Origin of the sequence: Xanthomonas arboricola pv. populi (assembly GCF_002939945.1) — a bacterium.
Classification (GTDB): Bacteria; Pseudomonadota; Gammaproteobacteria; order Xanthomonadales; family Xanthomonadaceae; genus Xanthomonas; species Xanthomonas arboricola_A.
This window is the reverse complement of sequence record NZ_MDEB01000002.1, coordinates 1-57,671: the sequence shown is the minus strand read 5'-3', so window position 1 is coordinate 57,671 and position 57,671 is coordinate 1. Positions and strand designations below refer to the sequence as shown.

Below are 57,671 nucleotides of genomic sequence, written 5' to 3'. Positions count from 1 at the left end.
GCCGACGTGCGCCAGGCGCTGGAACAGAGCCTGCCGCGTCTGCGCGAAATGCTCGGGCAGAACGGCTTCCAGCTCGGCCAGGCCGACGTCGGCCAGCAACAGCAGGGCCAGTCCGGCAATCGCAACGGTGGCGGCAACGACGGCAATGGCCTGAACCTGGACGACAGCTCGCCCGTCGGAATTCCGTCGGTGGTGTTACGTCAGCGTGGATTGCTGGACGCCTACGCCTGAGCGCGCGCGCCGGGCACGCCCCGGCGCGGCTGAAACCCGCGTGTCGGCAACCTCCGGCACCGCCCGACGACCCTCGCAGCGCAAGGCCTGCGGGGGTTTTTGCGTTGAAGCTTCACGCGCGCCAGAAAACCGTCGCTGGATTGGCACGCCAATTGCATCCACTGGTTGAGCATTCCCCCTGGAGCAGACTGTGGCAGCCGCGGAAAAACCCAAGAAGACCGAAGACAAAGACGAGAAGGACGACAAGAAGAAGGGCGGCAAGAAACTTCTGCTGATCGCCGTCGGGGTCGTGGTACTGGCCGCTGCCGGCGGCGGCGCCTGGTTCTTCTTCGGCCACAAGGGCGACGAGAAAGACGGCAAGCACGACGCGCCCAAGGTGGCCGAGGTGCCCAAGCCGGCGCAGTATTTCCCGATGGATCCGGCGATCGTGGTCAATCTGGCCGACCCCGGCGACGGCCCGCAGTACCTGCAGGTCGAAGTGCAGCTGGTCACCCGCGACCCGGAAGACCTCAAGCTGATCACCGAAAACGCCCCGGCCATCCGCGCGCATCTGCTGATGCTGCTGTCGCAGGTCAAGGCCGCCGATGTGGCCGACCTGGTCGGCAAGCAGAAGCTGCAGAAAGCGGCCCTGGCCGAAGCGCAAAAGGTCATGACCGGCGAGACCGGCAAGAAGTGCGTCGAAGAACTGCTGTTCACCAGTTTCGTCACCCAGTAAGGCCTGCCTCATGAGCGTCAGCGATCTGCTTTCCCAGGACGAAATCGATGCCCTGCTGCATGGCGTGGATTCGGGTGCGGTCAACACCGAGCCGGAGCCGTTGCCCGGTGAGGCGCGCCAGTACGATCTGTCCAGCCAGGACCGCATCATCCGTGGCCGCATGCCGACCCTGGAGATGGTCAACGAGCGCTTCGCGCGGCTGTGGCGCATCGGCCTGTTCAACCTGATCCGGCGCTCGGCCGACCTGTCGGTGCGCGGCATCGACCTGGTCAAGTTCAACGAGTACATGCACTCGCTGTATGTGCCGACCAATCTCAACCTGATCCGCTTCAAGCCGCTGCGCGGCACCGGCCTGATCGTGTTCGAACCCACGTTGGTATTCACCGTGGTGGACAACTTCTTCGGTGGCGACGGCCGTTACCACACCCGGATCGAAGGTCGCGAATTCACCGCCACCGAGATGCGCGTGGTGCAGCTGATGCTCAAGCAGACCTTCGCCGATCTGAAGGAGGCCTGGGCGCCGGTGATGGACGTGGACTTCGAGTACATCAACTCGGAAATCAACCCGCACTTCGCCAACATCGTCACCCCGCGCGAGTACGTGGTGGTGTGCCGCTTCCATGTCGAACTGGAAGGCGGTGGCGGCGAGATCCACATCACCCTGCCCTATTCGATGCTGGAGCCGATCCGCGAACTGCTCGATGCCGGCATCCAGAGCGACCGCAACGACCGCGACGACTCCTGGAACGTGATGCTGCGCGAGCAGCTGGACACTGCCGAGGTGACCCTGTCCAGCGTGCTGGCCAGCAAGCGCATGAGCCTGCGTCAGCTCACCGGCCTGAAGATCGGCGACATCCTGCCGATCGACCTGCCCGCACAGGTGCCGCTGTGCGTGGAAGACATCCCGTTGTTCACCGGCGAATTCGGCATCTCCAATGGCAACAATGCCGTCAAGATCACCGCCGTACGCCCGCCCGGCGTGCAAGCCCCACGCGCCGTTCCATCCCAGGACTCCAGCAAATGATCAACTCCGACATCCTCGACGCCGCGCCTGCCACCTTCGACAGCCTGCAGGCCGAACACGACCAGAATGCCACCGACCTCAACCTGGACGTCATCCTGGACGTGCCGGTGACGCTGTCGCTGGAAGTGGGCCGCGCGCGTATTCCGATCCGCAACCTGCTGCAGCTCAACCAGGGCTCGGTGGTGGAACTGGAGCGCGGCGCCGGCGAACCGCTGGACGTGTACGTCAACGGCACCCTGATCGCGCATGGCGAAGTGGTGGTCATCAACGACCGCTTCGGTATCCGCCTGACCGACGTGGTCAGCCCGAGCGAACGGATCCGGAGGCTGCGGTGATCGGCCTGCTGGCCGCTGCCGCGCCGGTCGCGGCCAAGGCCACCCAGGTCGGCGCGCAGGCGCCGTCCTCGCCCAGCCTGTTTGGCGCGGTCTTTGCATTGCTGCTGGTGCTGGCGCTGATCGTCGGCCTGGGCTGGTTGCTCAAGCGCATGCCCGGCAGCGGTTTCCGCAACACCGAGGGCCTGCGGTTGGTGACCAGCCTGGCGGTGGGTGCCAAGGAACGCGTGGTGGTGGTGGAGGTCAACGGCCAGCAATTGCTGCTGGGCGTCACCGCCGGCGGCATCAACACCTTGCACACCCTGTCCGAACCGTTGCCGCCCGCGCCCGCCCCCACCCTGCCCAACTTCAAGCAACTTCCCAATTTCGCCCAGCTGCTGGCACAGAAGCTGCGCAAGGACCCGTGACATGTTGAGTCGTTGGAATCGCTGGGGGCGCAGCCTCCGCCTGGTGTTGATCCTGCTGGTGATGAGCTGCCCGCTGCTGGCTGCCGCCACGCCTGCCGCATTGCCGGCCATGGCCCAGGCTGCCGCTCCCGCCGCCGCGCCGGCGAGCGCTCCGGCCGGTGCCAATCAGCTGCCGTCGTTGCCCAATGTCAGCGTCGGCCGCATCGGCGACCAGCCGGTGAGCCTGCCGCTGCAGACCTTGCTGCTGATGACGGCGATCACCCTGCTGCCGTCGATGCTGCTGGTGCTGACCGCCTTCACCCGCATCACCATCGTGCTGGGTCTGCTGCGCCAGGCGCTGGGCACCGGCCAGACCCCGTCCAATCAGGTGCTGCTGGGGCTGTCGATGTTCCTGACCGCGCTGGTGATGATGCCGGTGTGGCAGAAGATGTGGGGCGCCGGCCTGTCGCCGTACCTCAACAACCAGATCGATTTCCAGACCGCCTGGACGCTGACCACCCAGCCGCTGCGTGCCTTCATGCTGGCGCAGATCCGCGAGACCGATCTGATGACCTTCGCCGGCATGGCCGGCGACGGCAAGTACGCCGGTCCGGACGCGGTGCCGTTCCCGGTGCTGGTGGCCTCGTTCGTGACCAGCGAGCTGAAGACGGCGTTCGAGATCGGCTTTCTGATCTTCATTCCGTTCGTGATCATCGATCTGGTGGTCGCCAGCGTGCTGATGTCGATGGGCATGATGATGCTGTCGCCGATGTTGATCTCGGCGCCCTTCAAGATCCTGCTGTTCATCCTGGTGGATGGATGGGTGTTGGTGGTGGGCACATTGGCCGCGAGCTTCAACGCGTCCTAACCGCGCGGTTGCACACGCGCCGCCTGCCGGCGTGTCTACCCGGTTTGCCGGCGTCGGTGTGCGGTCCCGAGGCCGAGCAGCAAACGCCGACGCTACCGCAGAGCAAACAACAACAGCGATAGCCAGTGCAGCCAACAGCGGCCGAAGCGCACAGCTGAGCAATGCGCCAGCCGAACCACCCAACACGCGTGGCGAGGCGTCGCCTCGTACCCCAACCCCTCTCCCGCTGGAGAGGGGCGAGCTTCTGCAGACCGCACCTTCGTCACCCATACCCCGTCGCACCAGCTCAAATCTCCTCCCCCTATTCACACTCCCGATTCCCGCCTCCCGCCTCCCGCCTCCCGCCTCCCGCCTCCCGCCTCCCGATTCCCGCCTCCCGATTCCCGCCTCCCGATTCCCGCCTCCCGCCTCCCGATTCCCGCCTCCCGATTCCCGATTCCCGATTCCCGCCCTTTGGCACCCCACTTGCATCACCACACCCATGAGCCCTGAAATCGCCCTGACCGAATTGCGTGGTGGCCTGGTCACCGTCCTGTGGATTGCCGGACCGATGTTGCTGGCGGTGCTGGTCGTCGGTGTCGTGATCGGTGTGGTGCAGGCCGCCACCCAGTTGAACGAACCGACCATCGCCTTCGTGGCCAAGGCGGTCGCGTTGACGGCCACCTTGTTCGCCACCGGCAGCATGCTGTTGGGGCATCTGGTGGAGTTCACCATTGCGCTGTTCCAGCGCATACCGCATCTGATCGGTTAGCGGACCCGGCCGGATGGATGCTGCCACCCAGATGGTGATCGACGGCCAGCGCGCGTTCGCGATGGTCGGGGCGATCATGTGGACGATGCTGCGCACCGGCGCGCTGCTGACCGCAATGCCGTTGATCGGCACGCGCGCGGTACCGGGACGGGTGCGGGTGATGCTGGCCGGGACCTTGTCGATGGTGCTGGCGCCGCTGCTGCCGCCGGTGCCGGAGTGGGATGGATTCACCGCGCAGGCGGTGCTCAGCGTCGCCCGTGAGCTGGCGGTGGGTGCCAGCATGGGCTTCATGCTCAAGCTGATCTTCGAGGCCGGCGCGTTGGCGGGCGAGCTGGTGTCGCAGTCCACCGGCCTGTCGTTCGCGCAGATGTCCGACCCGCTGCGCGGGGTGACCTCCGGGGTGATCGCGCAGTGGTTCTATCTCGGCTTCGGGCTGCTGTTCTTTGCGGCCAACGGACACCTGGCGGTGATCGCATTGCTGGTGGACAGCTACAAGGCCTTGCCGATCGGCACCGCGATTCCCGACGCGGCCGCCTTCGCCGAAGTGGCGCCGACCCTGTTCCTGCAGATCCTGCGCGGCGGGCTCACCCTGGCATTGCCGATGATGGTGGCGATGCTGGCGGTCAACCTGGCCTTCGGTGCACTGGCCAAGGCCGCGCCGGCGTTGAATCCGATGCAGCTGGGCCTGCCGTTGACGGTGTTGCTGGGGCTGTTTCTGCTGTCCAGCTTCGCCAGCGAATTCGCTCCGCCCGTGCAACGCATGTTCGATACCGCCTTCGACGCCGCCAGAGAATTAACTGCCTAACAGCCTGCAAGCCGATGGCGTGCTGGCGTTGCGCGCGGCCGAGGGCGGCGCGGAATCGCTGGCGTTGCTGCCGGGGCTGAGTGCCGGGTCCGCCCATCGCCTGCAGCCATTGCATCGCGGGCCCTGCGGCGACTTCCCGATCGATGGTGGCGTATTGCCGACGGTGTGCGGATCGGAAGAACATGCGCCTGGCACTGGCCGTGCCCGCTGCAATCGTGCCGCCGTGCCTGCTTAAGCATTAAAGAAACACGCGTGAACAGCCGCTAGTTGGTTTACTGCGGCCTAGGATGGGGGCCGCCCATGGCAAGCGTGAGACACCCGCGCGCGAAGCGCGGACCACACTTGCCGATGCGTGGAGAGTGCAACGCCCGTGGGGTTTCAGTACCGCCAATGCAGCTCGTCGAGGCGGCGTGCACCGTTCTTTGCGGTGCTGCTGGCCTTGCTGTCGCTGGCCGATCTGGCGGGCGCGCAGAGCGCGAGCATTCGTCGCTACGCCCACGACCAGGGCTTGCTCGGGCTCGCCGGCACCTGTCTGCTGCAGAGCCGCGCCACGCTGTTGTGGATGTGTACCGAAAGCGGCCTGTATCGCTACAACGGGCGCAGCTTTCAGCATGTCGTGCTCGATGGCCTGCGCAACGAACCGATCACCTCGATGACCGAAGCCGCAGACGGGCGGCTGTGGGTGGCCGGCTTCCAGGCCCTGTTCGTCGGCGACGAGCACGGCTTCCGTAAACTGGCCCCCGACGAGGCCGAGCATCTGCAGGAAGGCATGCTGCTGGCCAGTCCCTCCTGGGGCACGGTGCTGGCCAATGACGGCACGCTGGAGCGGCTGAGCGCACGCGGCAATGGCCGCTGGCATAGCGAACCGCTGCTGGACACCGCCACCCGGGTGCGCGTGCCCGAACTGTCCAAGGTACTGAGCCTGTCGGTGGAAGGCGACACCTTGTGGGCCGGCTGCGCCAAGCGGCTGTGCGCCATCGATGCGCAGCGCAAGGTGCAAGTCTACGGGCCGGAACAAGGCGTGCCGGAAGATAGCTGGTACAGCGTGTTGCGCGATCACGACGGCGCGCTTTGGGTGCGTGGCACCGGCAACCTGCTGTATCGCGCGCCGGGCGCAAGCAAATTCAGTGTACGGCCACTGCCCTTGCTCGATGGCAGTACCGTCGGTCGGCAGGCGCCGTTGGTGCTGGACCGCAAAGGGCGCGTGCTGGTGCGTCGCAACGGCGGGCTGGTGCGCTGGGAAAACGGCCGCTGGCGCAGTTTCGGCGCCGACAACGGGCTGCCGCCCGGAAGCAGCGATGCGATTCTGGTGGACCGCGATGGCGATGTCTGGATGACCGTCGATGGCGAAGGCCTGGTGCGCTGGGCCGGCTACGAATGGATCGAAAACTGGGACGCCTCGCAAGGCATGCCGGCCGCACCCACCTGGTCGATCGCCCGCGACGCGCAGGGGGCGCTGCTGGTCGGCAACGAACAGGGCGCCGGCCGCCAGGCCGCTCCGAGCGGGCGGTTCGTGCCGGCATTGCAGGCTTCCGGGCTCCAGATCGTGGGCATGCAACGCAGCGCAGACGGCAGCCTGTGGACGCTCAATTCGGCCGGGTTCCTGCGCCGCACCTGGCCGGATGGCCGCAGTACCCAGATCGCCAAGCTGCCGCGCACCGCACGCCGCCTGCTGATCGATCGGCAGGGGCGGATGTGGATGCTCAGTGTGGGCGGGCTGTTCGTGATCCAGCGCCCGCTGGAGGGCGGCACGATGGAAGCGGTGACCGACATGCCCAAGATCGCCTGTACCGACATCCAGCAGACCGCCAACGGCACGCTGTGGGTATCCACCGCCAACGGCTTGTTCCGCCTGCAGGGCGCGCGCTGGTCCAAGGTCGAAGTGCTCGTCAATGGCGGCATGTCCGACGCGTGGATCAGCAAGTTCCACATCAACGATGGCGGCGAGGTGTGGCTGGCGTTCTATCGGCCTGGCCTATGGCACGGCATGCTGCTGGGCGATGGGTTGGATCTGCAGGCGATCAGCGACGAAGCGCTGCGCGATGTCGGCGTCTACCTGATGCGCGGCGACAGCCTCGGCCGGGTCTGGGTGGGCCACGCGCATGGCGTGGAGGTCTACGACGGCGAGCGTTGGGCGCATCTGTCGCAGTCGCAGGGCTTGCTGTGGGACGACATCTCCGAAGCCGCCTTTGCCGAGGATCCGGATGGGTCGGTATGGATCGGCACCTCGCGCGGCGTGAGTCATCTGCTGGATCCGGCGCGGCTGTTCGATGCGCGCCAGCCCAGCGTGCGCATCGACAGCGTCAGCCGTGGGGGCGTGCCGGTGCGGCGCGGCCAATTGCTGGGCTGGAGCGACAAGCCGCTGCATATCGAGCTGTCCACGATGGAGGTGTACGACGACCCGAGCCGCCTGACGGTGCGTTACCGCCTGCTCGGTCTGCACAACGAATGGATCCAGAGCGACGATCTGTCGATCGATCAACCGCCGCTGCCCTCCGGGCATTTCCGTCTGCAGGTACAGGTGCTGGACCGCTACCGCCGCACCGCCTCGCCGATCGCCGATCTGCCGTTTGCCGTGGCACCGCTGTGGTGGCGCAGCCCGCCGGCGATCGCGTTGTATGTGCTGATCGGCAGCGCATTGCTGGCCGGCCTGTGGCGCTGGCGCCACCGCCATCTGGTCGCGCGCGAGCGCATGCTGGCCGAACTGGTGGCCGAGCGCACCTATCAGCTGGAACACGAAAAACGCGATCTGGAAAGCGCGCGTGCAGCGCTGGCCCTGAAGGCCTGCCACGATGCCTTGACCGGCCTGCTCAACCGATCCGGCGTGCTCGACGCCATGGCCGAAGAACTGCAGGCCTGCGCGCACGGCGGGCATCCGCTGGCGGTCGTGCTGATCGATCTGGACCACTTCAAACTGGTCAACGACCAACACGGGCATCTGGTCGGCGATGCGGTGCTGGCCAAGGTCGGTGCGCGCCTGACCGCCTGCCTGCGCGACGCGGAAAAGGTGGGCCGTTACGGCGGCGAAGAACTGCTGCTGTTGCTGCCGGGCATGCCGCGGCACAGCCAGCACCGGCTGCGCGCCATCCATGAAAAGCTCAGTCTGGCACCGTACGAGGTCGGTACCGCACGGCCGCTGCGGGTGACCTGTTCGGTCGGCGTGGCCTGGTTCCGGAGCGGCGATAACGCCGCCACGCTGCTGTCGCGTGCCGACGAAGCGCTTTACCGCGCCAAGCGGCATGGCCGCAATCGCATCGAACCGGAAGAGCCCGAGTCGTCGGTGGCCTGAGCAGCCGCGCCCCGGGCGCAGGCCAGCGCGAAACCAACCGCACCGGCCCCCCACCGACGCCTGGCACCGATCCAGCAACTTCCTGCAGGCAAACCACCTCGCGGCCGCCGCTCCCCCAATCCCCGATCCCGATTCCCCACTCCCGGCCCCACCAACTGGAACGCCACTTGCATGACGCAGGGCTGACCAGTCACCGGCACCTCCATGTCCGAGTCCGAAGACGGCGGCGAGCGCACAGAGCTTCCCACCGAAAAACGCCTGCGCGAAGCCCGCGAGCAGGGCAACGTCCCGCAATCGCGCGAGTTGTCCACCGCTGCGGTGTTCGGTGCAGGCGTGTTCGCGCTGATGGCCCTGGCGCGCGGCATCGGCGATGGCGCCAGTGTCTGGATGAAGACCGCGCTCAGCCCGGACCCGAAGATGCGCGAAAACCCGATGGCGCTGTTCGGCCATTTCGGCGACCTGCTGCTGCAGTTGCTGTGGGTGATGCTGCCGCTGATCGGCATCTGCCTGGCCGCCGGTCTGGCCGGCCCGTTGCTGATGAGCGGGTTGCGCTTTTCCGGCAAGGCAATCATGCCCGACCTCACCAAGCTCAATCCGATGAACGGGATCAAGCGCATGTGGGGCAGCAACAGCCTGGCCGAGCTGGTCAAGTCGGTGCTGCGGCTGCTGTTCGTCGGCCTGGCTGCCAGCCTGTGCATCTCCAAGGGCCTGCACGGCCTGCGCTCGCTGGTGAACCAGCCGCTGGAACAGGCGGTGGGCAACGGCCTGGACTTCACCAAGAGCCTGCTGTTCTACACCGCCGGCGCGCTGGTGCTGCTGGCCGCCATCGACGCGCCGTACCAGAAGTGGAACTGGCTGCGGAAGCTGAAGATGACCCGCGAAGAGATCAAGCGCGAGATGAAGGAAAGCGAGGGCAGCCCGGAGGTCAAGGGCCGCATCCGCCAGATGCAGATGCAGATGTCGCAGCGCCAGATGATGGAAGCGGTGCCCAAGGCCGACGTGGTGCTGATGAATCCGACCCACTACGCGGTGGCGCTCAAGTACGAAGGCGGCAAGATGCGCGCCCCGATCGTGGTGGCCAAGGGCGTGGACGAGATGGCCTTCCGCATCCGCGAAGCCTGCGAGCAGCATCGGGTGGCGATCGTCACCGCCCCGCCTTTGGCACGCGCCTTGTATAGAGAAGCGCAAATCGGCAAGGAAATTCCCGTGAGACTCTATTCGGTCGTGGCCCAGGTGCTGTCCTACGTCTACCAGCTGCGTGGCTGGAACGGCGGCCCGATGCCGGAATTGCCGTCCCTGGACGTGGATGAGTTCGGCAAGGGAGCCAGCGCATGAGCGCCCAACCCGCCCCGATGAACGCCCGCCGTGTGATGGAATTGCTGCGCAACGGCCTGGGCGCGCCGCTGGCCCTGATGGCCATGCTGGCCATGCTGATGGTGCCGCTGGCGGCACCGGTGCTGGATGCCCTGTTCACCTTCAACATCGCCATCTCGCTGATGGTGCTGCTGGCGGTGGTGTACGTGCAGCGCCCGCTGGAATTCACCATTTTCCCGATCGTGCTGTTGATGACCACGATGCTGCGGCTGGCGCTGAACGTCGCCTCCAGCCGCGTGATCCTGATCAACGGCCAGGACGGCCATGCTGCGGCCGGCAAGGTCATCGAGGCGTTCGGCCAGTTCGTGATCGGCGGCAACTACGCCGTGGGTATCGTGGTGTTTGCGATCCTGACCATCATCAACTTCGTGGTCATCACCAAGGGTGCCGGACGCGTGTCGGAAGTGACCGCGCGCTTCATCCTGGACGCCATGCCCGGCAAGCAGATGGCCATCGACGCCGACCTCAACGCCGGTTTGCTGACGCGCGAGGAGGCCAAGGCCCGTCGCGAGGAAGTCCGCGAGGAAGCCGACTTCTACGGCGCGATGGACGGCGCCAACAAGTTCATCCGCGGCGACGCCATCGCCGCCATCCTGATCCTGTTCATCAACCTCATCGGCGGCATGGCGGTGGGCATGTTCCAGCACGGCATGAGCTTTGTGGATGCCGCCTCCACCTATACCCTGCTGTCGATCGGCGACGGTCTGGTGGCGCAGCTGCCGGCCTTGCTGGTGTCGTCCTCGGTCGCCCTGCTGGTGACCCGCGCCTCGCGCGCGCAGGACATGCGCGGCGCCATGATCAGCCAGGTGTTCGGCCAGCACCGCGCCCTCGCGGTGGCTGCGGCCATCCTGGGCCTGGTCGGCCTGGTGCCCGGCATGCCCAACGTCGCGTTTTTGACGCTGGGCCTGATCCTGGGCGTGATCGCCTGGAAGATGTACAAGCGCAGCCTGGTCATCCCGCCGACCGGCGACCCGGCCACCGACCCCAAGGCCGCCGCCGCGGCCACTGCCGCCCAGGCCAGCTCGGAGCTGAGCTGGGACGAGCTGCGCCCGATCGACCCGCTGGGCCTGGAAGTGGGCTACCGGCTGATTCCGCTGGTGGACAAGAACCAGGGCGGCGAATTGATGGCGCGTATCAAGGGCGTGCGCCGCAAGCTTACCCAGGACATCGGCTTCCTGGTGCCGCCGGTGCATATCCGCGACAACCTGGAGCTGTCGGCCAATGCCTATCGGCTGCTGGTGCACGGCGTGCCGGTGGCCACCGCCGAAATCTATCCCGACCGCGAACTGGCGCTGGACCCGGGCGGCGCACTCGGCCAGCTCGACGGCATCCCCGGCAAGGACCCGGCGTTCGGCCTGGATGCCACCTGGATCCAGCCGCACCAACGCGCCTATGCCGAATCGATGGGCTACACCGTGGTCGACCCGGCCACCGTGGTCGCCACGCATCTGTCGCACCTGATCCGCGAACACGCCCCGGAACTGCTCGGCCACGAGGAAGTGCAGCAGCTGCTGGCGACCCTGGCCAAGACCGCGCCGAAGATGGTGGAAGACCTCACGCCGAAGGCGCTGCCGCTGTCGGTGGTGGTGCGCGTGCTGCAGAACCTGCTGATCGAGCGCATCCCGGTGCGCCAGCTGCGCAAGATCGTCGAAGCGCTGGTCGAACACGCCCCGCACAGCCAGGACCCGACCACCCTCACCGCCGCGGTACGCACCTCGCTGGGCCGCTTCATCGTGCAGGAAATCGCCGGCATGTCGGCCGAGCTACCGGTCTACACGCTGGCCCCGCAGCTGGAGCGCGTGCTGCAGGAATCCACCCACGGCAACGGCGTGGCGCTGGAGCCCGGCCTGGCCGAGCGCCTGCACCAGAGCCTGGCCGACTGCGTCGGCAAGCAGGAAGCCCGCAACGAACCGGCGGTGGTACTGGTGCCCGGCCAGGTCCGCGCCGCACTGGCCCGCCTGGTCCGCCACAGCGTCCCGACCCTGTCGGTGCTGGCCTATAGCGAAGTGCCCGAAGACAAGCGCCTGAAGCTGGTCGGCACGATCAGCTGAGACCGGCCCGCCAACAAGCGCACCCCGTAGGAGCGCACCCGGGCGCGACGGCTTTACCGGGACGGCCATCGCGCCCGGGTGCGCTCCTACGAAACGCCCGGCAATCCGACGACACGCCGTGGACCAGGCACAGTGGCCGACACCACTGTAGGAGCGCACCCGGGCGCGAGGGGCTTTACCGGCACGGTCCAGCGCGCCGAGGTGCGCTCCTACGAACCTATGCCATCACGCTGGCCAGCGATGGCTGCAGACCGGGGACCGACCACCACACCCGCGTCGGAAAGCCGCCACTGGTGCGGACATCCAATCGATTGCACGACCCTGGTCGCTTCGAGACTTTCCGAGTACTCCAGGCCCGACGCCCGGCCTGCCAGCGCATCCCCGTGCACGGCTAACGCCAACGCATTGTCCTTCCGGGGAAAAGTCAATCGATCCAGCGACTTGAAGCCTTCCACCCAGGCCGAAGACACAGCTTCCGCGCTGTCGGGATCTTCCAGATTCGCGCGCCGGAACCCCGGCACCGCGTTTTGGCACGCCCCATGCATTAGCTCTGACGAGACCGCAGCCAGCGTCACCGCTGCGGGGCGAGAGCAGGACTTGGAACAACCGAACGGGACAGGCAACTCATGACGCTGGCAATACACCCACATTCATCGCGCACCCGTCCGGCGTCCGGCGGGTCCCGTTCCTGGAGGCACTACGCATGAAAATCAAACGCTTCGTTGCCCCGGACATGCGCACCGCATTCCGCATGGTGCGTGAAGAACACGGCCCGGATGCAGTGATCCTGTCCAATCGCCGCACCGCCGAAGGCATCGAAATCGTCGCTGCCAGCAACTACGACGAAGAACTCGTGCAGCGCGCCCTGGAAACCGCGCGCTCCGAGACGCCGGCGGTTGCCACCGCGCCGGTCCCGCCGGCGCCTGCCCAGCAGGCCCCGGTGCCGCAAGCGGCGGCCGCACCGGTCCACGCGCCGGTCACGCCGGCCGCCGATGCCGGCACGAGCCAGCGTCAGCGCGTTGCCAGCGCCGCCGAGGACATGATCGCCGCGATGGCGCTGCGCCAGCCGGTCAACGTGCCGCGCCAGGCGCCGGTCGCCGCACCGGTACGTAGCGCCGCCGTCCCCTCGCCCGCCGCCCAGGCCCTGGCCCGCGCCGTCGCGGTGTCCGCCGCGCCGCGCCAGGAACACGCGTTGTCGGCCGTGCCGGAACAGCTGTTCGCCGACTTCCTGACCACCGCGCCGGTGCAGCGCGCCGCCGTGCAGGCCGCCCCGGTGCAGGCGCCGACCCCGATCATGGCCGCCGCCGCTGCCCCCGCGCAGGCCGGCTACGACCAGGACGAAGACACGCTGGCCGACGACGCCGACTTCGACCTGGACGCGCTGCCGCAGATCCTGCCGCCGGCCGCGTTGCCGCCGCTGGTGGTCGCCCCGCCGGCGCTGGCCGCGGTGCCGGCCGCCGCCGTCCCGGCGCCGCAGAACGATGAAGAACTCAAGCAGTTGCGCGGTGAGCTGGCGCTGATGCGGCAGATGATCGAGCGCGAAATGAACCGCCTCACCGACGAGCGCCTGCGCGGCTCGCCGGTGCGTGCGCAGGCCCTGGAGCTGATGGACGACTACGGCTTCGACGCCGGCCTGATCCGCGATGTGGCGCTGCAGATCCCGGCCGATACCGAATTGCACCGCGGCCGCGGGCTGATGCTGGGGCTGCTGTCCAAGCGTCTGCCGGTGGCTCCGGTCGACCCGCTGGAACGCGGCGGCGTGATCGCCCTGGTCGGCCCGACCGGTGCCGGCAAGACCACCACCATCGCCAAGCTGGCGCAGCGCTTCGCCGCCCAGCACGCCCCGCGCGACGTAGCCCTGGTCACCACCGACACCCAGCGCGTCGGCGGCCGCGAGCAGCTGCACAGCTACGGCCGTCAGCTCGGCATCGCCGTGCACGAGGCCGACAGCGCCGAGAGCCTGCTGGAACTGCTCGAGCGCCTGCGCGACTACAAGCTGGTACTGATCGACACCGCCGGCATGGGCCAGCGCGACCGCGCCCTGGCCGCCCAGCTGAACTGGCTGCGCGCCGCGCACCAGGTCACCTCGCTGCTGGTGCTGCCTGCCAACGCGCACTTTTCCGACCTCGACGAGGTCGTGCGCCGCTTCGCCCACGCCAAGCCCCAGGGCGTGGTGCTGACCAAACTTGACGAGACCGGCCGCTTCGGTAGTGCGCTGTCGGTCGTCGTCGATCACCAAATGCCCATCACCTGGGTGACTGACGGACAGCGGGTCCCCGACGACCTGCACCGCGCCAATGCCGCCAGTCTCGTTCTTCGCCTTGAAGATTTGCGGCGCGCTGCCGATAAGCCCTGTACTCCGGAGCACAACCATGCAGTCGCGTGAATACGCCAAGCTGACCAACGCCTTCCCCCTGTCGGCGACCCGTCCCGAGCCTTTGGGCCCGGTGCGCACCATTGCCGTGACCGGTGGCAAGGGCGGCGTGGGCAAAACCAACATCTCCGCCAACCTGGCCGTGGCGCTGGCCGACATGGGCAAGCGCACCCTGCTGCTGGACGCCGACCTTGGCCTGGCCAATCTGGACGTGGTGCTGGGCCTGTCGCCCAAGTACACCCTGGCCGACCTGATCGCCGGCCGCTGCACGCTGGACGAGGTGATCATCGAAGGTCCCGGCGGCGTGCTGGTGGTCCCGGCCGCCTCCGGTCGCCGCCACATGGCCGAACTGGCCCCGGCCCAGCACATCGGCCTGGTCAACGTGTTCTCCGAACTGGAACGCGATCTGGACGTAATGGTCATCGACACCGCCGCCGGCATCACCGACAGCGTGCTGACCTTCTGCCAGGCCGCCCAGGACACCGTGGTGGTGGTCTGCGACGAGCCGGCCTCGATCACCGACGCCTACGCGCTGATCAAGGTGCTCTCGCGCGAACGCGGCGTGGACCGCCTGCAGATCATCGCCAACATGGTGCGCGACCCCAACGAAGGTCGCCTGCTGTACGACAAGCTGTCGCGGGTCTGCGAAAAATTCCTCGGCGACGTGTCGCTGAACTACCTCGGCCACGTGCCGCAGGACGACTGGTTGCGCCTGTCGGTGCAACGTCAACAACCGGTCATCAAGGCCTACCCCGCCAGTCCATCGGCGCAGGCCATTACAGAAATCGCACGCCGCACCTCGCGCTGGCAGGCTCCCACGGTGCCGCGCGGCAACGTCGAGTTCTTCGTCGAACGCATCATCCAACGGGGAGTGGCCGCATGAGCACCGCTACTGCAACCACGGCCACCGCGCACTACCGTGCCGTGCAGCGCAACAACGCCAACGATATCGTCACCCAGCACGCCGATCTGGTCCGCCGCATCGCCCACCATCTGGCCGCGCGCCTGCCGGCGAGCGTGGAAGTGGACGACCTGATCCAGGCCGGCATGATCGGCCTGATCGAAGCCTCCCGCAGTTACGATTCCGAGCAGGGTGCCTCGTTCGAAACCTATGCCTCGATCCGCATCCGCGGCTCGATGATCGACGAGATCCGGCGTGGCGACTGGGTGCCGCGCTCGGTGCACCGCCGCGCGCGCGACGCCGCCGCCGCCGTGCGCAAGATCGAACAGCACACCGGCCGCGCCGCCGCCGCCACCGAAGTGGCCGCCGCAATGGAGATGCCGCTGCCCGATTACCTGCGTCTGATGGAAGATGCCGCCCGCGGCCAGGTGCTGAGCCTGGAGTCGCGGATCGAGGATCACGGCGAGCTGGACACCACCGCCAAGGGTGGCCCCAATCCGCAGCAGATGATGGAGCGTGGCGAATTCGGCCGCGAGCTGGGCAAGGCCATCGGCCAGTTGCCCGAGCGCGAGCAGCTGGTGCTGTCGCTGTATTACGAACAGGAATTGAACCTGAAAGAAATCGGCGCCGTGCTCGGTGTCAGCGAATCGCGCGTGTGCCAGATCCATGGCCAGGCGGTGGTGCGTCTGCGCGGCCGCCTCAAGGTCTTCGAACTGGCCGACGCCGGTGTCGAAATTGACGAATAATTTTTTCGCGTTAGGAGCTTGATGTGAACAAGAACATGCGGATTTTGATCGTGGACGATTTCTCGACGATGCGACGTATCGTCAAGAATTTGTTGGGCGATCTTGGCTTCACCAATACCGCAGAGGCCGAAGACGGCAACAGCGCATTGGCTGCGTTGCGGGCCGGCCCGTTCGATTTCGTGGTCACCGACTGGAACATGCCCGGCATGACCGGCATCGACCTGCTGCGCAACATCCGCGCCGACGCCAAGCTCAAGCATCTGCCGGTGATGATGGTGACCGCCGAAGCCAAGCGCGAGCAAATCATCGAAGCGGCGCAGTGCGGCGTGAACGGCTACATCATCAAGCCGTTCACCGCGCAGACGCTGGAAGAGAAGCTGGGCAAGGTGTTCGAACGTCTGGCGGCGACCGCCTGATGAACGCCACCGTGGAGACCAATGCCGAACGCGCTGCCTTGATCGAGCGCCTGCAGGGCGCGCTCGATGCACTGGAAAGCGGTGACGAAGCCGCATGGAAGCGCGAGGTGGATCACCTCGCCGCGCTGCGCACGCGTCCGATGATGCAGGGCCTGAGCCGGCTCGCACGCGAACTCGGCCAGGCGCTCGGCGAACTGCCCACCGTGCCCGAGGAAGCCGGCGAACTGGACGATGCGTGTTCGCGCCTGGATCACGTGGTGGAAATGACCGAAAAGGCCAGCCATCGCACGCTGGATCTGGTCGAAGAATGCCGCGAGCTGGCCAACCAGCTGCGCGACGGCGGTCTCAATCAGGACCAGGGCGCGCTGATGGACAAGATGCGCCACAATCTGACCGAGCTGTCGCTGGCGCAGAGCTACCAGGACCTGAGCGGCCAGATCATCCGTCGCGTGGCCGGGATCGTGCGGCGCGTGCACGAAGGCTTCGGTGCGCTCGGCCTGCCGCCGAAGAATCCCGAGCCGAAGAAAGACGACGGCGGTCTTGCCGGTCCTGCAGTCAAGGGCCTGGACCGTCACGCGGTGTCGCAGGACGACGCCGACGACCTGCTGTCCGGATTGGGGCTGTAACCATGAGTGCTGTTCCAGACGATATTGCTGCCGATTTCATTGTCGAGGCCCAGGAAATCCTGGATCGCCTCGGCGAACAGCTGGTGTCGCTGGAACAGGCACCGGACGAAGCCGACCAGCTCAACGCGGTGTTCCGCGGCTTCCACACGCTCAAGGGCGGCGCCGGCTTTCTGGCGATCAAGCCCATGGTCGAACTGTGCCACGCCGCCGAAGAAACCCTAGGCATGGCGCGCTCCGGCCAGGCGGTGTTGCAGGCGCATCACTTCGATGCCGCGCAGCAGTCGCTGGATTATCTGCAGGCCATGCTGGATGCGATGGGCTCGGGCGAACCCGTGCCGCACGCACCGGCCTCGCTGATTGCGCAGTTCGATGCCAAGAGCGGCCCGCCGGCGGTCAAGGCTGCGCCAAAAGCCGCATTGGCTGCCGTGGCCGCACCTTCCCATGACGACGGCCATGCACCGGCGCCTGGCGCCAAGGCCGCGCCCAAGGCGGCGGCCAAGGGTGCCGAAGCCGAACAGACCGTGCGCGTGGACACCAAGCGCCTGGACGCCATCGTCAACCTGATCGGCGAACTGGTGCTGTCGCGCAATCGCCTCAAAACCCTGCGCACCCGCCTGCGCGACGAAGAACTCGATCGCGCGGTCAGCACCCTGGACATCGCCACCGCACGGCTGCAGACCGCGGTCATGCGCACCCGCATGCAACCGGTCAGCAAGGTGTTCGCGCGCTTCCCCAAGGTGGCCCGCGATGTCGCGCGCACGCTGTCCAAGGAAGTGGAACTGGAACTGATCGGCGCCGAGACGGAACTGGACCGCAACCTCGTCGAGGCGCTGGCCGACCCGCTGGTGCACCTGGTGCGCAATGCGATCGACCACGGCATCGAATCGCCGGCCCTGCGCGAAGCCACCGGCAAGCCGCGCAGCGGCCACGTGCGCCTGTCCGCGCAGCAGGAAGGCGACTACGTCAGCATCGAGATCCAGGACGACGGCGCCGGCATCGACCCCGAACGCCTGCGCGAAATCGCCCGCAACAAGGGTCTGATCGACGCCGAAGCCGCTGCCCGTCTGAGCACCGACGAGTGTCTGCATCTGATCTTCATGCCAGGCTTTTCGACCAAGGCCGAGGTCACCGACATTTCCGGCCGTGGCGTGGGCATGGACGTGGTGCAATCGCGCATTCGCGAACTCAGCGGGCAGATCCAGATCCAGTCAGAACTGGGCCGCGGCAGCCGCTTCATGATCCGCGTGCCGCTGACCCTGGCGATCCTGCCGACCCTGCTGGTGCAGGCCGGCGAAGCGGTGTATGCCCTGCCGCTGGCGCGCGTGGTCGAGGTGCTGCATGCCCCGCAGACCTCGCTGGGCTGGTTCGACGGCCGCGCCGTGCTGGACCGCCGCTCGCACACCCTGCCGCTGATCGACCTGCGCCGCTGGCTGGGCGTGCCTGCCGAACAACCGCCGCTGCTGACCGTGGTGCTGCTGCAGGCCGGCGAAACCCGCTTCGGCCTGGTGGTGGACCAGGTGCGCGGCCGCGAGGAAGTGGTGATCAAGCCCCTGCCCCGCGCCCTGCGCGGCCTGCCCGGCTATGCCGGCGCCACCCTGATCGGCGACGGCCGCATGGCGCTGATCCTGGATGTGGATGGGCTGCGCTCCAGCGATCATTGAGGTTGGGGATTCGGGATTGGGATTGGGATAATCGGGAATCGGGAATCGGGAATCGGGAATCGTCAAGACGATCCTGGTTGCCTGATCTAACGACAACGGCCGCGTACTGCGGCCGTTGTCGTTTCACTACCAGCATCGCTGCCGATCTATGCCGCTACTCGCGCAGGCATGGGCGCGATGGTTTGGCGACGGCCAGGCTGCCGTGGAACTGAATCTGGAACCGTTATTTCAGAACCGTTACTTCACTAGCCCTCACACCATCCGGTGTTGAGGCGCAATCGACTGCTCTCGCTGTTGCTCCTGCTGCTGGGATTGCTGTTGGCGCTGAGTTTCGCCCAAGGCCTGTAATTGCGCCAAGGATTGCTCGACGGGCTGCGCAATCGCATCACTTGTCTTCATATGCGCCATCTTGTGAGCGGGATCGTTCAACGCACCTTCCACAACGAAGACGTTCTCGCCCTGCCGCACGGACTTGGTGTTCTCGCTCAGCACGACATGATCGATTCGCGACAGCCCGTTCTCTTTGGCTAAATACGCGCTGCTTGCTGCCAGCCGTGCGCTGTTGTCGTCGTACTCGCGGCCGAGACCTTGCTCAAGGCGGCGAACGGCTTCTTCTGCTTGGTGATGCAGCGGATCTGTTGGCAGCACTCTCGCGAGCTGTGTTACTTCCTGTAGTGGAGATACCTGCTCACCGGGCGGCTGCGCCTCACCAATCACCTTCTGCCAAAGTTCCTGCTTGGGCTTGGGATTGTTGTGCTCCTTATTCAACTCACTTTTAGGCACAGGAGCAGGAATGCTCTTGATATCATCTACGTTTTCTACGGGTCTGATATCCCCCTCAAAGCCTTTATCAACTCCATCTTTTGTCTTCCGGTGCAGTCCAGCGTGATTGAGCGCATCCCATGTGAAGTCGATACAACTGTTTTTAGCACCGTGATATTCCATATTGAACCCGTGCTTAGCAGGGGCCGCGCCGAAGGCCTCCAGCTTTTCATACTGCGCCTTATCGATCTCCATCGTGCGTGAGTAATATGGTTTTTGGTAGGTATCGACGTCATTGAACGAAACTTTTCCTGGCCCGCTAGCCTCGCCATGCTTGATGGGTGAGAACCCATAACTTTTGACAGTCGTTCCGTCGTCAATCGAGTAGTACATATGGCCACCGAAGGATGTGCCTCCGGCCATCAACGGCGTACCTGCGGCAGCGACGTAGACAGTGACTGCATAGTGCCTTCCATGATCATCCATGCTCCTTCCCCTCACTTTCCTTTGTAGGTGTAAGCGACAAGAAGTTGAGCATTAGCTGCAACCAGCGCCTCGGCGTTCTGATCAAAGCGCAGTTTGAGCCGATAACGGCCTGGCTGGACAGCATTGCTATAGCCGAACGCCAACTCCCTGGACGCGGTCTGTTCAGTAGACAAACCGGCGTCCTGCAGCGTCGTACCGTCCGCATCAAAAGCGAACAGACCAGGAGCCATACCATCAGCTGACAAGGGAATGGACGCCTGCTGACCTACTCCCACACGCTGACTACGCTGCAATTCCACGGAGACCGGACCGGATGGTTCAATACGCTCCAAGTGGAGCTCGGCCGAAACACCAGCGCCAATCAGCCTGTCAGCACTTTGGGAGACGACAGTTGGATCGACACCGGTGATCCGCACACCGATGAAAACGGGAGGAGTCGCGTCGTCGGACAGTGCGGGCACATCGAATTCCAGCTCTGTAGGCCCACGATCATGTGGGGTCAAACTCCGTACCAACGGGACGACCGTTCTCATCTCTATCTGCTCCTTTGCGATAGGCACGTTTGCAGGCGGCGGTTGCAGGCCGCAGCCAGCGATCAGGCAGGTAATCAATGCCGTGAGTGCAAAGCGCATTGGATCGTTTGCAAGGGGCACGGCCTTTCTCCAATAAGTGTTGGTGCTGCAGGGGGAATTTTGACAGTTTTTCAATGTCATCGTGTCATGCACGCCTCTCAACTACCCCCAATGCCCTATGCACGCATTGCTTTATGAGGCCTGACAACTCCAGGGCTGAGTGACATGTCCGCTACCTCAACTTATCGGATATAGACCCATTCGACGCATTTGTGCGCCACCAACTCTTGCGGTTCCGCAGCTTCACCTCTCGGGAAAACCTCTACACGCATCCCTGGGCGCGTGTAGAGATCACTCATCCAGCGGCCGTCTTCCACCATGTTGCGTTGACGTACAAACCCGATGTTTTCCAGCTTCTTGGTAAACGTATCGAAATCGATCCCGCAGATCTCCGTCATGGACGGGGAAGCACCCGCTTGCGCTGGAACAAAGGTGAACTCGAACCAACGCCCCGCAGTAGGCGTCTGATCCATCCCAAAGCTGTAACCCCACTCACTGTTAAGCGGAGCACTGGCGCCATAACGCTTGGGATCAGCTGCCGCACGCGTCACCGGAACCCCCATTTTGGACTGCAGGTAGTCGGGTGTCAGATCGTCCAGTCCGTGAATTGCTTGAATCAATGCAAGCATGCGGGTGAGCGCATCCTCTGCCGTTCGTATCGGCCCGCTGGGTTCGCTGCCAACGGGAGCGACTTTGGATTCGGCTGAGGAATTCATGGCCGATGTCTCCGTGACGGTTGCCGGGGCTGGGGTGGCCGCCGTGTGGGCGCATGCGCCCAGAGCGAGGGTGGCGAGCAAGGCGTAGAGGGGGCGCGCGATCATGAAGCGTCCGTTGTGCGCTGGTGTGGCTGCGACGCTAGTGGCATCCGGCACCGAGGTCAATCGCAAGGGGTCTGGCAGCCGCACCATCATCACCGCACGCTGCGCGCCTTGGCCGGCACCTCCACCGGCGGCAACACCTCCATCAACAGCTGCCCTTCGCTGGCGGTGATGCGCAGCTTGGTACCGATGGCAAAGCCCAGTTGTTCCAGCCATAGGCCGCTGAGGCGGACGTGGGGCACGTGCTGGTCGCCGGCGTGGTCGTGGGCGCCGGGGTAATGGGTGTAGCTGACGGTGCATTGGCGCGGGCGGCGGGCGCGGCGGGGTGCGCGTAGCGTGCCGGGGCCTTGCGGGGAGGCGTCCGGGTCGGGCGGCAGCATCGGTGGCAGCTTGGTGCGGTCGGGTTCCACCACAACCCACTGCACCCGCTTGGGTGGCGCGGGGCGCGTACGCGTGCGGGTGGGCCGTGCGCTGGCAGATGCCGTGGGTGGGCGGCGGCGTGTCATGGCGCCTCCGGGTGGTGGTTGGTGGATGCGGCAGCGCGCTGCTGTAACGCCACGGCCTTGCGTGCGAACCGGCGGCGCAAGGTGTGCGGCAACACAGCGGGCTGCCAACTCAGCGGATGCGCGGAATGGGCGCTCGCCTGCTCAACAGCTGCGCGTGCGGCGCGCCGGCGCAGCACCTCGCCCACATCCCACCGCAGGCAGTGAGCGGAAGCTGGCAACAGATCAACCGGTACAGATGCCGGCATGGATGGTGCGGTAGACATGGCAACGCCCTCCTGGAACAACCCAAGAACCGCCGCCAACGGCGACGGGATGTCGGGAGGTTCGAAACCGCTCATAGCCGGCGGGCGTATTCCCCTTGCGGGTGTTGTATTAGCCGCCCTCCCGACATAGGCATTGCGTCGGCTTGCACCTGCAGGACGCAGGCACAAAAAACCCACCGGTTTGACGGAGGTGGGTACCGCTATGAGAGGAGTTTCGACGCTCCTTGGGGCTAGATTGCAAGTACGCGGTCTCGCGTGTCAATACACGCTGGCAGGTCTCCCGCGCCTGTGTCCGCCGCTGGCGCAGTTCCATACGGGACACGCAAGCCGAGCGCCGTCGTCTGATAAGTGCACCTGACCCATCACGATGCATGGACTCAAGCACCGCGGCGTCACCGATACAAAGGGCGACAAAAAGCTAGCGAGCGGTCACAGAACAGACGCAATGGTTCATGTTTATAACCACGAACTTGCTCACGCTGAGCCCGCCGACGACAATTGACTGACAAATGCTCAGTAAAACGTGACAAACTGGCCCGTACACTTGGCTAGTGACTATTCCATCCTTACATACACGCCCGTAATCTGAGCACATAGATGAACGCTGTCGATTCAAACGCAATTGTAGAGTTCGCAGAGGCCGCGTTGGCGGCCGACTACACAAGGCTCCGCAGGGTGGGTCAGAGACTCGCTCGGGAGCTAGACGTCTGCGATGTAGAGGGAGCGCGCCGTCTACGCTCAGCACTAAGCAAGAAGGGTGTGCCACTTCAAGCCTCTGGCTTCACTGAAATGTTGCCGGTAGATGCAAAGTCTCGCCTGCCGTTGGTGGAAGAACATAGTTGGCCCAGCGCACCAACTTTTTTGTCGCAACCTGCTCGGGAGCAGTATGAGAACTTCCTAAGTGATGCCGAAAACTATTCTTTATTAGCAGCAAAGGGTATTGCTTCTCGCTTATCCCTCCTATTATCAGGGCCACCAGGGACTGGCAAAACACTTATCGCCGGCCAAATAGCAGCCCAAATGGGCCGCAAGCTTTACGTCGCTAGGTTAGATTCTGTCATTTCATCCATGCTTGGTGACACGGCCAAAAACATCCGCGCCATCTTCGACTTTGTGGCCGGGAAAAACGCGGTATTGTTTCTTGATGAGTTAGATGCCCTAGCAAAAATGCGTGACGACAGAAATGAACTTGGGGAATTGAAGCGAGTCGTCAACACCGTCATCCAAGGCATAGATAGTTTAGATGCAGAGGCCGTGGTAATAGGGGCGACCAATCACCCTCAGATGCTTGATGCTGCAATATGGCGACGATTCTCATACAAAATAAACTTCGGCCTCCCCGACTTTGATCTACGTCAAGCATTATGGGCCTACTTCTTAGGAGATAACGAAGACCTCAGTGGGAACGCGAATATACTCGCCCACCTCTCCGAGGGATTGACTGGAGCAGATATCGAACAGCTCGCTTTAGCGTCAAGACGACGCGCGGTGGTCGAGTCAAAGGAAATCGATTGGATGGCTCTAGCTTTACGTACACTGCAAGAGAACCGTGCAAATAGTGATATGGCGGCAACGAATGCAACAGATGCTCGCAAGCTATTGACCCAAGAACTTGTAAACAGGTTTAGAGCAGCACAATCAGATGTCGCACGCTTTTTGAAAATCAGCAGACAGACAGTCTCCGCCTACCTGAAAGGATGATCAAGTGGCTACTGATATTAGACCCGTACTCAATCCGGTACTCACCCTCAAGCGCGACCCACGTAGAGCGACTGTTACCGGCCGAAATCCGACTGAGGCACATATAAAAAGCGACCGTCTGGATCAGCAACGCATTGTTTTGGGAGAGCAGTTCGAGGAGATCTCTCGGCGAACTACGGGTATACACGCCGGACGGTCTCTCGTAGCCGTCAAGATGTTTGACGACTCACTAGCACCTTCGCATGAGCCCGACGCTCTATTTCGCGCTGATTTGGGAAGCCAACTTGTTGCTCCCTTTCGAGGTGGCTACCTTGCTGAAGTTGATCTAAACGCATCGGAAGCGATATCGACAATTGTCAAAACAAGTGCGCGTACTGATGTACGTATTGCAGTTTCAAGAATTAGCTCTGTAATGTCGCTGGGCGATAGTGACGTTCTGGGTGGCCGAACTACCAACTCCATTTGGGATGCAGCAACCCAGATCGACAGCGGGAGGCTGTTTACTGTTTGGCTAGCACCATTCTTTGAAGCAGAGGCTAGGACTAGCGTTGTCGCATCCATAACCAAGTTGCAAGAAGACAATTTGATAAGCGGGATTAACGATCTTGTCGGCATAACACGCGAACCAGGATCAGACGCTGATCAGCTTCAAATACAAACCGCCAACTCAGCTAACAGCCTTGCCCGAGCAACACGGGAATATCGGCAGAACCCTTTCACACGTTTGAATATTGCTGCTCGCGACGTCAATTCTCTCAATGCATTAATAGCATCCGGGAGCGTTTTCAGAATAGATCCGATTCGTCAGATCCAGGCCACCCAGGCACCCACCGCTCCAGATCCAGAACGACCGATCCCCGACGAGCAATGGCAGCCAATTGTCGGGGTTATAGACGGCGGTTTGTTTGCGAACAGCTATAAACCTATGGTTGCCTGGGAAGCCCCTTCACTAGTTGCGGATGTCTCAGCAAATAGAGCCCATGGAAACCGCATTGCGTCACTCGTAGTACACGGCTCAGCTTGGAACACACATCTAAAAATTCCTGATTTAGTGTGCAGATTGGGCATAGCTCAAGCTATCGCTACTTCGGATCCCGGCAGCCCGGCCAGGCTTGCTTTCCAGAGCTACCTTCGTTCGGTCATCGCACGCCATCATGGGGACACGAAGGTATGGAATTTGTCATTCAATGAACCAGTTGAACCAGGCTCACCTCATGAGATGAGCGTTCTTGGCCATGATATCCATAAGATTGCACGCGAGTATGGAATTTTGCCTGTTATTTCAGTTGGTAACGTAGACCACTGCTCTGAACTGCGTCCATGTCCACCCGCAGACTGTGAAGCAGCTTTAACTGTTGGTGGGCGAATAGCCGAAGCCGATCTACCTGGAACTGCTTGTCCGGCTTGCCTTGGTGGTCCAGGACCCGAGGGATTGATGAAGCCAGAGCTCTCATGGTTTTCCACCCTCAGAGGCTTAGGGGGCAATCAGCTCACCGGCAGCAGCTTTGCTACTGCCCTAGTCTCGAGCCTGGCTGCCCACACATTTCACAATCTCAAAGCCCCAACTCCCGATCTGGTCCGTGCACTTCTAATCAATACCGCAGACAGAAATGCCTATGAGCCAAGGCTCGGCTGGGGATCTCCATGCATGAGCCACGACGTACCTTGGAAATGCAACGATGACTCCGTGACATTATTATGGACCTCGGAGCTCAAGGCTGGTCAGTGGTATTACTGGGAAGACATTCCAATTCCGCCCCAGCTGATCTTCAATGGAAAGCTTAAAGGCCGTGTCTGCTTAACAGCAATCTTGACCCCGAAGGTATCGGAGCTCGGTGCTGCCAACTACTTTTCAACACGACTTCAGGTTGCATTGCAGTACACAACTGCGAAAGGAAAGATGGGCAACCTTGCCGGGTCGATGAAAGAGGATACTGATCCAGAGTTGAAAGCTCGCTCGGAGCATGCGAAGTGGAACCCTGTACGCCACCACGCAGAAAATATTCCCACCGGAAAGTCGTTCAGCGGAACAACTATGCGAGTATGCGCACGCATATTCGCCAGGGATCTATATCAATTTGGCATAACAAACAACATGGAGATCGAAGCTAGCCAAGTTGCCTTCGTACTGACCTTAACTGGCACAACTGGTCAAGACGGATCCATCTATGACTCAGTAGCAACTAGCTTGGGCAACTACGTAGAGAGCGCCGTCAACGACGTTGAAGTTTCGATCCAAACTGAATGATTAACTTTAAGTAGCCGCTGGCGATTACGAAACGGCTTCTTACATTTGGGATTTTAGGGAGAAATTTAGGGAGTGAGCCTCAGATTAGCCCTCAGCCCTTGCTACTAATGGCGCGCCCGACAGGACTCGAACCTTTAACCGCCAGCTTAGAAGGCCGGTGCTCTATCCGGTTGAGCTACGGGCGCCCGGACCGAACTTCGCATTCCCACGCCGTCAAGAGCTCGGAATGGTCGGGGTAGAGGGATTCGAACCCCCGACATCCTGCTCCCAAAGCAGGCGCGCTACCAGACTGCGCTATACCCCGGCGGGACCTTTCAATCCCGAAGGCTGGAAAGGTCGGCTATTTTGGGCAAATAACGGTTCCAGGTTAACTTCTTTACCATCGCGCCCATACCGCCACGCGGTAGGCATGGGCGCGACACGTTGGCGCTAGAACTTGTAGGTCAGCCCCAGGTACGCCAGCCGGCCTGCGTAGCCGCCGGTGTAGAAGCGGGCGCGGGTGTCCTCGCCCAGGTGCGAGCGGGACTCCTGCTTGGTCAGGTTCAGCACCGAGGCGGTGAGGCTGAGTGCCGGGGTGATGTTGTACGCCGCGTTCAGATCGACCTGGTAGTACGGCTCCTCGTAGACGTTCAACCCGTTGACCAAGCCTTGCACCAGCTCGCCGCGACGGTTGTACGAGGCGCGCAGCAGCAGGCTGTCGGTCTCGTAGAATACGGTGAGGTTGGTCTGGTTCTTGGCGCTGCCCGGCATGGAGGTCTTGCCGACCTCAGTGCCGTCCTCCAGCCGCACCGCCGCCTTGCTGGCATCGTTGTAGGTGTAGTTGAACTGCACACCAAGACCGAATGGCAGCGTGTGCTGCGCGTAGAGCTCCACACCCTGCGACACCGCGTCCTGGCCGCCGGCCTGGGTGCTGTAGTTCTGCACGGTGACCGGTTGTCCGTCGACCATCATGTTGACGTCGCTGATCACGTCGACCGCGAAGTTCTCCACGTTCTTGCGGAACAGCCCCATACCCGCCACCGAACCCGGGAGGAAATACCATTCCAGCCCCAGGTCGAACTGGTTGGCCTTGTACGGCTCCAGGTTCTTGTTGCTGCCCGAGCCGTACCAGCCCTGCTCGCTGGCACCGCCGGTCAGGCGCCGGTCGGCCACGTACTCGGGACTGTAAAACTCCAGGCTGCCAGGCGCGGCAATGTCGTTGTAGCTGGGACGTGCGATCACCTTCGCGGCTGCCGCGCGCAGCAGCAGGTTCTCGGTCAGGTCGTAGGCCAGGTTGAAACTTGGCAGCACGTCGGTGTAGTTGCGGTCCAGCCCGCTGACCACGAACGACTCGGTGCGTTGCACGCTGTCGGCCAAACGCCAGTAGCCTTCGGTGCCGCAATAGGTGTCGGCCGGCGCGCTGCCGGGCATGGCAGCGCCCTGCTGGCAGGCCAGCGGGTTGCCGTCGGCGCCGTCGAAGAAGTAGTCGTTGTAGGCGGTCACCTTGTCGGTAGAATCGGCACGCTGGCCGGTACGCGCCACCCGCACGCCGACGTTGCCACGCAGCCGCCCGGTGTGGAAGTTGAGCTGCAGATAGCTGGAATAGATCTCTTCGTCGACGTTGTAGACGAAGTTGTCTTCGCTGCGGGTCTGCATCGCGCCGTAGGTTTGGTTCAAATAGCCGATGTAGCCCGGGAAGTTGATCGCCGGGAACGCGCTGGCGTTGACGCCACCGGCCAGGTTGTCCTGCGCGAACAGCAGCCCCGGCGAGAACTGCGTGGCGATGGCATTGCAGCGCCCGTTCCAGTAGCGGTTGTCGTAGTCGCCCGGATCGGTGCCCGGGCACACCCAGTAGTTGTTGCCGGTACTGCGGTGGATGCCGCCGTCGCGACGTTTGATGCCGAACTGCAGCGAGTCGAAGACCTCGCCGTCGAAATGCCAGGTGGTATCGATCTGCGCGTACTGCTGCTGGTTGGTGTTGCGGGTCCAGGACGAGCCGGTCGAGCCCAGGTCGACCTGCAGGATGCCGTCGCGCAGGTTCTGCATCAGCTCCGGCGAGAACGTCATGGACGGCGTGCCAGTCAGGTCCCAGGCGCTGGCGAAGTTGGCGCTGGTCCAGCTGCCGTCGGCGTTCTGCAGGCGCGGCTTGATCGGCAGGGAAAACTGCAGCTCCGGCCCGCCCTTGGCCCAGGTGCGGCCCGCCTTGAACGCCACGTCCACTTGCTCGCCACGCCATTCGCCGCCCAGGTCCACGGTCTGCGACAGCGATTTTTCGATGTTGTAGCTACCGGTGATCTGCGGCGTCGGCACGGTGCAATCGTCCGAGCCCCAGCCGCCCGGCGGCAGGCCGGCCGCGGCGGCCTGCGCCTCGCTGCAGTAGTAGGTCTTGCCCGGGCGCAGGCTGTAGGCGGCGCCGGTGACGATGGTGCCGCTGGAATCGAACTGCAGCCGGTCGAGCAGACGGCCGCCGCGCCAGTTGCCGTCGCCGTCATAGCGCGCGATGTTCCACTCGGGAATCTTGATGGTATTGGTCTGCGAGTTCTGCGACAGGTCGAAGCGGAAGTAGTTCGCGGTCAGCGTCAGGTCGTCGGTCGGCTTGAACTGCAAGGTCAGTTGCGCGCCCTTGCGCTCGCGCTCCTCGCGCTTGGCGCCCAGGCTGACCGCGGTCGGCATCATGAAACCGGTGGAGTAATTGCCGTCCTGGGTCCAGAAACCGGTCCCGCCCCACCAGTTGGCATTGAAGTCCGAGGGATTTCCGTTCACGTCGACCGCCGGGCCGACTTCGTCGCGCCCGTACCACTGCCAGCTCTCGGTGCTGGCATCGAGCGTGCGCGCGGTGCGCTTTTGCTGCGTGTAGCCAACGAAGACACCGAAGCGGTTGTCCTTGTCGTGCCACGAGTACGAACCGGAGAACTGGCCGTCGGTCTTCTTGCTGGTATCGGACCAGGTGCCCTCGGCGGAAACGAAGCCGGAGTTTGGCTCCAGTTCCAGCGGGCGCCGCGTCTGCAGGATCACCGTGCCGCCGATGCCGCCTTCGTCGATGCGCGCTTCCGGCGTCTTGTACAGCTCCGCGCTGCCCAGCAGGTTCGACGGCAGCAGCGTGTAGTTGAACGAGCGCGTCGGGTCGCCATTGGACTCGGCGGTGGCGATGTAGTTGCCGTTCAATTCGGTCAGCACCAGCTCCGAGGACAGGCCACGCACACTGACATTCTTGCCCTCGCCGCCGTCGCGGCTGATGACCACGCCGGGCACGCGCTGCAGCGCATCGGCCACGTTCTTGTCGGGGAACTTGCCCACGTCCTCGGCGGTGATCACATCGACCACGGCGTTGGCGTTGCGCTTCTGCTCCAGGCTTTTTTCGATTGCGTAGCGGTAGCCGGTCACCGTCACCGCATCCAGGTCCGTGGCCTGCACCTCGGCCTGGCCCGTGGGCGCCGGCGTGCCGTCGGCCTGCTGGGCGGCAGCGGTGGTAGAGGCGGTGCTCGCGAACAAGACGATGGCGATACCGGCGGACAGCGTGCTGCGGTGGCGTGCGAATGGCATGCAGTTCATTTCGATCATGCTCTCCCAATAGTGATCGGCTTCGGCGGATTCCTGTCGATCCAGCGATCGGACAAAGACGCCGCGCGAAGTGACGCAGAAATATCCGGCGCCGTTGCGGCGACCCAGCCTCCTCCTCTTTCCTCCCCCCTTCTGCGCAGATGCGACTAGATCGTTCTAATGCAGTGGAAACCTAAGTATCACAGCCCATGCGGCAGCGCATTCTGCCCCGCAATAGGCCCGCGGCGTTGTAAGGCATCCACGATGGCCGGCCGGCCCGCTACGCTTGCACGCGGCATGGCGCGGCCTACCGCGTCGCCGGCTGCAGCAGCGTGATCGCTGCAAGCAACACACCCTTGCCCGCAACCGGACGCAAGCGGTTTGCCGAAGCGCCAGCACACACCTGATTTAAAACCGAGCTCAGCAAGAGACTGGATCGAGCTGAGGGCATCGCCCACCACACGCCGCTTGGCGGCCATCGCCAACGCGGTCGCCACACCGAACATGCGCGCGCTTGTTGCCTGCGTGCACGCGCAAGGGCGGCAGGGCCTGCTGCGGCATTGATGACACGCCTTGGTCGGAAGCGCATGCGCCGATGACCTGTCACCCCTGCATCGACGCCAGCGTGGAAGCGGCCCATGCCGCAAAACGACAACTTTCTGGCGCGTCGACCGAGCGCGTCTATCAAGTCCGCCGCGCTCGCGCCGATATCGCTTCCATGGACAGACTCAGCATTATCGGACTGGTGCTCGCGATCGTGGCGATCGTGGGCGGCAGCGTATTGAAAGGCGCCGGCATTTCGTCGCTGTGGTCGCCGGCTGCCTTCGTGATCGTGATCGTCGGCACCGTGGCGGCGATCCTGCTGCATACCTCGCCGGCGGTTTTCCGGCGCGCCTTCAAGATCCTGCGCTGGGTGATCCAGCCGCCGGCAAGCGACCGCCCGCAGTTGCTGGCGCGCATCGTCGAATGGAGCAACATCGCTCGCCGCCAGGGCCTGCTGGGCCTGGAAGACCAGCTCCCGCGGCAGGACGACGCGTTCCTGCGCAAGGGCCTGCAGATGCTGGTCGATGGCGTAGAGCCCGAATCCATACGGCATATGCTCGAGATCGAAATGGACAACCAGGAGCGTCAGGATCTCGCTGCGGCCAAGGTGTTCGAAGGCATGGGCATCTATGCGCCCACGCTGGGCATCATCGGTGCGGTGCTGGGCCTGATGGCGGTGATGAAGAACCTGGCCGACCCCGCCATGCTCGGCCACGGCATCGCCGCCGCGTTCACCGCCACCATCTACGGCATCGCCTCGGCCAATCTGCTGTTCCTGCCGGTTGCCGCCAAGCTCAAGAGCGTCATCCACTGCAGCACCAACGAGCGCGAAATGGCGATCGAAGGCTTGATCGCGATCGCCCAGGGCGAGAACCCGCGCAACATCGAGTCGAAATTGGCCGGATACTTGCATTAGTCCCGTCATGGCCCGCCGTCGCAAACATCACGAAGACCATGGCAACCACGAAGCGTGGGCGATTCCGTATGCCGATCTGATGACGCTGCTGCTGGCGTTCTTCGTGGTGATGTACGCGATCTCCTCGCTCAACGAGGGCAAGTACAAGGTCATGGCGCAGGCGCTGACCACCGCCTTCGGCGGCTCGTCCACCGCCGCCAGCCCGGTGCAGATCGGCAACACCCAGACCCTGGGCGCCGATTACGACCGCCCGTCGGTGATCAAGGCCGGCACGCCGATGGCCGCGTCCAACGGGCCGACCGACCCCACCCTGCTGCCGTCGATGGCCGCGCAGATGCGCATGCCGGTGTCGCTGCGCAATCAGGCGCAGCTGGCGCGTGCGCAGCGGCAGATGGACGCGGTGGCCCAGCAGTTGGGCAAGACGCTGGCGCCGCTGATCGACCAGAAACTCATCACCATCCGCCGCAACGATCTGTGGATCGAAGTGGAGATCAACAGCGACATCCTGTTCGGTACCGGCTCGGCGGCATTGGCCGGCAACGCCCGTGACACCTTGTCGGCACTGGCCGCGGTACTGCGCGATGCGCCCAACGGCGTGCGCGTGGAGGGCTATACCGACAACCAGCCGATCGCAACCGCACAGTTCCCCTCCAACTGGGAGCTGTCGGCCGCGCGCGCTGCCAGCGTGGTGCACCTGTTTGCCGACGACGGCATCGCCCCGCAGCGATTGGCGATGGTGGGCTATGGAGAATTCCGCGCACGTGCCGATAACAGCACTGAGGCGGGACGGAATGCGAACCGGCGTGTGGTGTTGATCATCCTCGCTGACTCGGCTGGCTCACTCGCACCCGATCCGCCATCGCAGATGCATGCGACCGCCGCCGGGGCGCCCAAGCTTCCCAAGTCTGACGGCGGCCAAACGGCCGTCACCACCGAAAGCGGCACAAGTTCCGTCCCCGCCGTAATTCAAGGAGTGCAGTGAGATGCGTATCTGGGCAATCGCCAACCAGAAGGGCGGCGTCGGCAAGACCACCACGACGCTGGCATTGGGTCGTGGCCTGGCCGCGCTCGGCCACCGGGTGTTGTTGATCGACCTCGATCCGCACTCCTCACTCACCCGCGCGTTCGGTGTGGCGATCGACCCGCCGCCGCGCGGGGTGCTGGACCTGTTCGGCACCCCGCCGAGCGACCTGGCCAGCCTGGCCCACGACAGCGCCATCCCCGGCCTGTCCTATGTGTGTGCGCAAGCCGCCCTGGCCACGCTGGAGCGCCGCAGCGCCAACCAGCCCGGCCTGGGCCTGGCTTTGCAGAATGCGATGACCCGGCATGCCGGCCAGCATGACTACATCCTGCTCGACTGCCCGCCCACGCTCGGCCTGCTGATGATCAATGCGCTGGCCGCCTGCGATCGCGTGGTGGTACCCACCCAGGCCGAGCCGCTGGCGCTGCATGGCCTGGCCAGCATGGTGCGCACCGCCGATATGGTGCAGCGCTCGCGCCGCCGCCCGCTGCCTGTGTCGATCCTGCCAACCCTGTTCGACCGTCGCACCCGCGCCGGCACCGAGACGCTAAAGGAGATGCAGGACACCTACGGCGCTGTCGTCTGGGAAGACGCGGTGCCGGTGGATACCCGAATCTGCAATGCCGCCGCGCTCACCATCCCCGCTACCGGCGGCGACTATCAGGGCCGCGGCCTGTCCGCCTATCGCCGCGCGCTGGAATGGGTGCTGGCCGATGACGCGATGCGTATGGAGCAAGCCGCATGAGCAACCACACCGCCAACGGTGAGCTGGACGATTATCTGGAAGGCCTGTTGCACGATACCGGCGTCGAGATCCCCGTCGCGGTCGCGGTGGCACCGGCAACTGCTGACGCAGACGTCGCGCTGGCCGAGCCGCCGGTGCAAACTGCCTCGGCTACCGAAGCCGCCGCTGTCTCGGAAGCGGCGACTGCCAACCCGATTCCCGCCGATTTCCTCGCCGAAATGGACGCCGATCCGGCCTTCGGGCCACCAGCGGTCGCCGCGCCCAGCGCCGCCGACATCGCCGCCGATTTCCTCGCCGAAATGGATGCCGACCCGGCCTTCGGGCCGCCAGTGGTCGCCGCGCCCAGCGCCGCAGACATCGCCGCCGATTTCCTCGCCGAAATGGATGCCGACCCGGCCTTCGGCCCGCCAGCGGTCGCCGCGCCCAGCGCCGCCGACATCGCCGCCGATTTCCTCGCCGAAATGGATGCCGATCCGGCCTTCGCCACCGCTGCACCCAGCCCGTTCATGAGCACCGCCGATCTGATGGCCGAAATGGACGCGGACCCGGCCTTCGCCACCGCTGCCTCCGGCGCCGATCTGCTGGCTGCCGACCTGCTGTCCGAGTTGGATGCCGATCCGGCCTTTGCCGATGCCGCACCTGCCCCGACGGCACCGGTGCAGCCTGCACCTGCACCGATGCAGGCACCCCACCGCGCGCCACAGGCGCCGGTCTATCAGCAGGGCCTTGAAGCGCTGCTGGCACCCGGCCAGGCCGAGCGTATCAATGCCGAGCGGCGCGCGGCCGAACGCAGTACACGTTGGCTGCGGCTGCGCTGCGGCGAACAGACCTATGCGCTCGAATTACTCAAGGTGCAGGAAGTGGTGCTGCCGGTACCGCTGCTGCCGCTGCGCGGTACTGCCAGCGCGATGCTCGGCATCATGAATCTGCGTGGCCAGGTGGTGCCGGTGATCGATCTGGGCATGCATCTGGGCTCGGCGCCGATCAACATGGATCTGCAGACGCGCGTGGTGGTGCTGGAAGAAAACGGCGAGACCATGGGCCTGCGCGTGTCGGCGGTGGAAGACGTCACCAGCCTGACCGATCAGCAGATCGAGCCGCCGGACAACGCACGCCTGTGCCGCATTTCCAACAACCTGTTCCGCGGCGTCGCGCGGCTGGGCCATCAACCGATGATCCTGCTCGATGCCAGCCATCTGCTGCATTGATCCACCGCGCAGCTGACGCGCACCTGCACGCGCAACGATTCACCGTTAAAGCTTTCCCGCCCCCCGCCGTTAGTACGCATAGATCCATCCGTTCGGAGCAACAATGAGCACAGTGACACTGGGTGAGGATCTCGGCATCGAGACCAGCGCCGACCTCAAGCAGAAGCTTGCCACGTTCCTGACCCAGGACGGCGACCTGCTGCTCGATGCCGGCGACGTCCGGCGTATCCATACCGCCAGCGTGCAGTTGCTCTGCGCCTTTGTGCAAACCCGCCGGCAGGCGGGGTTGCATACCGGATTCGATGGCTGCAACGACACTTTTAGAGATGCGGCCCGTCTGCTCGGCGTCACCGACGCGCTCGGACTTTCCGCATCCAATGACAACCTGAAATCTGTGGAGAACGCCGCATGAGCGCACGTATCTTGGTGGTGGACGATTCGGCGTCAATGCGCCAGATGGTCTCTTTCGCCCTCACCTCTGCCGGCTTTGCCGTCGAAGAAGCCGAGGACGGCGCCGTTGCGCTGGGCCGCGCGAAGGGCCAACGCTTCAATGCGGTGGTGACCGACGTGAACATGCCCAACATGGACGGCATCTCGCTGATCCGCGAGCTGCGCCAGCTGCCGGACTACAAGTTCACCCCGATGCTGATGCTCACCACCGAGTCGGCGGCCGACAAGAAGTCCGAAGGCAAGGCCGCCGGTGCCACCGGCTGGCTGGTCAAGCCGTTCAATCCGGAACAGCTGATCGCCACCGTCCAGAAAGTTCTGGGTTAATTCCACTTGCCTCACCATCGGATGTCACGCCCATGAGCATGGACCTGCAACGTTTCCACGCCACCTTTTTCGAGGAAAGCCGCGAAGGGCTGGATGCGATGGAGGCCGGGCTGCTGTCCCTTGAAGAGGGCAACCGCGACCCGGAAATCATCAACTCGGTGTTCCGCGCCGCGCACTCGATCAAGGGCGGCGCTGCCACCTTCGGGTTCGAAGCCGTCGCCGGCCTGACCCACGTGCTGGAGACGCTGCTGGACGAGTTGCGCTCCAACAAGCGCCAGCTCGAACCCAATGCGGTCGATGCCATGCTCGGCTCGGTCGACGTGCTGCGCGCCCTGCTGCGCGAAGCCGAACACGGCACCCCGGCCGACCCGGCCGCGGTCAAGGCCGTGCACACCCGTCTAAACGCCGTGCTGGCCGGTGAAGCGCCGACGACTGCAGTGGTCGCCAAGCCGAAGGAAGAAGAACCCGAGGCCTGGCATATCGGTTTCACCCCGGCACCGTCGCTGTTCATGAGCGGCAACGACCCGTTGCGCATCATCCGCGAGCTCGAGCACCTGGGCCCGCTGCAGATTGCTGCACGCCTGGAGCGCATGCCGGGCTTCGAGAACATCGACCCGCTGGAAGCCTACCTGGCGTGGGATCTGGGCCTGATCGGCAAGATTCCGCGCAGCAAGATCGAAGACACCTTCGCCTGGGTGGTGGACGATTGCGAGCTGGATATCCGCCCGATGGCGGTACCCGGCCCGCCGCCGAGCCTGGCCGTTGCAGCCGTTGCCGCTGCACCGGTCGCCGTCGCTGCGGCACCCGCCGCCGCTGCCGAACCTGCCGCCGCCGCTGCCACGCCGGCCAAGGCCGCCGCAGCGGAAGCGGAAACCTCGATCCGCGTCAGCGTCGACAAGGTCGATGCGTTGATCAATCTGGTCGGCGAGCTGGTCATCACCCAGGCCATGCTCAAGCAGGTCTCCACCGGCCTGGATCCGGCGCATGCCGAACAGTTGTTCGCCGGCCTGGATCTGCTCGAACGCAATACCCGCGACCTGCAGGAAGCGGTCATCGGCGTGCGCATGCTGCCGGTGGATGCGGTGTTCCGTCGCTTCCCGCGCCTGGTCCGCGACCTCTCCAGCCGCCTCGGCAAGCAGGTACGCCTGCGCACCATCGGCGAAGGCACCGAGCTGGACAAGGGCCTGATCGAAAAGATTGCAGATCCGTTGGTGCACCTGGTGCGCAACTCGATCGACCATGGTCTGGAAATGCCCGATGCGCGTCGCGCCTCCGGCAAGGACGAGACCGGCACGATTACCCTGGCGGCCTCGCATCAGGGCGGCCATATCGTGATCGAAGTCAGCGACGACGGCCGTGGCCTCAATCGCGCCAAGATCCTGGAAAAAGCGGCCGAACGCGGCATCGCCGTGCCGGACAACCCGACCGATGCGCAGGTGTGGGATCTGATCTTTGCACCGGGCTTTTCCACCGCCGATGCCGTCACCGACCTGTCCGGCCGTGGCGTGGGCATGGACGTGGTCCGCCGCAACATCCAGGGCCTGGGTGGCGAAGTGCAGCTGGAAAGCAACGCCGGCAGCGGTACCCGCGTGCTGATCCGTCTGCCGCTGACCCTGGCCATCCTCGACGGCATGACCGTCTCGGTGGCCGGCGAAACCCTGATCCTGCCGCTGGCCTACGTGCTCGAGGCACTGCAGCCGGCGCCGGAAGACATCCGCACGATGGCGGGCGACGGCCGGGTGCTGCGGGTACGCGGCGAGTACCTGCCGATCCTGTCGCTCACCGATTACTACGGCTTCGGCGGGCAACAGTCCTCGCAGGAACCGCTGGTGGTGGTGGTCGAAGGCGACGGCCAGAAGATCGCGCTGGAAGTGGACGAACTGCTCGGCCAGCAACAGGTCGTGGTCAAGAACATCGAGAACAACTACCGCCGTATCCCGGGCGTGTCCGGCGCCACGATCCTGGGCGATGGTCGGGTCTCGCTGATCGTGGACATCGGTGGGCTGGTGCGCTCGCTGCGCGTGCCGCAAGCCGCCTGATCACTGGCGCGCTGACCAGCATTACGGCCGGGTCCGCTACGACAAAGTAGGTCTTGTTAAGAAAAAAAACGCACCGCATCGTCAAGTCGGCGTGCCGCAATGCCGATACCACTGGTGACCGGGACGCTGCATATCCGGACTCCTTTAGCCGTTGCAGGTGCAGACATGGAATTGACAACCTCTTTAGGGGCGCGCCGGGGCTTGACCATCGCCGGGATGACGCTAGGTGCCCTTCTGGTAGTGACGGCCTGGCTGACCCTGAGCCCCCTAAGTCACACCAGCGACCGCCTGGATTATCTGGAGCACCAGCGCCTCGCTCCGTCGGCAGCGCTGCATGAGCTTCGCGCCAGTCTGACCGAACTCCACGCCTACGAGCTCGGGCAGATCATGCATGCCGGCAACACTGCCGAAGCGGCCGACTACGATCGCCGCATGGACGACACCCGCCAGCGTCTGGAGCGTGCCTGGAAGCGCTATGCGGCCAGTACACCCGAAAGCGACGAGGCGCGCCGACGCACTTCGTTCAAGCACAAACTCGACAGCTATCTGGAACTGCGCAGGCGTATCGCCGAGACCGTGCGCGCCGGCGACAAGACGCAGGCTGAGGCAATGTCCACTGGCCAGGCACAGCAGCAACGGGATGCGCTGTTCACAGAGCTCAGCTTGCTAATCGCCCAGATCGACCAACGTGCCGGCCCCGACGCGCGCTGAGATGACACCCACCCACCCAACAGGCGCAGCGCCGGCCACCGCCGGCACCGCAGGAGCACGGCGATGAAATGGTTTTCCGACCTCGGGATTGTCTACAAACTGGCGTTGGTGTTCGCGTCCAGCAGCCTGCTGACCCTGCTGCTGGGCTTAGTGGTCTATGCCCGCACAAGCGAGTCGATGGAGGAGTTTCGGCGCGTCGAGGGTAAATGGATCCCGGCCACGCAGTCGCTGGCCGAGATCCGCGCGCAGCTTGGCGAGATCCGCACCTACGAGCTTGCGCAGCTTGCACACATCGACGAGTCCGACGCGACCGCCGACTACTTCACCCGCATCCAGACCGCACGTGAAGATCTCGCCCGCCAACAGGCGCGCTTCGAGGCAACCATCCAGGCTCCCGGCGAGCGCGCCCTCTACGATGCCGCGGCGAGCTCACTTGCCGGCTACCTTGCCGCAAATCAGCGCCTGGGCGATGCAGTGCGTGCGCACGATGCGGCGACTGCGCGAACCATCTCCGACACACAGTCGCGGCCGCTACGCCGTGTTTTGTTCGAGAAGCTGATCGCGCTCAACGAGCGTAACGTGGCTCAGCTGGATCAGGAATTGGTCGCCACCCGCAGCCTGCTGGCGCACACCAAACTGATGATCGTGGGGTTGCTGCTGGCGACGCTTTGCGTGGCGCTGGGTACCGGCTGGCTGGTGTCGCGCAGCATCAACCGGCAGTTGCGTGCGGCCACTGCGTTGTCGCGTGCGGTCGCCAAGGGCGAACTGGATACCCACGTCGAGAGCGGCGGCCGAGACGAGCTCGGGCTGCTGATTGATGACATGCTGGCCATGCGCACTCGCATCCGCGCGGTCGTGGACGCCCAGAACGAGATGGCAAGGCAACATGAGCTGGGCTGGATCAGCTACCGCATCGATCAAGATGCCTTTCCCGGCGAATATGGAGCAATGGTGCGAAACACCAACGATCTGGTCGCCGCGCACATCGCGGTCAAGATGCAGTTGATGGGCATCACCAAGCGCTATGCCGTGGGCGACCTTTCGGTGGACATGCAGGATCTGCCTGGCGAAAAGTCAGTGCTCAGCCAGACGATGAAAGAGGCCAAGCGTAATCTGCTGGCCGTCAACACCCAGATTCAGCAGCTGGCCCGTGCCGCCAGCGTCGGCGACTTCTCGCAGCGCGGAGACGTCACCCGCTTCGACAACGACTTCCGCGTCATGGTCGAGAACCTCAACACCATGATGGCCACCGCCGACACCAACCTCGCAGCGTTCTCACGGTTGCTGCGGGCCATCGCCGAGGGCAACCTCACGGTGCGCATGGATGGCGAGTTCCACGGCGTGTTCGCGGTCATGCGCGACGATGCCAACACCACCGTGCAGCAGCTGACCGAGATCGTGGCGCGCATCCAGCACTCGTCCGGTTCGATCAACACCGCCGCCAGCGACATCGCCAGCGGCAACGACGACCTGGCGCGCCGAACCGAACAACAGGCCGCAAGTCTTGAGGAAACCGCTGCCTCGATGGAGGAGCTTACCTCCACCGTCAGGCAGAACGCGGAGCACGCCCGCCAGGCCAACCAGCTCGCTATCAGCGCTGCCGATGTGGCCTCGCGCGGTGGCGATGTGGTCGGCAAGGTCGTCATGACGATGAGCGGCATCGAGGCATCGTCGAAAAGGATCGCCGAGATCATCTCTGTCATCGACGGTATCGCGTTTCAGACCAATATCCTGGCGCTGAACGCCGCGGTGGAGGCCGCACGCGCCGGTGAACAGGGCCGCGGCTTTGCGGTCGTGGCTTCCGAGGTGCGCACCCTGGCGCAGCGCTCGGCCGCTGCGGCAAAGGAAATCAAGGGACTGATAGACGATTCGGTCGGCAAGGTCGCCGAAGGATCGGCGCTGGTGGGTCACGCCGGCCAGACCATGGCCGAGATCGTCGCCAGCGTACAGAGCGTGACCCACATCATGGGCGAGATCTCCGCCGCCTCGCAGGAACAGTCGGCCGGCATCGAACAGGTCAATCTGACCGTGACGCAGATGGACGAGGCCACCCAGCAGAACACCGCCCTGGTGGAAAAAGCCACCTCCGCCATCCGTGCAATGGAGGACCAGGCCAGTCAGCTCTCCGATGCGGTATCAATCTTCAAGGTCCAGCAGATCGACGCACTGGCGGCGATGTCACATCGGCCTGTCACCCAACGCCAGTCAGGCGCCAAGGTGCCGGACGCCCGCCCCCCGGAAGCGCCGACACCGGTTTCCGCAAGGTCGAAACACAGCAGGTCAGTGGCGTTCCCCCTGACCACTGCGACGGCGTCCAATGGCGATTCGAGCTGGCAGGAGTTCTAGGCATCTTCTGACCTTGCGAGCCACCGATCCTGCGGCCGCCACGACCAGGTTGCCAGGGCTTTGAGCGGCTGACAAACCTCGTGCGCGGCCGCCGGGCGGGCGCGGTCGGCGCGCGGAATCGGCGTGTATCACTCTTACCCTCCGGTTCTGAGCGCGCCGCCCGCACTTACCTGACCACCGCTGGCTACGTTTTGTCAGCCGCGCTTAGTCGTTTCTGCCCCTGCACCGGGGGCGTTCGTCGGCCCCTGGCCTGTCCGCTGCGTGCGTCGGGCCTAGCGGCCGGTCAAAAAAATCGACGCGCGCCGGAAGCCGCCAGAACCGGCTGTCGGACAACACTCAATATTTCTCGGGCGAGGTCGCTACGGCTGTATCCCCCGACTCCTCGCCTTCGTTGGATACCCGCCATGACATTCAAGAACACGCTGGCCAACGTGCCGCTGAAGCGCAAGTTTCTGGCGCAGACCGCGCTGGTGGCGCTGGGCATCATCGCGCTGGCGGTGATCGCCGCACGCATCCAGTACTTGGATCTCACCGACACGCGTCGCGATGCGCTCAAGAGCCAGATCGAAATGGCGACTGCGGTGGTCAACGGCTATGCCGAGCGCGCCGAGAAGGGCGAGATGGATGTGGACAGCGCCAAGAAAGCCGCACTGCATACCTTGTCCAGCATGCGCGCGCGTGGCGGCGTGGATTACATCTACGTCACCGACCAGGCGCCGGTGATGCTGATGCACCCCACCCGCCCGGATCTCAACGGCAAGCCGCTCAATGATGTGCTGAGCCCGGACGGCAAGCGTATCTTCCCGGCCTTCGTCGCCGTGGCCCGGGCAGGCGGCGGCTACGTCGACTACGCCTGGGCCAAGCCCGGCCAAAAAGACCCGGTGCAGAAGACTTCCTACGCGTCGTTGTACAAGCCGTGGGGCTGGGTCATCGGCACGGGTGTGTATCTGGACGACACCCAGTCGCAGGCGCTGGTCTTCACCGGCATCATCACGATGGCCGGCGGCGTGCTGGTGCTGATCAACCTGTTGGTGGGCTGGCTGATCGGCAATTCGATCCTGGAGCCGGTGTCGCGTGCGCTCGCTGCCATCAAGGGCGTGGCGCGTGGCGATCTGAGCGTGCGCACCGCCGAGCACGGCAGCGATGAAATCGGCCAGATGCTGAAGGCCACCGACGACATGGTGCACACGCTGGAGCGCTTCTCCGCGCAGACCAAGGTGATGATGCACATGCACGCCGGCGAAGACGTCAGCCACCGCATGCCGACCGATTTCCCCGGTGTCTACGGCGAGCTGGCCGGCGGCATCAACACGATGATCTTCGAACACCTGGACGCCATCGTCGATGCGATCGGCATCCTCAACGAATACGCGCAAGGCGATCTGTCGCGCGACGCCGCGCGCCTGCCCGGCACGCGTGCGGTGCCGCACGAAGCGATGGATGCGGCCAAGGCCAGCCTGCTGGCGATCAACGTCGAGATCAAGCGCCTGGCCCAGGCCGCGGCCAATGGCGACTTCAGCCAGCGCGGCGATGCGACCCGCTTCAGGCACGACTCGGCGCGCATGATCCACGACCTCAACGCGATGATGGAAGTCAGCGACCGCAACCTGGGCAAGCTGTCCGAGCTGCTGGCGGCGCTGGCCGCGGGCGACCTCACCGCGCGCATGGATGGTCAGTTCCAGGGCGTGTTCGCACGGATGCGGGACGATGCCAACGCCACTGCCACGCAGCTGGCCGGCATCGTCGGGCGCATCCAGCAGGCCGCCGGCTCCATCACCTGTTCGGCCAGCGAGATCGCCGCCGGCAACAACGACCTGTCGCAGCGTACCGAGCAGCAGGCCGCCAACCTGGAAGAAACCGCCGCCTCGATGGAGGAACTCACCTCCACCGTCAAGCAGAACGCCGAAAGCGCACGTCAGGCCAACCAGCTGGCGATCGGCGCAGCCGATGTGGCCTCGCAAGGCGGTCAGGTGGTCAGCCAGGTGGTGGACACCATGTCCGGCATCCAGACCTCGTCCAGGAAGATCGCCGACATCATCTCCGTCATCGACGGCATCGCCTTCCAGACCAATATCCTGGCCTTGAACGCAGCGGTGGAAGCGGCACGTGCCGGCGAACAGGGCCGCGGGTTTGCGGTGGTCGCCTCGGAAGTGCGCACCCTGGCACAGCGTTCGGCCGGCGCGGCCAAGGAGATCAAGCATCTGATCGACGACTCGGTCGGCAAGGTGGCGCAGGGTTCGGCACTGGTGGATCAGGCCGGCACCACCATGGCCGAGATCGTGGCAAGCGTGCAGCGCGTCACCGACATCATGGGCGAGATTTCTGCGGCCTCGCAGGAACAGTCCAGCGGCATCGAGCAGGTCAACCGCACCGTGACCCAGATGGACGAGGCCACCCAGCAGAACGCGGCATTGGTGGAAGAAGCCACTGCTGCTGCACGGGCGATGGAAGAACAGGCCCGCCAGCTGACGCAGGCCGTGTCGCGCTTCACGCTCGCCGATGCGCCGGAACCCATGGCGGCAGCGCCAGCGCTCAAACCGGCAGTGACTGCGCTCAAGCGCGGCTCCGCCGCAGCCGTTCCACGCAAGCAGGCAACCATCTCGGTGGTCGCCACCGGCAACAACGGTCAATGGCAGGACTTCTGAACCGTGCATGCGCTGCCGCAGTCAGGCAGCTGCATGCATGTGCGTGACGCTCGACCGGCCGGCTCAGCCTGCCCGCCACCGCCGTTTGTCCAGCAGCTTGATCGCAGTACACGCAAGTCGGCCACCGCACCTTTCATCCTCCACAGGTGAAGAATTCATGCCCTGCAGCCGTTAGCGTGCTGGACAGCGTTCCTGCGCAAGATCCCGGAGTACCTGATGAACAAGTTCAACGATTGGCCGATCCGCCGCAAACTGATGTTTGCCTTTTGCCTGAGTGCCGTGCTGACCGCCTTGCTGGGCGGGCTCGGTTTTTCGCGCATGCGGCAGATGCAGCAGCAGACCACCCTGATCCACCAGGACGTGGTGCCGGTGCTGAGCCGTCTGTCCGAACTGCGTGGCTTTGCCGGCGAATTCCGCGTCTATGAAGTGGGCCAGTTCGTCAATCTCGACGATCCGGAACGCTATGCGATGTTCTTCAAGCGCATGGACGAGATCCAGGCCAAATACGTCGAGACGCAAAAGCTCCTGGACGCCAAGATCGGCGCCACCTCGCCGCTGAAGGCCGAATACGCAAAGCTGACCGATGCCAGCACGCGCTACTTCGCCGCCAACCAGCAGCTGCGCAAGCTCTATGCAGCACCCGACCGCGCGGCGGCGATGGACTTCTCGCGCAAGCAGTCCGGCGAGATACGCAAGGAACTGTTCGCCTCGGTCGACAAGCTCTATGCACAGCAGTCCAAGGCACTGAGCGACATGGTCGCGGCCAGCGCCGCGTCGTTCCAGCTGACCAGCGCGGTGCTGCTGCTCGGCACGCTGCTGATGGCAGCGCTGTCGGTGACTTTCGGCTGGCTGATCGCGCGCAGCATCACCAATCCGCTGTCCAAGGCGCTGGGCGCCATCAAGGCGGTCTCGCGTGGCGATCTGGGCGTACAGGTCAGCAAGACCGGCAACGACGAAATCGGCCAGATGCTCGAAGCCACCGGCGGCATGACGCAGATGTTGCGCCGCTTCAGCGACGAGACCGCGCGCATGTCGCACCTGCATGCGGCCGAAGACATGACCCACCGCATGCCGGAGGATTTCCCCGGCGTGTACGGCACGCTGGCCTGCGGCATCAACACGATGATCTTCGAGCATCTGGATGCCATCACCGACTCGGTCCGCATCCTCAACCAGTACGCACAGGGCGACCTGACCCAGGACGCACGCCGTCTGCCGGCCAGCCGCGCCATCCTGCATGAAGCGATGGATGCGGCCAAGGCCAGCCTGTTGTCGATCAACACCGAGATCAAGCAGCTGGCGCAGGCCGCAGCGGCCGGCGATTTCAGCGCACGCGGCGACGCGGCGCGCTTCAAGTACGACTTCGCGGTGATGGTGGCCGATCTGAACTCGATGATGGACGTCAGCGACCGCAATCTGGGCAAGCTGTCGCAGCTGCTCGGCGCGGTGGCCGAAGGCGATCTGACCGCACGCATGGACGGCGAATTCCACGGCGTGTTCGCGCGCCTGCGTGACGATGCCAATGCCACCACCCAGCGCCTGACCGACATCGTCGGGCGCATCAAGCACTCAACGTTGGCGATCAACACCGCCGCTGGCGAAATCGCCGCCGGCAACAACGACCTGTCGCAGCGTACCGAGCAGCAGGCCGCCAACCTGGAAGAAACCGCCGCCTCGATGGAAGAGCTCACCTCCACCGTCAAGCAGAATGCCGAGCACGCACGTCAGGCCAATCAGCTGGCGATCGGCGCAGCCGATGTGGCCTCGCACGGCGGCAGCGTGGTCGACCAGGTGGTCACCACCATGTCCGTTATCCAGACCTCGTCCAAGAAGATCGCCGAGATCATCAGCGTCATCGACGGCATCGCCTTCCAGACCAATATCCTGGCCTTGAACGCGGCGGTGGAAGCCGCGCGTGCCGGCGAACAGGGCCGCGGCTTCGCCGTGGTCGCCTCGGAAGTGCGCACCCTGGCGCAGCGTTCGGCCGGCGCCGCGAAGGAAATCAAGAGCCTGATCGACGATTCGGTCAACAAGGTCGCCGAAGGCTCGGCGCTGGTGAACCAGGCCGGCAGCACCATGAGCGAGATCGTCTCTTCGGTGCAGCGCGTCACCGACATCATGAGCGAGATCTCCGCCGCCTCGCAGGAACAGTCGGCCGGCATCGAGCAGGTCAACCAGACCGTCACCCAGATGGACGAGGCCACCCAGCAAAACGCTGCGCTGGTGGAAGAAGCCAGCGCCGCCGCGCGTTCGATGGAGGAACAGGCGCAGCAGCTCACCGATGCGGTGGCCTTGTTCCGCCTGTCGGCCGAGCTGGAAGCGGTGAAGCGCGCAATACCGGTGGTGCGCCAGATCGCTGCCAAGCGGCCTGTCGCCGCTGGCGCCAAGGTTCCCACTTCGCCTGCCGCCAGGACGGGCGCACGCGCTGCAGTGGCGGCGGCGCCATCCAACGAGTCGGACTGGGCTGAGTTCTAAGAGCCGCTAAAAAAACGACGGCGCGTCAGCCTACCCGTCGCGGCACAGTACCCGTCCACCTGGCCGCGCTCAACCCGCGTCCAGGCATCGGCGCGGCCTTTCAACCGCATGAGGACGAGGTGAATCCAGTCGCCTGCCGTCACCTTGCGCACGCCGCTGTATCGGCGCTTTCCGATAGCTCGTACACATCAGCGTCACCTTGGTGACGCCGCGATATACAGAAGCCGGATTGGCGAGTCAAGCAATGACGATTCTGACCGTTATAGACCACAAGCCCGCGTGGCTGTCGTGCAATCGATAGTCCATAGACGAAGCATCACAGGCACCGATGGATCGGCCTGACGGTTGCCCGCCTTGGCTAGCTCCACGTATCGACCAGCGCGCGGACGAGCCGACGCGCATCGCCCATTTTTGCCAGCTGCCTTGAGACCCAACATGATCGCCCTTCTTCAACGCTACAACGTCGGCAAGCGACTAACCTTCGCCTTCGGCACACTCATCCTGCTGTCGTGCGCACTGGTGGTTGCCGGCGTATACACCCTTGCGCAGGCGCGGACGTCTCTCAATACCATCGTCAACCGCAATATCACGATGATCCAACATGCCCAGGAAATGACCAACGCCAGCTCGGTCATCGCGGTGCAGTTGCGCAACATCGTGTTACCGACGTCGCAAGAAGATAATCTGCGTTTTGCCAACATCATCGGCCAGCAGCGCCTGCACTATGACCAGGAACGCGAAAAGCTTTACGCTTTTCCCGCAACGGCTGAAGGCACAGCGATTCGCAACCGGATCGACCAGGCCCGTGAGAAGTCAAGAAGCGCGAACCAGCAGGTCATCGATCTCGGGCTGGCCGGGAAGAGCGACACAGCGCTGGAGGTGTTGATGCAGAGTTCGGGTCCCGCCACCCAGCGCTGGCAGGATGCCATCGCCGATTACGCCAAATTGCAGCGACACCGCAGTCTGGAAGCGTACGCTGCGGCCAACACCTCGATGGACCACGGGCGCAGCATGCTGATCGGCGGCGGCCTGGCGGTCGTGTTGATCAGCGGTTTGCTGGCGCTTTTGATCACCCGCAGCCTGGTGCGCCCGCTGGCCCAGGCTACCCGCGCCGCCGAGGCGATCGCCGACGGCAATCTCGACAACGATGTAAGGACGCAGGCCAACGACGAGACCGGCCGCCTGTTGCATGCAATGGACCGCATGCAGAGCCAGGTGCGCAACCTGATCAGTGCGCAATTGGACATGGCCAAGCGCCATGACGATGGCCAGATCAGCTTCCGCATGGATGCCGGTGCATTCCCGGGCGACTTCGGTCGCATGGCCAAGGACACCAACGAGCTGGTCGCCGCGCACATCAGGCTAGAGACGCAGACCATCCATCTGGTGGAACGCTATGCGATCGGCGACCTCACCGAGGACATGCCGCAACTGCCGGGCGAGAAAGCCGCCATCACCACTGCGATGAACCAGGTCAAGTTGAACCTGTCGACGATGAACACGGAGATCAAGCAATTGGCGCAGGCCGCTGCCAACGGCGACTTCACCGCGCGCGGCAATGCCGAGCAGTTCCAGTTCGATTTCCGCATCATGGTGGAAAGCCTCAATCACCTGATGGCCACTGCCGACGGCAATCTGCAGTCGCTGTCCGGCCTGCTGCAGTCGATCGCCGCAGGCGATCTCACCGCGCGCATGAGTGGCCAGTACCAGGGTGTGTTTGCACAGATGCGCGACGACGCCAACGCCACCGCCGAACAGCTGGCCGGCATCGTGGGCCGCATCCAGACCGCTGCCGACGCGATCGGCCTGGCATCGGGCGAGATCGCCTCCGGCAACCAGGATCTGTCGCAGCGCACCGAGCAACAGGCCGCCAATCTGGAGGAAACCGCCGCTTCGATGGAAGAACTCACCTCCACCGTCAAGCAGAATGCCGAACACGCCAGCCAGGCCAACCAGCTCGCCATCGGCGCGGCGGCGGTGGCCTCGCAAGGTGGCGATGTGGTGGCCAAGGTGGTCACCACCATGTCCGACATCCAGAGCTCGTCGAAGAAGATCGCCGAGATCATCAGCGTTATCGACGGTATCGCCTTCCAGACCAATATCCTGGCCTTGAATGCCGCAGTGGAAGCGGCGCGTGCCGGTGAGCAAGGCCGCGGTTTCGCAGTGGTCGCCTCCGAGGTGCGCACCCTGGCGCAACGCTCTGCCGGTGCCGCCAAGGAGATCAAGCACCTGATCGACGACTCGGTCGACAAGGTCACCCAGGGCGCAACCCTGGTCGATCAGGCCGGCACCACCATGGCCGAAATCGTGGCCAGCGTGCAGCGCGTGACGAACATCATGAGCGAGATCTCCTCGGCATCGCAGGAGCAGTACTCGGGCATCGAGCAGGTCAACCAGACCGTCACCCAGATGGACGAAACCACTCAGCAGAACGCCGCGCTGGTGGAAGAAGCGACCGCCGCCGCACGTGCGATGGAAGAGCAGGCCCAGCAGCTCACCGAAGCGGTCGCCGTGTTCAAGGTTGCCGAACACGCACCGGTGGCGCGCCAGTTGTCGGCCATCGCCAGGGCGCCTGCCAACGCACGCTCGGCACCGCGTCCGGCGGCACGTGCCGGCGCCGTGTCGGCTCCGCGTCGCGCCGTTACCGGCACATCGGCGACGGTGGTCGATCAGAGCGACTGGCAGGAGTTCTGAGCAGCGCCTTCATGCAGTGGAGAAACACAATGCGGGTGTAGTTGGATCCGTTGTGCGCGGGTCTTGCGGGTCGCTTCCTTGCGAGGGGAAGCGACCCTTTTTTTTGCCACCCCAAATCGCTACCACGCGCCTGCTGGCTTTGACCATCCAAGAGCGGCTACCGAAACGTAGCGGGCGGTTGTCAGGTGAGTGCGTGCGCCGCGCTCAGAACCGGAGTGCAAGAGTGGTACATGCCGATTCCGAGCACCGGCCGCGCCCGCCCGGACAACAGGGGTTGCGCTCGGTGCAACGCGTCACCGACATCATGCGCGAGATCACCAGCGCCTCACGCGAGCGGGCCGCTGGCATCGCCCAGGTCACCCAGACCATCACCCAGATGGACGAAACCACACAGTAGAACGCCTAAAGCAAGCAAGACGTCACGCAGCAGTTTTTTGTCAGCCGCCCTTAAAGATTTCGCTTTGCCGCCGATATCAAGACGACGCCGGGACAACCGTTCAAGCGTCTTCCCGCATCTACTGTGCTTGTGCCCATGTCCCAAGGCGATACCTCAGAGCTGGATCACGACGCCGATCACCCTGCCGAAGATGACGAGCGCTATCTGTTGCGCAACAAACGGCAGATCCGCGGCCTGCTGCGCCAGTTGCTCGACCAGCGCGCCATCGTGACCATGCATGTGGCCGGGCGCGACATGGCCGTGCCCACCGCCGTGCTCGAGGTGGACGAAGACGACGACTGCGTGATGCTGGACGGCAGCCATAACGAGTCCTCCAACCGCGCCATCCAGGAGGCCAGGTACCTGCTGTGCTACGCGCAACTGGAAAGGGTCAACATCCGCTTCCGCCTGGAAACGCCCGACCGGCTGGAGCGCGACATCCATGTCGCCTTCCGCGCCGCACTGCCCGAGGCGATGTATCACATGCAGCGTCGCGAGTCGTACCGGTTGGAAACGCCGATCACCGACTCGCCCATCTGCATCGTTCGCCAGGACGAGGTACAGGGCGGCACTTTCAATCTGCAGCTGCGCGTGATCGATATCAGCAGCGGCGGCCTGGCGGTCTCGCTCGCCGATGGCATGCCATTGCTCGAACCGCAGCGCACCTACCGTCACTGCACGCTGCAGCTGCCCGACACGGCGCCGATCACCCTGCCACTGACGGTGTGCAGCCAATACAAGCAGACCCTGCCCAACGGCAGCGAAGGTTTCCGCGTCGGCATGCAGTTCAGCGACCTGCCTCGCGGCGCCGACGAGACCATCCAGCGCTACATCTTCCGGGTCGACCGCCAGCGCAATGCGCGCAAGAGTGGCATGTTCTGAACCCATCCGCACCAGTCATGGCGCACAGCTAAAGTTGCCCTGCACTGCGCCGATGTTGCTAGGGCAATCCTCATCCGCATGCTGTTCTTATAGCTGCAATCCGACACTCAGCCGCAACGCCCGGAGTTTCCATGAACGACAAAAGCACGACCACCGGCACCGGTGGTGAATTCCTCAGCTTCGCCTTGGGCGAAGAACATTACGGCGTGGACATCCTGAAGGTGCAGGAAATCCGCGGTTACGATTCGGTCACCCGCCTGCCCGACGCACCGGACTACATCAAGGGTGTGATCAACCTGCGCGGCACCATCGTGCCGGTGATCGACCTGCGCCTGAAGCTGCGCCTGAAAGAAGCGCGCTACGACGCCTTCACCGTGATGATCGTGCTCAACGTCGAAGACCGCGTGGTCGGCATCGTGGTGGACAGCGTCTCGGACGTGATTCCGCTCAACGACGATCAGATCCGCCCCACCCCCGAATTCGGCGCCTCGGTCGACACCCGCTTCATCTCGGGCATCGGCACCCAGGACGATCGCATGCTGATCCTGCTGGATATCGAGACCCTGCTGGACAGCGCCGAACTCGGGCAGCAGCAGCTGGCCGAAGAAGCAGCCTGATTCAGACCATCTGGTGTCGGGAGCGTCCCGACACGAGACGCACAACGAAGTTGAAGTGAGATACAAATCACATTTTTCGGATTCAAGTTGAACGGCGGCTAGCCGATAGCTGAATAGAAGCCCGCGTACACAAACGGGTCACCGTTCGACTTTTGATTCTGGAGAATCCCAATGAAGTTCCTGCTCTCGCTCCTCCCCGTCGCTGCTCTCGTGATCGTAGCTCCCACGCTGTCGGCTCAGTCGCAGGAAATGATTCCGCCGGAAATGGCGACCCGTTTCGTCGGCAAGGACGGCATGGTGTGCGGCAAGGTCGAAAAAGCCAAGTACGCCCAGAGCTCGGAAGGTGAACCCACCTTCCTGTACATGGGCGGCATGTTCCCGCGTCACACCTTCTCGGCCCGCATCGACGGCGCCAATCGCGGCAAGTTCAGCTTTGCCCCGGAAACCCTGGAAGGCAAGGACGTTTGTGTGCTCGGCAAGATCCAGCGCGACAGCTCGCGTGCCGAAATCGAAGTCAGCTCGCCGGCCAGCCTGAAGCTTGCCACCATCAAGTAATCGCCGCGCAGATCGCCACGCCTCGCGCGTGGCGCTCTGCCGTTTGCGGTTATGCGCACTGACTTCTACCGGGGAATCGTGTCAATGCAATGGATCAACAATCTCAAATTGATGCCCAAGCTGATGCTGGCGTTCGGCATCGTGCTGCTGATCATGCTGGTGCAGGGGATCATCGCCTATGCGGGTCTGGCCTCGCTCAGCAACGTCACCAGCGGTTTGGCCGGCAATACCATGTCCAGCGTGCGCGAAGCGGGCGATCTGCGCGGCATGCTCGGCGAGTTCCGCATTGCGTCCTATCAGAGCCTGGTGCGCGCCAGCGACTCGGTCAAACTGGATGCAAAGGCCGACATCGGCAAGCTGCACAAGCAGATCGAAGACGTGATCGGCAACTATCCGCGATTGATCGAAAGTCAGCAACAGAAGAAGCTGTTCAATAACTTCGTGGTGGACTGGAAGAAGGCTTCCGCTTCCTACGCAAGCGTCGACGAGATGCTCGAACTGAACCTGCCTGACGATGCCATCGACACCTTCGTTGGTGAGACGCGGACGCTGCACAACAAGGCCAAGGATTCGCTGGCTGCATTGATCGCCGAAGACAATCGGCTGGCACAGGCGGCCAAGCACAAGGCCGAAACCGTCCACGCGACATCTGTCTCGCTGACCGTCCTGGTGGTGTTGATCGGCGTCGCTGGCGGCCTGGGCCTTGCGTTCCTGTTCGCGCGCTCCATCGTCAAGAGCATGCGCCGCGCGGTATCCACCGCCACCGAAATCGCCAGCGGCAAGCTGGATGGCCAGATCAATGTGCAGGGCCAGGACGAAGTGGGCGAACTGATGCGTTCCATGTACCGTATGCAGCACGACCTGAAGGAGCGTATCGAACGCGATCAGAAGATCGCCGACGAAAATCTGCGTATCCGTACCGCGCTGGACAAATCCTCCACCGGCACCTTCATCACCGACACCGATCGGGTCATGATCTACGCCAACGAGGCGTTTCAGAAGCTGGTCACGCAATACGAAGGCAACATCCGTCTGTCCTCGCCCGATTTTGAAGCCAGCAAGATCATCGGTCAGCACATCAGCTATCTCGGCCTGTCCGAATCGACCGTGCGCAAAGGCATCGCAGCGTTGGAACGCGACGGTATCACCAGCTTCGAAGAGCGCTACGGCGAGTTCGTGATGATGCAGACCATCACCGTCATCAAGAACGAGCAGGACGAAAGTACCGGCGAGGTTTGCGAATGGCGCGACCGCACCATCGAAGTCCAGGTCGAAGAAGAAGTCGCCCGCATCGTGCATGCCGCTGCCAGCGGCGACATGAGCGGCCGGGTGGAAACCGACGGCAAGCAGGGCTTCTTCCTGCAACTGGCCCAGCAGCTCAACGGCCTGCTGGATGCCAACGCCGGTAGCCTGGAACAGATCTCCGCATTGCTGTCGGCCCTGTCTCGTGGCGACCTGACCGTGCGCATGCATGGCCAATTCAGTGGCGTGTTCGCGCAGATGCGTGACGATGCCAATAGCACCGCCGAGCAGCTGGCCGACATCGTCGGACGCATCAAGGTCTCGTCCACGGCGATCAACTCGGCCGCCGGCGAGATCGCCTCCGGCAACAGCGACCTGTCGCATCGTACCGAGCAGCAGGCTGCCAATCTGGAAGAAACCGCCGCCTCGATGGAGGAGCTCACCTCCACCGTCAGGCAGAACGCCGAAAGCGCCCGTCAGGCCAACCAGCTCGCCATCGGCGCCACCGGCGTGGCCTCGCAGGGCGGCGACGTGGTCACGCAGGTGGTCACCACCATGTCCGGCATCGAGGCCTCGTCCAAGAAGATCGCCGACATCATCTCGGTGATCGACGGCATCGCCTTCCAGACCAACATCCTGGCCTTGAACGCGGCGGTGGAAGCCGCACGTGCCGGCGAGCAGGGCCGCGGGTTTGCCGTGGTCGCCTCGGAAGTGCGTACGCTGGCACAGCGTTCGGCCGGTGCCGCCAAGGAGATCAAGGGCTTGATCGACGACTCCGTGCACAAGGTGGCCGAGGGTTCGGCACTGGTGCGCAAGGCCGGTGCGACCATGGCCGAGATCGTGGCCAGCGTGCAGCGCGTCACCGACATCATGGGCGAGATTTCTGCTGCCTCGCAGGAACAGTCGGCCGGCATCGAGCAGGTCAACCAGACCATCACCCAGATGGACGAAACCACCCAGCAGAACGCCGCCCTGGTGGAAGAAGCCACTGCGGCCGCACGCTCGATGGAAGAGCAGGCCGGCCACCTGGCCGAAGCGGTGTCGGTGTTCAAGCTGGACGAGCCGGCCGCCCCGGGCGCGCGCGCGCGCCCGTCCGCCTCGCGTCCGCCTGCACTGAAGTCCGCAGCCAAGCCGGCTGCGCGTGCAGCGGCCACATCGTCGCGGCCGACCAAGCCGCAGGCCGCGCTGGCCGACGGTAACTGGCAAGAGTTCTGATCCAACGTTGTCCCCGCAAAGCCCCGGCACTGCCGGGGCTTTGTGTCTCTGCAGTCGGCGCAGCGCACGCCGTCCCGCCGTCGGGTCCGATCGCGCCGCCTACGCGGCGCCGGGTACCGCCATCGGACCCGACTGTCTGCAATGCACGATTGGTGCTTCAGTTGCATGACCACGTGGCCGATATCCAGTCATAGCTCACGACGCGTATGAATATGACGACCACTTCGACTCCCGCTTCAGACACACGCGAATTTGATTTTGGCGACCGCGATTTCAAGCGCGTCTGCGACCTGATCTATCAGCGTGTCGGCATCGCCCTGGCTCCGGCCAAGCGCGACATGGTGTATGGCCGGCTGTCGCGTCGTCTTCGCGTGCTCGGTCTGCGCTCCTTCCGCGACTATCTGGACCAGCTGGAAGCAGGCACCGACGAAGAGGAATGGCAGGCGTTCACCAACGCGCTGACCACCAACCTCACCTCGTTCTTCCGCGAGCCGCACCACTTCGACAAACTGCGCGAAGAACTGCAAAAGCGCGCCTCGCAGGCGCCGTTGAAGATCTGGTCGTGCGCAGCCTCCACCGGTGAGGAGCCCTACTCCATCGCCATCACCGCCTGCGAAGCCTTCGGCACGTTGACCCCGCCGGTCAGCATCGTCGCCACCGACGTCGATACCCAGGTGCTGGAAACCGCCTCGCGCGGCGTCTATGCCGTCGACCGCGTCGCCTCGCTGGACGCATCGATCAAGCGCAAGTATTTCCAGCGCGGCAGCGGCCCCAACGAAGGCAAGTGCCGGGTCATTCCGGCGTTGCGCCAACTCATCGAATACCGTCAGTTGAATCTGCTGGCACCGCGTTACGACGTCGGCGGCCCGTACGCGGCGCTGTTCTGCCGCAACGTGATGATCTATTTCGACAAACCGACCCAGCGCGGCATCCTGTCGCGGCTGGTCAGCCACATGGGCGACGACGGTCTGCTCTATACCGGGCACTCGGAGAACTACCTGCACGCGGCCGATCTGATCCAGCCGTGCGGGCGCACGCTGTATCGGCGTAGCCCGCGCGCGGGAGCGTCTGCATGAGTACCGCCGTGCAGGTCGACGATGTCATGCGCTACCGCGACTCGCGGTTCCAGACCATCACCGCCAAGCTACTGCCCACCCAATACCTGGTGGTGGACGACGACACCGCATTGACAACCACCCTGGGATCGTGCGTTGCTGCCTGCCTGCGCGATCCGGTCCTGAAGATCGGCGGCATGAATCACTTCCTGCTGCCTGAAGGCAAGGTCGGCGATGGCGCACCCGCGCGTTACGGCAGTTATGCGATGGAGTTGCTGATCAACGACATGCTCAAGCGCGGCGCGCATCGCAAACGCATCGAAGCCAAGGTCTTCGGTGGAGCCAACGTGCTCAAGGGCTTCACCAGCAACCCGGTCGGCACCCGCAACGCCGAGTTCGTGCGCCAGTACCTGCAGGACGAACACATTCCCATCCTTGCCGAAGATCTGTGCGGCATCCATCCGCGTAAGGTGTGGTTCTTCCCGACGACCGGGCGCGTGGTCGTGCAGCGTTTGCCACATGCACACGAAGCCGAAGTCGCCGCAGCCGAATCGGCCGTGCGCGCCCGTCTGTCCAAAGCACCGGTGACCGGTGGAGTGGAGTTGTTCGAATGACGCTGGAAACTCCTGTGCGTGTATTGATCGTCGACGACTCGGCGGTCGTACGCCAGATACTGACCGAAATCCTCTCGCGCGATGCCGGCATCGAGGTGATCGGCTCGGCCGCCGACCCGATCCTGGCGCGCGAAAAGATCAAACGCCTCAATCCGGACGTGATCACGCTGGATGTGGAAATGCCGCGCATGGACGGCCTGGTGTTTCTGGAAAACCTCATGCGCCTGCGCCCCACCCCGGTGGTGATGATTTCATCGCTGACCGAACGTGGCGCCGACACCACCTTGCAGGCCCTATCGCTGGGCGCGGTAGATTTCGTCTCCAAGCCCAAGATCGACGTCGCACGCGGGCTGGAAGGCTATGCCGAAGAAATCGTCAGCAAGGTCAAGATGGCGTCCAAGGCCAAGGTCAGCGCGCTCAATCGTCCCAGCGCGCCCAAGGTCACCCTGGACATGCAGTCCGCGCCGGTGCCCGGCAGCGCGCTGCGCTTCCGCACCACCGACCGCTTGATCGCCATCGGCGCCTCTGCCGGCGGCACCGAAGCCCTGCGCGTGGTGCTCGAACACATGCCCGCCGATGCGCCGGCGGTGGTGATGACCCAGCATCTGCCGGCCAGCTTCAGCACCGCCTTCGCCGAGCGCCTCAATCGCCATTCGGCGATGTCGGTCCGCGAAGCCAGCGATGGCGAGGCGATCCTGCCTGGCCACGCCTATCTGCCGCCGGGCGGCCAGCACTTGCGCATCATCCGCGACGGCGCGCGCTGGCGCTGCCGCATCGATGACGGCCCGCCGGTCAATCGCCACAAGCCGGCGGTGGACGTGCTGTTCCGCTCCGTCGCCGCCAACGCCGGCCCGAATGCGGTCGGTGCCATACTCACCGGCATGGGCGACGACGGCGCGCGCGGTCTGCTGGAAATGCTGCAGGCGGGTGCGCCCACGCTGGTGCAGGACGAAGCCAGCAGCGTGGTCTGGGGCATGCCGGGAGCCGCCTACAAACTCGGTGCCGCGCAGGAAGTGGTGCCGCTGGACCGCGTTGCCGAGCGCCTGATCGCGCTGGCGGTGCAGAGACGCTGATCCGGCATGAACGCCCGTCCCCCGCATCCGACCGACCAGGCGGCGGTTCCCGGCGTCGCGGAAACCACGTCGCCGACGACGGCGGATGCGCCGGCAGATCACGCGACACCCCCCAGGACGATCAAGGCCGGCCCAGTCACCGCTGGTATGACCAGGCCTGACGAACATCCCAACGCCACGCGCTCGCGGCTACTGGCCGAAGCGCTGGACGGCAGCAGCACTGCGATCCTGATCTGCGATCTGCAATCGCGTCTGCTCTACGCCAACGATGGTTTCCAGCGCATGTTCGGCTACACCGAAGCCGAACTGGTCGGCAAGCGCCCCTCGGACGTGCTCACCCGCGCGCAAAGCGACCAGGACGAAGTGGCGCGCATCCGCGACCGCGCCGACGCGCTGCAGCAGACTCAGGCCGACCTGCTGGTGTATCGCAAGGACGGCACGCCGCTGTGGATCTCGCTCAACTTCAATCCGATCTACGACGCCAGGCATCTCCCATCGCATTACGTGGCGGTGCTGACCGACATCACCGACACCAAGATGCATGAGGTGCTGCAGCACCGCGTGCTCGAGGCCTTGGTGCAGGAGCGGCCGCTGATCGAGGTCATGACGCTGATCTGCACCGAGGTCGAGCGGATCGCACCGGACGTGCTGGCCACGGTCATGAGCGCGGACAATCAAGGCTGCCTGCATTCGCTGGCTGCACCCAGCCTACCGCCGGAGTATGCCGATGCGGTCAACGGTCTGAAGATCGCGCCGGGCGCAGGCGCCTGCGGCACCGCCGCCTGGCGCGGCCGCGCGGTGATGGTGGAAGACATCGCCACCGACCCGCTGTTCGCGCAATTCCGCGACCTGTTGCTGCCGATGGGCTTGCGTGCTTGCTGGAGCACGCCGATCCGCTCCAACAGCGCACGCGTGCTCGGCACCTTCGCGCTGTACTACCGCAAGGCGCAGCGTGCCGATGCCTGGCACGTACGCCTCACCGATCTGTGCCAGCAGTTGTGCACGCTGGCACTGGAGCGCGAACAAATCCGCCAACGCGTGCATCAACTCGCGTTCTACGATGCGCTGACCGGCCTGCCCAACCGCATCATGTTCAGCGCACGCGCCGAGCAAGCCTTGACGCAGGCCGAATATGCCGGCGAACCGGCCACGTTGATGTTCATCAACATCGACCGCTTCAAGTTGATCAACGACAGCCAGGGCCATGCAGCCGGCGATGGCCTGCTGCGCGACATCGCCTTGCGCATCGGCGAACAACTGGCCGCCACCTCCATGCTGGCGCGCCTGACCGGCGACGAATTCGCGCTCGCGCTGCCGCAATGCAGCGCCGAGCAGGCCAGTGCCGCCGCAGAACGTGTGCTGGGCACCATTGCCAGGCCGCTGCCGGTCGGGCACATGACGGTGCATCCGTCGGCCAGCATCGGCGTGGCGATGTTTCCCGAGGACGGGCGCGACATCAACATCCTGCTGCGGCATGCCGATCTGGCCATGAATCGCGCCAAGCAGGAAGGCGGCGGACGGTTCCGCTTCTTCAGTTCCGACATGAACCGCATGGCGCAGGAACGCGTTGCGCTGGAAGCGGAGCTGCGTCAGGCCATCGGCCGCGATCAACTGCAACTGCATTATCAACCGCAATTGCACAGCGCCGCGCCGCATGCGCTGTACGGCGTGGAAGCGCTATTGCGCTGGAATCATCCGCAACTGGGCGCCATTTCGCCAACGCGTTTCCTGCCCGTTGCCGAAGAGCAAGGCATGATGCCGCAGCTCAACGACTGGGTGCTGCGCAGCGCCTGCCGGCAGATCGCAGATTGGCGCAAACGCGGTGTGCCGGTGTCGCGCGTGTCGGTGAACCTGTCGGCAAGCAGCTTCGAAAGCCCGCGCATGCTTAGCGACCTGCTGCGCCTGATCGCCGACATGGGTGCGCAGCCCTCCGACCTCACGCTGGAAATGACCGAGAGCGTGATGCTCTCCGGGCAACCCGGCGTGCTGGAAAACCTGCACGCCATCCGCGAAGCCGGCATCTCGTTGTCGCTGGACGACTTCGGCACCGGCTATTCCAGCCTGAGCCATCTGCATCGTCTGCCGATCGACGAACTCAAGCTGGACATGAGCTTCGTGCGCGATATCGAACACAGCGAAGACGCTCGCGCCCTCACCACCTCGGTGCTGCGCATCGGCGAGCATCTGCGCAAGCACGTGGTTGCCGAAGGCGTGGAAAACGAAGCACAGCGCCTGTTCCTCGCCGACCTCGGCTGCGAAGTGCTACAGGGCTATCTGTTCTCGCGGCCTTTGCCGGCGGCAGCACTGGAAGCCTGGTTGGGCGCGCAGCCTTAGGGATGGTCTGATCAACGCTACCCAATGACGAGACATGTGACATCGG

Annotated in this window: 45 protein-coding genes, 2 tRNA genes and 2 other RNA genes (1 of these 49 running past the window's edge); 41 read left to right on the top strand and 8 right to left on the bottom strand. The window is 64.3% G+C overall.

Features of this window, described 5'->3' with window-relative positions:
• The 17 genes from XaplCFBP3123_RS06595 to XaplCFBP3123_RS06495 all read left to right on the top strand — a co-directional run.
• On the top strand, window positions 1-231 hold the end of the coding sequence (locus XaplCFBP3123_RS06595) for a flagellar hook-length control protein FliK (protein WP_104533356.1). The gene continues 1,062 nt to the left of window position 1, outside the view; 231 of the gene's 1,293 nt are visible here — the last part of the coding sequence; its start codon lies beyond the left edge, outside the window; the stop codon is at window positions 229-231.
• A gap of 190 nt (window positions 232-421) precedes the next feature.
• Window positions 422-946, top strand: a complete 525-nt coding sequence (locus XaplCFBP3123_RS06590) for a flagellar basal body-associated FliL family protein (RefSeq protein WP_104533355.1) — start codon at window positions 422-424, stop codon at window positions 944-946.
• Window positions 947-956: 10 nt separating this feature from the next.
• Entirely contained in the window at window positions 957-1,970 is a 1,014-nt protein-coding gene (fliM, locus tag XaplCFBP3123_RS06585; RefSeq protein ID WP_104533354.1) for a flagellar motor switch protein FliM, read from the top strand.
• The gene (gene fliN / locus XaplCFBP3123_RS06580; protein ID WP_016904992.1) at window positions 1,967-2,305 is read left to right on the top strand and encodes a flagellar motor switch protein FliN; all 339 of its coding nucleotides are present in this window, start codon (window positions 1,967-1,969) and stop codon (window positions 2,303-2,305) included. The genes fliM and fliN overlap by 4 nt, the downstream gene beginning before the upstream one ends.
• Complete coding sequence (gene fliO / locus XaplCFBP3123_RS06575; RefSeq protein ID WP_104533353.1) at window positions 2,302-2,709, top strand: flagellar biosynthetic protein FliO; 408 nt, start codon at window positions 2,302-2,304, stop codon at window positions 2,707-2,709. The genes fliN and fliO overlap by 4 nt, the downstream gene beginning before the upstream one ends.
• 1 nt (window position 2,710) lies before the next feature.
• Entirely contained in the window at window positions 2,711-3,556 is an 846-nt protein-coding gene (fliP, locus tag XaplCFBP3123_RS06570; protein ID WP_104533352.1) for a flagellar type III secretion system pore protein FliP, read from the top strand.
• 481 nt (window positions 3,557-4,037) lie between these two features.
• Window positions 4,038-4,307, top strand: a complete 270-nt coding sequence (locus XaplCFBP3123_RS06560; RefSeq protein ID WP_005917968.1) for a flagellar biosynthetic protein FliQ — start codon at window positions 4,038-4,040, stop codon at window positions 4,305-4,307.
• A 13-nt stretch (window positions 4,308-4,320) separates the two neighbouring features.
• Window positions 4,321-5,112: a flagellar biosynthetic protein FliR gene (gene fliR, locus XaplCFBP3123_RS06555; RefSeq protein WP_104533351.1), complete on the top strand. Its 792-nt coding sequence runs from the start codon at window positions 4,321-4,323 to the stop codon at window positions 5,110-5,112.
• 370 nt (window positions 5,113-5,482) lie between these two features.
• Window positions 5,483-8,401: a ligand-binding sensor domain-containing diguanylate cyclase gene (locus tag XaplCFBP3123_RS06540; protein WP_104533349.1), complete on the top strand. Its 2,919-nt coding sequence runs from the start codon at window positions 5,483-5,485 to the stop codon at window positions 8,399-8,401.
• 204 nt (window positions 8,402-8,605) lie between these two features.
• Window positions 8,606-9,736 carry a flagellar biosynthesis protein FlhB gene (gene flhB, locus XaplCFBP3123_RS06535; protein WP_104533348.1) on the top strand — a complete coding sequence of 377 codons (1,131 nt, stop codon included), beginning with the start codon at window positions 8,606-8,608 and terminating at the stop codon, window positions 9,734-9,736.
• A 17-nt stretch (window positions 9,737-9,753) separates the two neighbouring features.
• Window positions 9,754-11,826, top strand: coding sequence for a flagellar biosynthesis protein FlhA (flhA, locus tag XaplCFBP3123_RS06530; protein WP_172453176.1), 2,073 nt, complete (start codon window positions 9,754-9,756; stop codon window positions 11,824-11,826).
• A 703-nt stretch (window positions 11,827-12,529) separates the two neighbouring features.
• On the top strand, window positions 12,530-14,212 hold the full coding sequence (flhF, locus tag XaplCFBP3123_RS06520) for a flagellar biosynthesis protein FlhF (RefSeq protein ID WP_104533345.1): 1,683 nt from the start codon (window positions 12,530-12,532) through the stop codon (window positions 14,210-14,212).
• On the top strand, window positions 14,199-15,083 hold the full coding sequence (locus tag XaplCFBP3123_RS06515; RefSeq protein ID WP_102597091.1) for a MinD/ParA family protein: 885 nt from the start codon (window positions 14,199-14,201) through the stop codon (window positions 15,081-15,083). Before flhF ends, XaplCFBP3123_RS06515 begins: the two co-directional genes overlap by 14 nt.
• Window positions 15,080-15,847 carry an RNA polymerase sigma factor FliA gene (locus XaplCFBP3123_RS06510; RefSeq protein ID WP_104533344.1) on the top strand — a complete coding sequence of 256 codons (768 nt, stop codon included), beginning with the start codon at window positions 15,080-15,082 and terminating at the stop codon, window positions 15,845-15,847. Before XaplCFBP3123_RS06515 ends, XaplCFBP3123_RS06510 begins: the two co-directional genes overlap by 4 nt.
• A gap of 23 nt (window positions 15,848-15,870) precedes the next feature.
• Window positions 15,871-16,263, top strand: coding sequence for a chemotaxis response regulator CheY (cheY, locus tag XaplCFBP3123_RS06505; protein ID WP_002813536.1), 393 nt, complete (start codon window positions 15,871-15,873; stop codon window positions 16,261-16,263).
• A complete protein-coding gene (locus XaplCFBP3123_RS06500; RefSeq protein WP_047125418.1) occupies window positions 16,263-16,889 on the top strand; it encodes a protein phosphatase CheZ in 627 nt (208 codons plus the stop codon). The genes cheY and XaplCFBP3123_RS06500 overlap by 1 nt, the downstream gene beginning before the upstream one ends.
• Window positions 16,890-16,891: 2 nt before the next feature.
• Complete coding sequence (locus XaplCFBP3123_RS06495; protein ID WP_104533343.1) at window positions 16,892-18,550, top strand: chemotaxis protein CheA; 1,659 nt, start codon at window positions 16,892-16,894, stop codon at window positions 18,548-18,550.
• A 252-nt stretch (window positions 18,551-18,802) separates the two neighbouring features.
• On the opposite strand, the gene XaplCFBP3123_RS06490 is transcribed toward XaplCFBP3123_RS06495, so the two are convergent.
• The 4 genes from XaplCFBP3123_RS06490 to XaplCFBP3123_RS06475 all read right to left on the bottom strand — a co-directional run bounded on the left by XaplCFBP3123_RS06490 (window position 18,803) and on the right by XaplCFBP3123_RS06475 (window position 21,754).
• Entirely contained in the window at window positions 18,803-19,705 is a 903-nt protein-coding gene (locus XaplCFBP3123_RS06490; protein ID WP_043088337.1) for an XVIPCD domain-containing protein, read from the bottom strand.
• 104 nt (window positions 19,706-19,809) lie between these two features.
• Window positions 19,810-20,511 carry a hypothetical protein gene (locus tag XaplCFBP3123_RS06485; RefSeq protein WP_253254153.1) on the bottom strand — a complete coding sequence of 234 codons (702 nt, stop codon included), beginning with the start codon at window positions 20,509-20,511 and terminating at the stop codon, window positions 19,810-19,812.
• A gap of 101 nt (window positions 20,512-20,612) precedes the next feature.
• Window positions 20,613-21,251, bottom strand: coding sequence for a hypothetical protein (locus XaplCFBP3123_RS06480; protein WP_172453132.1), 639 nt, complete (start codon window positions 21,249-21,251; stop codon window positions 20,613-20,615).
• Between the two features lie 89 nt (window positions 21,252-21,340).
• The gene (locus XaplCFBP3123_RS06475) at window positions 21,341-21,754 is read right to left on the bottom strand and encodes a SymE family type I addiction module toxin (RefSeq protein ID WP_065046170.1); all 414 of its coding nucleotides are present in this window, start codon (window positions 21,752-21,754) and stop codon (window positions 21,341-21,343) included.
• A gap of 1,022 nt (window positions 21,755-22,776) precedes the next feature.
• Between XaplCFBP3123_RS06475 and XaplCFBP3123_RS06460 the strand changes: the two genes are divergently transcribed.
• Both XaplCFBP3123_RS06460 and XaplCFBP3123_RS06455 read left to right on the top strand, forming a co-directional pair.
• Window positions 22,777-23,718, top strand: a complete 942-nt coding sequence (locus XaplCFBP3123_RS06460; protein ID WP_201798633.1) for an AAA family ATPase — start codon at window positions 22,777-22,779, stop codon at window positions 23,716-23,718.
• A gap of 4 nt (window positions 23,719-23,722) precedes the next feature.
• Window positions 23,723-25,966 (top strand): S8 family peptidase, encoded by a 2,244-nt coding sequence (locus tag XaplCFBP3123_RS06455; RefSeq protein WP_104533338.1) that lies wholly within the window; start codon window positions 23,723-23,725, stop codon window positions 25,964-25,966.
• 108 nt (window positions 25,967-26,074) lie between these two features.
• Here the strand turns inward: XaplCFBP3123_RS06455 and XaplCFBP3123_RS06450 are convergent.
• From XaplCFBP3123_RS06450 to XaplCFBP3123_RS06440, 3 genes are all read right to left on the bottom strand, one after another.
• Window positions 26,075-26,151: transfer RNA gene (locus tag XaplCFBP3123_RS06450), tRNA-Arg, on the bottom strand.
• A 42-nt stretch (window positions 26,152-26,193) separates the two neighbouring features.
• Window positions 26,194-26,270 (bottom strand) — tRNA-Pro (locus tag XaplCFBP3123_RS06445).
• Between the two features lie 125 nt (window positions 26,271-26,395).
• A complete protein-coding gene (locus tag XaplCFBP3123_RS06440; RefSeq protein WP_172453174.1) occupies window positions 26,396-29,551 on the bottom strand; it encodes a TonB-dependent receptor in 3,156 nt (1,051 codons plus the stop codon).
• Window positions 29,552-30,203: 652 nt separating this feature from the next.
• Here XaplCFBP3123_RS06440 and XaplCFBP3123_RS06435 point away from each other — a divergent pair.
• From XaplCFBP3123_RS06435 to XaplCFBP3123_RS06375, 13 genes are all read left to right on the top strand, one after another.
• Window positions 30,204-30,944 (top strand): flagellar motor protein, encoded by a 741-nt coding sequence (locus XaplCFBP3123_RS06435; protein WP_104533337.1) that lies wholly within the window; start codon window positions 30,204-30,206, stop codon window positions 30,942-30,944.
• A gap of 7 nt (window positions 30,945-30,951) precedes the next feature.
• The gene (motD, locus tag XaplCFBP3123_RS06430) at window positions 30,952-31,926 is read left to right on the top strand and encodes a flagellar motor protein MotD (protein WP_104533336.1); all 975 of its coding nucleotides are present in this window, start codon (window positions 30,952-30,954) and stop codon (window positions 31,924-31,926) included.
• 1 nt (window position 31,927) lies between these two features.
• The gene (locus tag XaplCFBP3123_RS06425; RefSeq protein WP_104533335.1) at window positions 31,928-32,710 is read left to right on the top strand and encodes a ParA family protein; all 783 of its coding nucleotides are present in this window, start codon (window positions 31,928-31,930) and stop codon (window positions 32,708-32,710) included.
• Window positions 32,707-33,918, top strand: a complete 1,212-nt coding sequence (locus tag XaplCFBP3123_RS06420) for a chemotaxis protein CheW (RefSeq protein ID WP_104533334.1) — start codon at window positions 32,707-32,709, stop codon at window positions 33,916-33,918. The genes XaplCFBP3123_RS06425 and XaplCFBP3123_RS06420 overlap by 4 nt, the downstream gene beginning before the upstream one ends.
• Before the next feature lie 103 nt (window positions 33,919-34,021).
• The gene (locus XaplCFBP3123_RS06415) at window positions 34,022-34,330 is read left to right on the top strand and encodes an STAS domain-containing protein (RefSeq protein WP_104533333.1); all 309 of its coding nucleotides are present in this window, start codon (window positions 34,022-34,024) and stop codon (window positions 34,328-34,330) included.
• Window positions 34,327-34,692, top strand: coding sequence for a response regulator (locus XaplCFBP3123_RS06410; protein WP_002806565.1), 366 nt, complete (start codon window positions 34,327-34,329; stop codon window positions 34,690-34,692). The genes XaplCFBP3123_RS06415 and XaplCFBP3123_RS06410 overlap by 4 nt, the downstream gene beginning before the upstream one ends.
• 32 nt (window positions 34,693-34,724) lie before the next feature.
• Complete coding sequence (locus XaplCFBP3123_RS06405) at window positions 34,725-36,731, top strand: chemotaxis protein CheA (RefSeq protein ID WP_104533332.1); 2,007 nt, start codon at window positions 34,725-34,727, stop codon at window positions 36,729-36,731.
• Window positions 36,732-36,896: 165 nt separating this feature from the next.
• Complete coding sequence (locus XaplCFBP3123_RS06400; protein WP_172453131.1) at window positions 36,897-37,442, top strand: MCP four helix bundle domain-containing protein; 546 nt, start codon at window positions 36,897-36,899, stop codon at window positions 37,440-37,442.
• Between the two features lie 63 nt (window positions 37,443-37,505).
• On the top strand, window positions 37,506-39,788 hold the full coding sequence (locus tag XaplCFBP3123_RS06395; protein WP_104533330.1) for a methyl-accepting chemotaxis protein: 2,283 nt from the start codon (window positions 37,506-37,508) through the stop codon (window positions 39,786-39,788).
• A gap of 123 nt (window positions 39,789-39,911) precedes the next feature.
• Window positions 39,912-39,988, top strand: a non-coding RNA gene (locus XaplCFBP3123_RS06390) — sX9 sRNA.
• Between the two features lie 204 nt (window positions 39,989-40,192).
• A complete protein-coding gene (locus tag XaplCFBP3123_RS06385; protein ID WP_253254152.1) occupies window positions 40,193-42,433 on the top strand; it encodes a methyl-accepting chemotaxis protein in 2,241 nt (746 codons plus the stop codon).
• A 216-nt stretch (window positions 42,434-42,649) separates the two neighbouring features.
• Window positions 42,650-44,908, top strand: coding sequence for a methyl-accepting chemotaxis protein (locus tag XaplCFBP3123_RS06380; RefSeq protein WP_104533329.1), 2,259 nt, complete (start codon window positions 42,650-42,652; stop codon window positions 44,906-44,908).
• 435 nt (window positions 44,909-45,343) lie between these two features.
• A complete protein-coding gene (locus XaplCFBP3123_RS06375; RefSeq protein ID WP_104533328.1) occupies window positions 45,344-47,602 on the top strand; it encodes a methyl-accepting chemotaxis protein in 2,259 nt (752 codons plus the stop codon).
• A 155-nt stretch (window positions 47,603-47,757) separates the two neighbouring features.
• Here the strand turns inward: XaplCFBP3123_RS06375 and XaplCFBP3123_RS06370 are convergent.
• A non-coding RNA gene (locus tag XaplCFBP3123_RS06370) (sX9 sRNA) lies at window positions 47,758-47,834 on the bottom strand.
• Here XaplCFBP3123_RS06370 and XaplCFBP3123_RS21480 point away from each other — a divergent pair.
• The 9 genes from XaplCFBP3123_RS21480 (at window position 47,826) to XaplCFBP3123_RS06330 (ending at window position 57,625) form a co-directional block, all read left to right on the top strand.
• Window positions 47,826-47,999, top strand: a complete 174-nt coding sequence (locus tag XaplCFBP3123_RS21480) for a hypothetical protein (RefSeq protein ID WP_172453128.1) — start codon at window positions 47,826-47,828, stop codon at window positions 47,997-47,999. The two genes, XaplCFBP3123_RS06370 and XaplCFBP3123_RS21480, sit on opposite strands and share 9 nt — an antisense overlap.
• 135 nt (window positions 48,000-48,134) lie before the next feature.
• A complete protein-coding gene (locus XaplCFBP3123_RS06365) occupies window positions 48,135-48,920 on the top strand; it encodes a flagellar brake protein (RefSeq protein WP_172453130.1) in 786 nt (261 codons plus the stop codon).
• A 131-nt stretch (window positions 48,921-49,051) separates the two neighbouring features.
• A complete protein-coding gene (locus XaplCFBP3123_RS06360) occupies window positions 49,052-49,537 on the top strand; it encodes a chemotaxis protein CheW (RefSeq protein WP_104533326.1) in 486 nt (161 codons plus the stop codon).
• 171 nt (window positions 49,538-49,708) lie between these two features.
• On the top strand, window positions 49,709-50,092 hold the full coding sequence (locus tag XaplCFBP3123_RS06355) for a hypothetical protein (RefSeq protein ID WP_003486337.1): 384 nt from the start codon (window positions 49,709-49,711) through the stop codon (window positions 50,090-50,092).
• An 84-nt stretch (window positions 50,093-50,176) separates the two neighbouring features.
• A complete protein-coding gene (locus XaplCFBP3123_RS06350) occupies window positions 50,177-52,549 on the top strand; it encodes a methyl-accepting chemotaxis protein (protein WP_172453129.1) in 2,373 nt (790 codons plus the stop codon).
• 206 nt (window positions 52,550-52,755) lie between these two features.
• Window positions 52,756-53,625 (top strand): CheR family methyltransferase, encoded by an 870-nt coding sequence (locus XaplCFBP3123_RS06345; RefSeq protein ID WP_104533324.1) that lies wholly within the window; start codon window positions 52,756-52,758, stop codon window positions 53,623-53,625.
• Entirely contained in the window at window positions 53,622-54,218 is a 597-nt protein-coding gene (gene cheD, locus XaplCFBP3123_RS06340; protein WP_104533323.1) for a chemoreceptor glutamine deamidase CheD, read from the top strand. Before XaplCFBP3123_RS06345 ends, cheD begins: the two co-directional genes overlap by 4 nt.
• Entirely contained in the window at window positions 54,215-55,291 is a 1,077-nt protein-coding gene (locus XaplCFBP3123_RS06335; RefSeq protein WP_104533322.1) for a protein-glutamate methylesterase/protein-glutamine glutaminase, read from the top strand. The genes cheD and XaplCFBP3123_RS06335 overlap by 4 nt, the downstream gene beginning before the upstream one ends.
• A gap of 6 nt (window positions 55,292-55,297) precedes the next feature.
• The gene (locus XaplCFBP3123_RS06330; RefSeq protein WP_104533321.1) at window positions 55,298-57,625 is read left to right on the top strand and encodes an EAL domain-containing protein; all 2,328 of its coding nucleotides are present in this window, start codon (window positions 55,298-55,300) and stop codon (window positions 57,623-57,625) included.
• The last annotated feature ends 46 nt before the right edge of the window (window positions 57,626-57,671 follow it).

Bases quoted from the DNA above. Each gene is read 5' to 3' on its own strand.
- fliN (WP_016904992.1), top strand. From the start codon at position 1,967: ATGATCAACTCCGACATCCTCGACGCCGCGCCTGCCACCTTCGACAGC.
- XaplCFBP3123_RS06420 (WP_104533334.1), top strand. From the start codon at position 32,707: ATGAGCAACCACACCGCCAACGGTGAGCTGGACGATTATCTGGAAGGC.
- XaplCFBP3123_RS06375 (WP_104533328.1), top strand. From the start codon at position 45,344: ATGATCGCCCTTCTTCAACGCTACAACGTCGGCAAGCGACTAACCTTC.
- XaplCFBP3123_RS06345 (WP_104533324.1), top strand. From the start codon at position 52,756: ATGAATATGACGACCACTTCGACTCCCGCTTCAGACACACGCGAATTT.
- XaplCFBP3123_RS06480 (WP_172453132.1), bottom strand. From the start codon at position 21,251: ATGATCGCGCGCCCCCTCTACGCCTTGCTCGCCACCCTCGCTCTGGGC.
- fliP (WP_104533352.1), top strand. From the start codon at position 2,711: ATGTTGAGTCGTTGGAATCGCTGGGGGCGCAGCCTCCGCCTGGTGTTG.
- motD (WP_104533336.1), top strand. From the start codon at position 30,952: ATGGCCCGCCGTCGCAAACATCACGAAGACCATGGCAACCACGAAGCG.
- XaplCFBP3123_RS06500 (WP_047125418.1), top strand. From the start codon at position 16,263: ATGAACGCCACCGTGGAGACCAATGCCGAACGCGCTGCCTTGATCGAG.
- fliM (WP_104533354.1), top strand. From the start codon at position 957: ATGAGCGTCAGCGATCTGCTTTCCCAGGACGAAATCGATGCCCTGCTG.
- XaplCFBP3123_RS06395 (WP_104533330.1), top strand. From the start codon at position 37,506: ATGAAATGGTTTTCCGACCTCGGGATTGTCTACAAACTGGCGTTGGTG.
- XaplCFBP3123_RS06415 (WP_104533333.1), top strand. From the start codon at position 34,022: ATGAGCACAGTGACACTGGGTGAGGATCTCGGCATCGAGACCAGCGCC.
- XaplCFBP3123_RS06485 (WP_253254153.1), bottom strand. From the start codon at position 20,511: ATGACATTGAAAAACTGTCAAAATTCCCCCTGCAGCACCAACACTTAT.
- XaplCFBP3123_RS06510 (WP_104533344.1), top strand. From the start codon at position 15,080: ATGAGCACCGCTACTGCAACCACGGCCACCGCGCACTACCGTGCCGTG.
- XaplCFBP3123_RS06405 (WP_104533332.1), top strand. From the start codon at position 34,725: ATGAGCATGGACCTGCAACGTTTCCACGCCACCTTTTTCGAGGAAAGC.
- XaplCFBP3123_RS06425 (WP_104533335.1), top strand. From the start codon at position 31,928: ATGCGTATCTGGGCAATCGCCAACCAGAAGGGCGGCGTCGGCAAGACC.
- XaplCFBP3123_RS06380 (WP_104533329.1), top strand. From the start codon at position 42,650: ATGAACAAGTTCAACGATTGGCCGATCCGCCGCAAACTGATGTTTGCC.
- XaplCFBP3123_RS06360 (WP_104533326.1), top strand. From the start codon at position 49,052: ATGAACGACAAAAGCACGACCACCGGCACCGGTGGTGAATTCCTCAGC.
- XaplCFBP3123_RS06515 (WP_102597091.1), top strand. From the start codon at position 14,199: ATGCAGTCGCGTGAATACGCCAAGCTGACCAACGCCTTCCCCCTGTCG.
- XaplCFBP3123_RS06355 (WP_003486337.1), top strand. From the start codon at position 49,709: ATGAAGTTCCTGCTCTCGCTCCTCCCCGTCGCTGCTCTCGTGATCGTA.
- XaplCFBP3123_RS06335 (WP_104533322.1), top strand. From the start codon at position 54,215: ATGACGCTGGAAACTCCTGTGCGTGTATTGATCGTCGACGACTCGGCG.
- flhB (WP_104533348.1), top strand. From the start codon at position 8,606: ATGTCCGAGTCCGAAGACGGCGGCGAGCGCACAGAGCTTCCCACCGAA.
- XaplCFBP3123_RS06400 (WP_172453131.1), top strand. From the start codon at position 36,897: ATGGAATTGACAACCTCTTTAGGGGCGCGCCGGGGCTTGACCATCGCC.
- XaplCFBP3123_RS06365 (WP_172453130.1), top strand. From the start codon at position 48,135: ATGTCCCAAGGCGATACCTCAGAGCTGGATCACGACGCCGATCACCCT.
- XaplCFBP3123_RS06490 (WP_043088337.1), bottom strand. From the start codon at position 19,705: ATGTACTACTCGATTGACGACGGAACGACTGTCAAAAGTTATGGGTTC.
- fliR (WP_104533351.1), top strand. From the start codon at position 4,321: ATGGATGCTGCCACCCAGATGGTGATCGACGGCCAGCGCGCGTTCGCG.
- XaplCFBP3123_RS06495 (WP_104533343.1), top strand. From the start codon at position 16,892: ATGAGTGCTGTTCCAGACGATATTGCTGCCGATTTCATTGTCGAGGCC.
- flhA (WP_172453176.1), top strand. From the start codon at position 9,754: ATGAACGCCCGCCGTGTGATGGAATTGCTGCGCAACGGCCTGGGCGCG.
- XaplCFBP3123_RS06435 (WP_104533337.1), top strand. From the start codon at position 30,204: ATGGACAGACTCAGCATTATCGGACTGGTGCTCGCGATCGTGGCGATC.
- XaplCFBP3123_RS06385 (WP_253254152.1), top strand. From the start codon at position 40,193: ATGACATTCAAGAACACGCTGGCCAACGTGCCGCTGAAGCGCAAGTTT.
- flhF (WP_104533345.1), top strand. From the start codon at position 12,530: ATGAAAATCAAACGCTTCGTTGCCCCGGACATGCGCACCGCATTCCGC.
- XaplCFBP3123_RS06330 (WP_104533321.1), top strand. From the start codon at position 55,298: ATGAACGCCCGTCCCCCGCATCCGACCGACCAGGCGGCGGTTCCCGGC.
- cheD (WP_104533323.1), top strand. From the start codon at position 53,622: ATGAGTACCGCCGTGCAGGTCGACGATGTCATGCGCTACCGCGACTCG.
- XaplCFBP3123_RS06410 (WP_002806565.1), top strand. From the start codon at position 34,327: ATGAGCGCACGTATCTTGGTGGTGGACGATTCGGCGTCAATGCGCCAG.
- XaplCFBP3123_RS06475 (WP_065046170.1), bottom strand. From the start codon at position 21,754: ATGACACGCCGCCGCCCACCCACGGCATCTGCCAGCGCACGGCCCACC.
- XaplCFBP3123_RS06350 (WP_172453129.1), top strand. From the start codon at position 50,177: ATGCAATGGATCAACAATCTCAAATTGATGCCCAAGCTGATGCTGGCG.
- XaplCFBP3123_RS06560 (WP_005917968.1), top strand. From the start codon at position 4,038: ATGAGCCCTGAAATCGCCCTGACCGAATTGCGTGGTGGCCTGGTCACC.